This is a genomic window from Marichromatium sp. AB32 (assembly GCF_003718675.1).
Taxonomy (GTDB): domain Bacteria; phylum Pseudomonadota; class Gammaproteobacteria; order Chromatiales; family Chromatiaceae; genus Marichromatium; species Marichromatium gracile.
The window spans coordinates 1-54,502 of record NZ_RHFJ01000024.1 but is presented as its reverse complement, the minus strand read 5'-3'; the positions used below and the strand labels follow the sequence as shown (position 1 = coordinate 54,502).

Here is a 54,502-nt window from a genome sequence, read left to right as displayed (position 1 = left end):
CCGGCGCAGCAGCACCATCGCCCCGGCGCTGAACAGCAACGGCGGGGCCAGTGCCGCAAGCAGCGGGCTCAAGCCGAAGAGCAGCGCCAGATAGGCCAGCGTCCGGCTGATCAGATAGTACAGGATGCCGATCAACACCCCGGCGAAGATCCGCCGCCCCATCCCCGAGCTGCGCGCCGAGCCGAGCAGGATCGGGATCGCCACGAAGATCATCGACAGCGTCAGCACCGGGTGCAGCACCTTGCCCCAGAAGGCGACCTCGTAGGCGCCGGCGTCCTGACCATTGACGCGCATGAAGCGGATGTATTTGTAGAGCCCCCACACCGGCAGCGCCTGGGGCTCGGCCACCACCACCTTGAGCAGTCCCGGGTCGAGCATCGAGTCCCAGCGCGCCTGGGCGATGCGCTCGACCTCCACCCCGTCGGGCCGCACCCGACTGCGCGCGATGCCCTGCAGCACCCAGCCGTCGTCGACATAGCGCGCCCCATCGGCATGGGTCGACACCAGGGTGCCGGCGGCGGCATCGACCTGGAAGATCGAGATATCGCTCAGGCTGGTGCCGGAGCGGATCTCGCGGATATTGACATAGGCGCCGTCGTCGACTGCCCAGAAGCCGTCGGCGGTCTGCTGCGCCACCTCACCGGAGAGCGCCTCGCGCCTGAGCTCGGCGCCGCGCTGTTCGGCCAGCGGTGCGAGCACCTCGCCGAGCACCACCGCCAGCAGCGCCAGCAGCACCCCGCCGAGCATCGCCGCGCGCACGATCTGCGCCACCGACACCCCGGCGGCGCGCAGCGCCACCAGCTCCGAGCGGCTCGCCAACGTGCCCAGGCCGACCAGGGCACCGATCAGGGTGGCGATGGGAAAGAGCTGATAGGCATAGCCCGGCAGGCTCAACAACATGAAGGTCATGGCCCCGCCGAAGCCGAAGCCGTCGACTCCGGCGGCTTCCATCTCGTCGGCAAGGACGAAGAACCCGAGCAGGGGCAGCAACACCCCGAGCGTCACCAGGGTGCCGACGACGACGGCGCCACCGAGGTAGCGATCGATGATCCGCATCGCTCAGCCCCGCCCCCGACGGGCGATGCGAGACGAACAGGGGGCCAGGAGGCCGAGTTTCAGCACGCGCATTTCTTCCGGTAGACTCGATGCCCACATCCTAACATCCGCGCGCGGGCCGACCCTCACCCGATCGCCCCGACGACGCCGGATGATGCACGTCGAGTACACACCTCTCGCGGCCCCGGCTGCGGCACCCGACCGGGCTGCCGATCCGTGCCGCCATTGCAGGAGTCCAGCATGGAATTCAAGATCAAGACCGGCGACCTCGCCAAGCAGAAGACCCCCTGTCTCGTCCTCGGCGTGTTCGAGAAGCACAGGCTCGGCGCCCCCGCCGAGGCCGTCGACAAGGCCTGCGACGGCCAGCTCACCGCGCTGCTGAAAAAGGGCGACATGAGCGGCGAGAACGGTCGCACCCTGCTGCTCTACGGCCTGCCCGGGGTGGCCGCCGAGCGGGTGTTGCTGGTCGGTTGCGGCAAGCGCAAGGAGTTCGACCGCGCCGCCCAGCGCAAGGCCGTCACCGCGGCGGTCGACGCCCTCGCCCAGCTCAACGCCGGCGAGGCGCTGTGCACCCTCGCCGAGCCACTGCCGCGCGAGGCCGATCGCTATCTGGCGCTGCGCGACATCGTGGTCGCCGCCGCCGCGCGCGACTATCGCTACAGCCGCACCAAGGACACCGACAAGCTGCCCAAGGTCACGCTCAAGCGCCTCGCGCTGTGGGTCGAGAAGAAGGCGCAGCAGACCGAGGCCGAGCAGGCGATCGCCCATGGTCGGGCGATCGGCGATGGCGTCGCGCTGGCGCGCGAACTCGGCAACCTGCCGGGCAACATCTGCACCCCGAGCTATCTCGCCGAGCAGGCCGAGACGCTGGCCGCCGATCATCCCAAGCTCACCACCGAGATCCTCGACGAGGCGGCGATGGCCGAGCTCGGCATGGGCGCCCTGCTCTCGGTCTCGCGCGGCAGCCGCCAGCCGGCGAAGCTGATCGTGATGCACTACCGCGGCGGCGCCGAGGACGCCAAGCCGGTGGTGCTGGTCGGCAAGGGGCTGACCTTCGACGCCGGGGGCATCTCGCTCAAGCCCGCAGCGCAGATGGACGAGATGAAGTACGACATGTGCGGCGGGGCGAGCGTGTTCGGCGCGCTGCAGGCGGCCTGCGCGCTGGGCCTGCCGATCAACCTGATCGGCGTGGTGCCGGCCTCGGAGAACCTGCCCGACGGCGCCGCCAACAAGCCCGGCGACATCGTCACCAGCATGTCGGGCCAGACCATCGAGATCCTCAACACCGACGCCGAGGGCCGGCTGATCCTCTGCGATGCGCTCACCTACAGCAAGCGCTTCGACCCCGAGCTGGTGATCGACCTGGCCACCCTCACCGGCGCCTGCGTGATCGCACTCGGCGCCCACGCATCGGGACTGTTCACCGCCGATGACGCGCTGGCCGAGGAGATCCTCGGCGCCGGCGAACGCGCCGGCGACCGCGCCTGGCGGATGCCGCTGTGGGACGACTACCAGCCCCAGCTCGACAGCAACTTCGCCGACATGGCCAACGTCGGGGGTCGCGAGGGCGGTGCCATCACCGCCGCCTGCTTCCTCTCGCGCTTCACCAAGGACTACCGCTGGGCGCACATCGACATCGCCGGCACCGCCTGGCTCGGCGGCAAGGAGAAGGGCGGCACCGGTCGCCCGGTGGCGCTGCTCACCGAGCTGCTGCTGACGCGCGCCGGGGTCACGCCCAAGGCCGGCTGAACGAGACGCGCCCCGCCGGACCGGGTCCGACGGGGCGCGCATCGGGCCGGGGATGATCCCCGGCCAACGGCTCAGGCGGCGCGCTCAGCGCGACCAGTCGCGCATCAGGTACTCACGCAGCATGGCCTCGGCATCGATCCGTTTCAGCCCCTCGTTGAGGGTCTGACGCCAGCGATCGCCCTCGGGCCCGTTACGAAAGGCCGCAAGCAGTGCCTTGGACTCGAGCAGCCGGGCGTTCATCCGCACCGCCCCGGGCTCAACCGGTTCGAGCAACGGATCGCGCGCCAGCAGATAATCGAGCACATGGCTGTCGATCACCGCGGCATCGAGGCGCTCGGCGGCCACCTTGCGTGCGTTCTGCGCATCCGAGACCACCGTCTCGACCTGGATGCGCTCCTCGGCGACGGCGGCATCGAACGCCGCGGTATTGACATAGCCCTGCACCACGCCGATGCGATAACGCTCGAGATCCTCGATCGTTTCCCAAACGACCGGCTCGGCGCTGCGCTCCACCAACCCCAGTGGCCCGTACCCGAGCGGCTCGGAGAAGGTGAACTCCTCGCTCTCGTAGGCATACTCGGGCAGGTAGGCGACGAACCCCGTGCCCGGGGTCGTCACCAGCTTCACCGCCCGCGACCAGGGGTAGAACTCGACGATCAGTTCATCGCCCATGGCAGCAAAGGCCGCCCGCGCCACCGCGATCACCGCCCCCTGTTGCGGCAGCTCGGCACCCGAATAGGGTGGCCATTCGAGCGAGGTCATCCGTACCGTTTCGGCGGCGGCCGGGGCCGCAACCAGCATGCCCAACAGGGCTGCCAACACCTTGCCGTTCATGAGTCCTCCTTAGAGATGGCTACAGGGCGAAGCTCCGTGAGACGCTGAACAGCACACGGGTGTCGCCCGCCGCATAGCTCAAATCGGTGCCACTGACCCCGAGCGAGAAGTCGAAATCCTGCCACGAGCGGTTGGCCATCACCTGCCAGTGGAGATAGCTGTCCTCGCCCTCGTCCCAGGCGAAGCGATCGCTATCGAGGCTGGTCGAACGGTCGACCCAGGCCGAGACCGACCAGTCGTCGTTGATCTGGAGGTCCTTGCGCAGCATCACCACCACGTGGCCGACGTCGAGGCCGAAATAATCGTAGGTGTACCAGACATTGAGGTTGAAGCCGGCGTAGCCGAGCTTGACGTAGGCCTCAGGGTAGTTGCCGTCGCTGCTGTGGGTGGCGCCGTGATAGGTGTAGACGGCCACCCCGGTGTCGAGACTGATCCCGGTGTCGAACTCGGTGGCATAGCCGAGATAGGTATCGAACTCGACATGGGTGTCGTCGTCGAAGTCGACGTTCGAGGCCCAGGCGCCGCCGTAGATGCCGCTCTCCCCGGCCCAGTCGAGACTGGCCTGGAGCGCCGGCTTGTGGCCGGTCTGGGTGACGCCGTTGAACAGATAATCGGAGACGCCGGTGAAGGTCGCCGACCAGTCCGCGTGCGCCGGACCGGCGAGCGTGGCCCCCAGAACGGCGGCGAGGGCGGCATGCTTGATGGTGTCGTTGTCTTGTTTCTGCATGTATTTCTCTGGCTGTTGAGACATGGGCGCAACACCGCACCTGGCCACGCGATTGAGCGGGCCATTTCGGGAGAGCGCACCCCCCGAGTCACGCACGGAATTGCACCCGGTCCGCGAGCGGGCGCCACGATGGCCCGCCCCTGGCTGAGATCAACTCGGATCCCTTGTGAGACGTCACACCGGAAGGCGTGACGGTGGCGCGAAACCTCGCGCGCACCCAAATCCATTGGGAGCGGAGCAGCGTCCGCCCTGCCTGGCCGACACCGATCCGGGCACCGACGGGCGCCTCCTGATGAAATGGACGAGCCTCCCGTGGCCGTCCAGGGTCGCTCAGAGCCGGAACTTACCAAACAGCGCGCGCAATCGCGTCACGCTGGCCGCCAACCCCTCGCCCGAGTCGCTCGTGGTCTGCGAGGCGGCGACGGTGCGCTCGTGGACCTGCTGAATATTGCCAACGTTGCGCTCGATCTCGGCGACCGTGGCGCTCTGCTGCTCGGCGGCGGTAGCCACGCTGCTCATCATCTCGATGATTCGCTTGATCGCGGCATCGATCTCCTCGAACGCCTGACCAGCGGCGGAGGCCTGGTCGACACTATGGCGCGACTTCGCCCGCCCCGTTTCCATCGCGCTCACCGCTTGTTCGGTGCGCCGCTGCAGACCGGCGATGGTCTCCTGGATCTGCGTCGTCGACTCCTGGGTACGCTGCGACAACACCCGCACCTCGTCAGCCACCACCGCGAAGCCGCGCCCCGCCTCACCGGCGCGCGCCGCCTCAATCGCGGCGTTGAGCGCGAGCAGGTTGGTCTGATCGGCGATGCCGCAGATCACATCGAGGATGCCGGTGATCGCCTCGGTGCTCTGGCGCAGTTCACCGATCACATCGGCGGCCTGATCGACGCTCTCTGCCAGCTCACCGTTGGAGAGATTGGCCGCGCGCACCTGATCGAGACCGGAGCCGGCACGCGTACCAGCCTCTTCTCCAGCCTCGGCCACCAGCGCGGCGTTGCGCGCCACCTCGTCGGCGGTCGCGCTGAACTCGTTGAGCGCGGTGGTGAGCATATAAAGGTCTTCCTGCTGCTGGGCGAGCTGACGGCTGAGATCGCCTGCGGTGTCACTGGTGCGCTGCGCAGTGCCGCTCAACCCGCCGATCACCGTCTCGACCTCGATGACGATCTCGCGGATCGAGCCGATGAAACGGTTGAGCGCCTGTGCCAGCTCTCCGAGTTCATCGGCGCGGTCGCTCTCGACCTGCTTGCTGAGGTCGCCCTCGCCCTCGGCGATATCGCGCACCCGCGTCAAGATCCCGGCCAGCGGCTTCAGCACCAATCGGGTCAGGGCGAAGCTCACCGAGACCACCAGCACCAGGTTGAGCACGAGCACGATCAACACGTTGCGCACCAGCGCCTCGTGCACGGCCTGGCGCAGCGGCTCGGGCGAGACGAAGAGCGACACCCTGCCCAACGGATTCTCCAGCCCGTTACCGGTATAGACCAGCTCGCGCGAGACCACATCCACGCCCTCGGGCTGTGGCATGCGCTCAATCGAGGCGACCTCGGGCCGAGCGGAAAAGCCGGCGACGAACTCGCCATCCACCCCCTCGACGGCCACGGCGACGATCGCGGGATGCCCCATCTCGCCACGCAGGATGTCATCGACCGTGGCCATCGCGAAATCCCACAGCGGTTTGGGCAGACCGGTCTCCAGCCGCTCGAAGGCGGCGGTGATGTCATGCTGCTGACGCGCCGTCTCGGTAGCCTCGACCCGCATCACGTCCCAGACGCCATAGCTGACCAGCACCACCGAGACCACGAGGATGAGTGCCAGATTCAGTTTCGTCTTCAGACCGCTTGTCATCTTGCTCAAATCCCTCGGTGGCAGTTGGCGAATCGCTATCATCGGGTCGGGAGCGGCGGGGCGTCATAGAGACCGCAGTCTGGCCATCGCCCCTGACATCGCCGATCAGCAAAGGCACCGCCAAGCGATCCGGCCAATGAGACGAAACGGTGAAAGAGGTCGGGCAGAGACGGCATTCGGTCGCCCGAGCCGCGGGATCCGGTTGCAGATAGCTGCCGTCCATATCCGGACTATTCTGTATAAGCGCATCGTCGCGAAGGGCCGGATCGGCAGAAACAGGCGGGTGCCGCTTGACAATAGCCACGGCGACATGACTTAAGACAGGATCCTTGCATGCCCACGGCGATCCACCACGCAGCGATTGAGCACTTGGAATCCCCATGCGGGACAGCAGCGACAGCTCGAAGCCGGCCAGGGCCAATGGTGACACAGACGTTTGCGCGCATCATCACATGCCCCACGTCGCAAACTCAACCATCGAGGCATGTCATCACAGGTTCACCAGCACTGATGACTGGACGAGGGCGCACGCGCCAGGCGCGGTCATGCGTTGCTCCCTACAGGGACGGGGAGCGCGCGAGGAGTGCATCCAACCCCATTGACATGCGCAGCGGCAATCCATGCCCGAGGCTTCGCAGACTGAGAAGTTGAGCAGCATGATTCATAAGAATTCCATCAAATTCAAATTGATATTCGTGATCTCGGTGATCACGCTGCTGCTGATGTGCGTCCTCTTCTTCCTCCAGCTCTACAACTCGTTCCGGCTCGAATCGGCGATCGAGCGCAGCAGCCTCAGCACCCTGCAGGACTATATCGAGCAGGAACACACGGCCATGGTCGACAAGTTCGAGGAGGACATCGAGCACTACCTGCAGATGATGGCCCTCACCGTCGCCCACGAACTCTACAATCTCAACCTGCTCTCGCTCCAGGACAAGACCGACAAGCTCGTCCAGCACCAGGCGGTGTGCTCGATCGCGGTGATCGACAACCTCACCCACGAGGCGATCGCCAGCGCGCGCCGCCAGGGGGTGAGCGGCTGCATGCCGCGCACCCTGGAGATCGTCTACAACGACGAGTCGATCGGTCGGCTCGAGGTCGAATACACCCTGGCGCCGATCCAGCAACTCATCGGGGAGAAACGACGCCAGCTGCACGAGACCCGCGAGCATCTGCACGAGGACATCGCCAGCGCCACCCGTGAGAGCATCATCGTCCAGACCCTGATCTATCTGTTCGTCACCCTGATCCTGGTTCGCCTGACCGCGCGCCAGATCAATCGCAACATCATCAACCCCATCTACGCCCTGATGGACGACATGCAGCGCATGCACAGCCAGGACCCGGTCGCGCTGCAGCTCAGGAATCGCCCCCACAGCAACGACGAACTCGGCAAGCTCAGCCGCTATTTCTACGACAACATCGCCGAGCTGATCTCCCAACTCAACCAGCGCGCCAACTACGACAGCCTCACCCGCCTGCTCTCGCGCCAGCGCCTGATCTACGACATCGAGCACGCCGCCAGTTTCAACCTCGCGATCCTCGACATCGACCGCTTCAAGGAGGTCAACAACTTCCTCGGCATGAACGCCGGCGACGACTTCCTGCGCTCGACCGCCACCCTGCTGCGCCAATTCTTCGCCCACCAGCCCTACGCCATCTACCGCCTCAACGGCGACGAGTTCGCCATCTTCGACAGCCGAGGCGATGCGCTGGAAGCGTTCGAGATGCACATCCTGGCCTTCGTCGAGCGCTTCGGTAACAAGGAGCAGACCGTCAAGGGCGAGACCATCACCGCCTCGATCAGCGCCGGCATCGCCAGCAGTCGCCACCCCAGCCCGATCGTCGCTGCCACCACCGCACTCAAGTACGCCAAGCTCAAGCACACCAAGATCGCCACCTTCCAGGAGGACCTGCCGATCCTCAAGGAGTACCAGCAGAACCTGAAGACCACCCGGATCATCCGCAAGGCGATCACCCAGGACTGGATCACGCCTCACTTCCAGCCGATCCAGGACGTCCGTACCGGTCGGATCTGCAAGTACGAGGCACTGATGCGCATCAGCGACGCCGAGGGCACCCTCTACACCCCCGCCGAGTTCCTCGCCGTCTCCAAGCGCTCGGGCAACTACAAGGAGCTGTCGGCGAGCATGCTGCGCAAGTCGGTCGCCTGCTTCAGCGCCACCGAACTGGCCCTGAGCATCAACCTCGCGATCGAGGACATCGAGGAGAGCGACATCCTCGACACCCTCGAAACACTGCAGCGCCAGCACGGCGTCATGGACCGGCTGATCTTCGAGATCACCGAGCAGGAGGGCTTCTCCAGCCCGGAGCGGATCAAGGCGTTCATCGATCAGGTCAAGCGCCTCGGCGCACGGGTGGCGATCGACGACTTCGGCAGCGGCTACTCCAACTTCGAGACCCTGATCCATCTCGATATCGACTTCCTCAAGATCGACGGCTCGCTGATCAAGAACATCCTCACCGACCCTCATGCCGAGGTCATCGTCGAGACCATCGTCGACTTCGCCCGACGCCTCGGCATCAAGACCATCGCCGAGTTCGTCAGCGACGAGGCGATCTATCGCAAGATCGCCTCCCTGGGAATCGATTTTGCCCAGGGTTACTACATCGGCAAGCCCGCGCCGCTGATCAGCCACAAGGTGCGCAGCGCCGATCTCTGATCCATCACTGGGGTCAGCCGCGGGCGCTGGGCTATAATCCGGCGCCATGAACCCGCTCTCGCTGCTGCACCTCTCCTCCGGGCCGATCCGCAACCGTCTGCTGCGCGATCTCATCCTGCTGGTCGCCGGCACCGTCGGCCTGCTGGTGCTGATCAACGTGTTGCTGATCGACGACATCAAGCACGACCTCGCCGGCAACCGCATCGAGTCGGCCTCGGCGCTGGTGCGCGACGAGGTGCGCGGCCTGCTCCTCCCGGTGCAGCAACAGCTGCTGATCGTGCGCGACGGCATGGAGAGCGCCGGGCTCGGCCCGCTCGACGAACAAGCGCTCAACGAGCGTCTCACCCCCATCCTCGCCCACATGCCCCAGGTCGCCGGCGCCATCGAGGCCGGCGCCGACGGCGCCGAATACTTCCTCGGGCGCACCCGCGAGGGCTGGCTGACCCGGGTGCGCGACCCCGAGGATCCGCAGCGGCTGCGCATCACCCGCTGGGACGCTCAGCTCAAGGCGCTCGAGACCCGTGAACAGGGCAGCGATTACGATCCCCGCGACCGCCCCTGGTATCGCAACGCCACCGCCCACCCCGACACCCAGGTATGGAGCGCGCCCTACATCTTCGCCTCGCTCGGCGTCCCCGGCACCACGGTCGCGATCGCCCGCGAACAGGCGGGCGAGCTGCGGGTGAGCGCGCTCGACGTCACCCTCGAGCGCATCGTCGGCACCATCGAGGGGCTCGATCTGCCACCGGGGGGCTACGGCTTCCTGTTCAACGGCGACGGCGGCGTCTTCGTCCCCTCGCCCGAGGTCAGCGGCAGTCACGCCAGCGATCGCGCCGCCAGCTTCTTCTCCGCGCACGAGCGCCTCGGCGGCCCGCTGGCCTTCGATGCCGTGGCCGCCTGGAAGGACGCCGACCGTCCCGCCGACGGACTGGTGCGCTTTCGCAGCGGCGGACGCGACTGGTGGGGCGGCTTCCGCCCGCTGACCGACCATCCCGAGGGCGCCTGGGTCGCCGTCGCGCTACCGGTCTCGGCCACCCTCACCATCCTTCAGAGCCGCTGGCACATCGTCGCGCTCACCGCGTTCGCCATCCTCGCCGCCAGCCTCACCATGGCCTCGGTGGTGGTGCGCAAGTACAGCCGCCAGCTACGCGACCTGCCCAGGCTCACCATCGATCGGCGCCATCCGCAGCAGGACCTGCGCGAACTCATCCGCAGCGGCGAGGGCGCGCACCTGGAGTTCAAATCCACCATGCGGATGAATCTCCACACCAAGACCCCGGGCAAGGAGATCGAGCTGGCCTGGCTCAAGGGCGTGACCGCCTTCCTCAACACCGAGGGCGGCATCCTGCTGATGGGCGTGGCCGACGACGGCACCCTGCTCGGCATGGACGCCGACAAGTTCGAGAACGACGACAAGTGCCAGCTGCACTTCAAGAACCTGCTCAACCAGCACCTCGGCCCCGAATACGCCCGCTACGTGCGCTTCTTCCTCCTCGAGCTCGACGGCGTGCGTCTCGGTGCGGTCGAGTGCGAGCGCGCCGATGCGCCGGTGTTCCTCCACGACGACAAGAAGCGCGAGCTGTTCATCATCCGCAGCGGCCCCTCCAACATTGAGCTGTCGATCAGCCGTGCGCTGAAATACATCCGTACCCGCTTCTGAGTCCGGTCTCCACAATCTTTCCGCAATCCCTGCACCGAGCCTGCACCCGCCCCACCTAACCTGAAGGTGTCGGAGCAAACGGGCTCCACCGCCGCCCAGCGGCGCGCCCATTCCAACCAGCAGGAGCGCAGAAGATCATGAACACCCGACTCGACACCCCCCGCATCCGTGGCATCGCACTCGCCGTCGGCCTCGTCGTCGCCGCCCCGATCGCACTCGCCATGCCCTTCGGCCCCGGATACGGCTACGGCCCGGGCGACGAGTTACCCATGCCCATGGCGCGCATGGCCGACCGCCTCGACCTCGACGACGCCCAGCGCGACCAGGTCCGCGTCATCCTCGACGAGGCCCGTCAGGCCCGCGAGCAACAGCAGCTCGAGACCCGCAAGCGCATCAACGAGCTGCTCACCGACGCGCAGCGCGCCGAGCGCGACCGGCTCAGCGAGCGACGCATCGAACGCCGCGTCGACCGACTCGACGAGCGCGTCGGCCTCACCGCCGAGCAGACCCAGACGCTCACCGAGCTGTTCCAGCGCCAGCACCAGCAGCTCGACCTCACCCGCACCGAGCTGCGCGAGGCGGTCGCCGAGATCCTCACCGAGGAGCAGCGCGCCGCCCTCGACACCCCGATGCAGCGCCGCGGCCACCACGCGCCGATGCGCCACCACGGCCCGGGCCCGATGCCCGGCGGCTACCCGATGATGCCCGGTGATTGCGATCGGTTCTGAACACTAATCCATCACCGCAAAAGAAAACCGGCGCACCCTCAATGGGCACGCCGGTTTTCATCAAGCAAGCATCTCGCACGTTCGATTTCGAGCCTTGCGGCGGCCAAGCGTATTGCATGCGTCTTAATGCTCATTGTGATTTATTGAGCATTGCAGCCGTAGCGATCCGCCATCAGCTGCTCGACGCTCGGGCGTTTTAATCCTTGTTGTAGTGAATTGAGCATTGCGGCATACAGGCGGGTGTTGTGCGCGGCCTCGGACTGCTCGTTTCAATCCTTGTTGTAGTGGGTTGAGCATTGCGGCCCGGCGCCGCGCCATGGAAACACGCTCGCAGTGGCTGTTTCAATCCTTGTTGTAGTGGATTGAGCATTGCGGCGAGCACGCGCAACGCGAAGGCCACGCCCTCGGCGGGGTTTCAATCCTTGTTGTAGTGGATTGAGCATTGCGGCTAGCGCTGAGGTGAGCAGCCACGGCTGGTATGTCACGTTTCAATCCTTGTTGTAGTGGATTGAGCATTGCGGCCTTCTCGCGCGCCCAGTTCTTCTACATGCTTAGCCGGTTTCAATCCTTGTTGTAGTGGATTGAGCATTGCGGCGCTAACGGCGCTGGTCCGGCTCACCCCGTCCATGGTGTTTCAATCCTTGTTGTAGTGGATTGAGCATTGCGGCCCTCGTCTACGTGCAGGCTGGCACGGCCTATGCGACGTTTCAATCCTTGTTGTAGTGGATTGAGCATTGCGGCGCCATCTCGTAGACGCAACGGTAGCCGGGAGACAGCTGTTTCAATCCTTTTTGTAGTGGATTGAGCATTGCGGCCAAGTTTGCCCTTTCGTACGCCAGGTAGGTAGTCGCGTTTCAATCCTTGTTGTAGTGGATTGAGCATTGCGGCCGGCCGCAAGCAGCCGCTTTGTCAGGGTCGAGCTGAGTTTCAATCCTTGTTGTAGTGGATTGAGCATTGCGGCTGGTGCGCGGGGCGCATGCTCGCGCCTTCACCGTGGCGTTTCAATCCTTGTTGTAGTGGATTGAGCATTGCGGCCAGCGTATGCGGCTGCTTGGCTCTCCAGCTTACCCCGGTTTCAATCCTTGTTGTAGTGGATTGAGCATTGCGGCGTGCCGCAATAGTCCGCAGCCGGTGCCGACATAGTGGTTTCAATCCTTGTTGTAGTGGATTGAGCATTGCGGCGCTTTACGATGTCGGGGACCGCCTCAAACTCTGCGGGTTTCAATCCTTGTTGTAGTGGATTGAGCATTGCGGCGTACGTCCGTGACACGTCGACATGCGTGGCTGTGGGGTTTCAATCCTTGTTGTAGTGGATTGAGCATTGCGGCGCCAGCACCACCACCAGCAGCGGCGCGCACGCAGGGTTTCAATCCTTGTTGTAGTGGATTGAGCATTGCGGCTGCAGCTCGGCAAGATCGTGCTGCACCTGACTGAGGCGTTTCAATCCTTGTTGTAGTGGATTGAGCATTGCGGCCTGCCGACGGGGCGGCTCATGCGGCGCAGGCGGGAGGTTTCAATCCTTGTTGTAGTGGATTGAGCATTGCGGCGCATGGAACGGGAACCGCACACCATGATGACGGACGGTTTCAATCCTTGTTGTAGTGGATTGAGCATTGCGGCCGCAAACTCTCTAAAAAAGCATAAAATTCAGTTACATAACCCTGAAAAACAAGTGCTCTAAAAGTGCGTTTCAGAGTGGGAATCGGCTTAAAAACACCTGAAAAAAGCGCTCCCCGCATCGAAAAAACTCACAAAAAATCAAAACATTCAAAGACTTGCAACACACGCGCGATCAAGCGCAGATATTTTTGTAACAGCAGTCTTCACAACGCAGGGGCGAGCGGGTACGCGCCGGTAGTCTGCCTGTCTCGATGATATCAAAGATCTCGTCAATCAGATGCCGGGTCTGCGTGATCCTCACCGTGCTCACGGGCACTTCGATCAGATGGCTGCCGTCGCGAATATAGGCGACGAACCCGCGCTCGACCGGCAACCCATACGTCTCGGTGATCAGCATCGCATACAGCAGGATCTGTGTTTCATGGGTCTTGAACACCTGTTCGCGGCGCGGGGTGTATTTGTAGTCCAGTGGCGCCATGGTGCCGTCGGCGAGCCACAGCACCTCGTCGACGATACCGCGCAGCCGCAACCTCGGCGATGCCAGATAGACCTCGGTTTCGCGTCGGGTGGCGCCGATGCGCCGACGCAGATAATCGCGATTCTCGACCGAGCGGCGCCGATGTACCTCGCGCCCACGCAACACCTTGTAGCGCTGGTCTTCGTGCTGGGCGATGTGCTGCACGTTCATGAACCAGGTGAAGCGTGGGCAATAGACGTGTTCGAGCACCTCCGACGGCGTCACCATCGGCGTCGTCTCGGTGTCGTCGGACCACTCGCTCACAGGAACAGCGCCCGCACCTGGTCGGTCACCAGGCGCTTGTCGAAGGCCTGACCGAGCACCACCACCTTTCTGAAGTCGCTCTCGCACAGCGGGAAGATGTAGACCGAATCCACCTCGGAATCGATCTGCTCCTCGACCTGCAGCCGCAGCTCGTCGAGCCGGTTACGCTCGATGGTGCCGAGGAACACCGATTTCTGTACTCGGTAGAGACCGGCCTCCTTGCACAGCTTGGCGATGCGCCCGCGCGGCTTGTCGGCGACGATGTCGTAGATGATCCACACCAGGGTCTCAGTCGTCTTCATCAGGCCCCCTCCCGATCCAGTCGTTGGCGAGTCGATGGCAGTCGAGCTGTACGCTGTCGCGTCGCTTGATGCGACGGTTGCGATAACGGATCTGCTCATCGAGATGGGCTCCGAAGCGCTCCATCAGCACCGCCTTGCCCTGCTTGTTGAGGATCAGCCCGTTGTGCAGCGGGTCGAACAGCTCGGGCTTGACCTTGCGCGCGGCGAACAGCCCGACCACGGTCTCGTCGGCCCAGATGCGATAGCACTCGATCAGGTCGAAGACCAGCGACTTCTTGCGGTAGTGGTCGGTGTGAACGAAACCGACGTAGGGGTCGAGCCCGGCGAGAATGCAGGCGCGCTCGACGGTACCGTAGAGCACCCCGTAGCTGTAGTTGAGCAGGCAGTTGAAGGGATCGCGCGCGGGGTTGCGCGAACGCGCGTCGAAGCGCTGCGACTCGGGCAGCAGCAGATTCACCGCCTCCCAGTAAGTCCGCCCCGCCCGTCCCTCGATCCCCATGATGGTCTCGCGCTGCGCATCGAGCAGCCCGTCGAGCGCATCGAGCGCGTCGCGATGAACGCGCAGCGCCTCGATGCGCCGGGTCAGCTCGGCGCTCAACCGGCTGCGCCGCGAGCGCGCCTCGCCGAGAAAGCGGATCTGGTTGTCGAGCTTGCGCACGACCCAGCCGAGCGCCAGGCGCAGGCCCGCCTCGGTATCGGCCAGCCGTAGCTGGGCACGGCGGATCGCGGTGGTCGAGCCGGGACGCCCATGCCAGACCCGCGCGTAGGGATCACCGACGCGGTCGAGGAAGACGATATCGATGTTCTTCTCGATTGCCAGCTGAATGGCATCGGTCGACAGGCTCGCCCCGGTGGTGATGAGGATCGAGCGTACCTTGCGTGCGGCGACCTCCTGCTGCTGTTCCTTGATGCGCACCACGAACAGCTCGCCCCGGCGGTGCAGATAGGTCCCGAAAGTGGTGAGGATCAACTCCATCGATCGACTCCCGGACACAGGCCCGAACAACGCTCAGCCAAGCAGTGACGGGGCACACCCGCATGATCCGCCCCAAGACGTCACTCGCTGGCGACGAGACAGCCATAGCCGTGGCTGACGGCATGCCCACAGGCCATGCCGTCGGGCAGCACGGCGTTGGTGGCGAACTCACCGACCAACCCGAGCAACCGCTCACCCTTGTAGTGACAGGTGCGCCGGCGGTGGGCGATGAAGGTCACATAGAGCCGCTCCGGGAAGGTGACCCCCAGACCGCGCAACGTCACCAACAGGCTCGCGGTCAGCAACCGCTCGCACTCACGGCGCTGGGCCGGCGCGTCGAGCTGGCGGTAGCGCCGATAGTTCTCCTGGTTGAACAGCAGCACCGGGGTATCGAACCGATAGCGCAGCAGCCGCGTCGCCACGCCGAAGGTCCCGGTCCCGGCGCGCACCGTGGCATCGGTCACCTGTACCGGCTCGTCGCCGAGGCGCAGCCTCAGATCGAGCCAGGGCAGATCAAGCAGCCGTTGCGCCGCTTCGGCCCAACCCACCACCAGCCCCTGCCCCGCGTGCCAGCGGTACTGCACCCGGGGATAGCGAAAGAGCGGCCGACCGGTGGCCGGGTCGTGCTGGTGGAAGAGCGCGTCCTCGCGAAAGGCGTTACCCAGCGCACCGCGTAGCTGGCGGATACGCGGCTCGGCCTCGCCGCTGAGTTCGCGATCCCAGCGCAGACCGATCCGAGCCTGGGGGATCTCGGCTAGAAGATGCATGATGAGTCCTCGATGGGTAGTGCGACGAAACCGGCGGCGCGATCATAGGTCGCGGGACCGGCCTCGATGCGGTTGATCTCGTCGCGGTCGATCCCCTCGCCATCGCGGACATGGACCTGGATCACCCGCTCGTGGAAGGCGCGTTTGAAGGCGCGGAAAGCGCGTTTCTGCTCGGCCGGTCCGAGCGTCGGATCGTCGCGCAGGGCGCGGTAGCGCGCCCACAGCCGGGCATCGGCGGGGCGACGCACCACGAACAACGCCACCAGTGCCGGCGCCGACTCGATCAGCCGAAAACCTTGCTCGACCCCGAGCAGGTCACCGCGCGCGAGCAGCTCGTCGACCCGCGTCTGGTCCTGACGTGCCCAGCAACCGCTGAAATAATCCTGGCTGAGGCTGAGGAACTCGGCCTCGTCCCAGTAGGCGCGCGTGCCCAGACAGCCCTGGGTGACATCGATCAGCGCCGCGTCGTAGACACGCCGCCACAACGGCTCGCCGGGGGTGCCATCGGCACGCGTGGCGCACAGCTGCCACAGATGGACCTCGCCGGTGCCATCGGCCTCGGCGTGACGGTTACAGCGACCGGCGGCCTGGATGATCGAGTCGAGCGGCGCCAGATCGCGATGCACCACCGGGAAGCTGAGGTCCACCCCGGCCTCGACGAGCTGGGTGGCGACCACCACCACGGGCTCGCCACGCGCGCGCAGGCGTTGGATCAGACGAATCCGCACGCGTCGGTCGAACGGGGTGAGATCGGTCGAGAGCGCCACCAGCGGCTGTCCTGGGAGACGCTCGCGCAGCTGCACGAACAGCGCCCGCACCGCCCGGCGACGATTGAGCACCACCAAGGTGGCGCGCCGATCATCGGCCAGCGCCGCTGCCAGCCGCTCACCGAAGGCATCGAGGGTAAGCGGTTCGCGGTGATGGGCATGGAGCCGGGTGCGGGCGAGCGCGCGGAAGTGGGCCTCGTGGTCGGGCAACAGCTCAACCGCGTCACCCGGACGGAAGATCAGCGGCCGGGTCGCGGTGAGCAGCACGATGCGCGCGCCATAGACACGCGCGGCGGTCATGAACAACTGCCGTAGCGCCGCCCAGTAACGCAGCGGCAACGCCTGCACCTCGTCGAGCAGGATCAGCGCACCGGTCAGCTGACCGGCGCGCTTGAGGTTGGCGTTGCGCGGACTGAGCAGGGTGTAGAGCAATTGATGGAAGGTGGTCACCACCAGCTCGCTCTGCCAGGTCTCGACCAGCAGGGCGCCGGCGCCATCGGCCTCGTACTCGTTCTCGGCGTCGCGATAGCGCGACTCGCTGAGGTGATGGTGCTTGAGCAGCAGGTCCTCGCGCACGTCCAGCCCGGACTCGGCGAGCACGCCACGCAGCACCGCATGGTTCTGATCGATCACCGAGGTGAACGGCAGACAATAGATGATGCGGGGCGCCACCGCGTCGCGTCGCTCGATCAACGCCCGCAACCGCAGCGCGGCATCGAGCAGGCTCAGGGTCTTGCCCGCCCCGGTCGGCGCGGTCAGGGTCAGCAGTGGCGCCTCGGGGTGCGCCGCCCAGGTGGCGGTGACGGTCTCGGCGATCTGCGCGCGACGGGCATCGAGCGAGTCGGGCGCGGGCGCGACCTCGAAGTGGCGCGCCTTGTAGCGGCTCACCGCATCGACCGGCAGCACCTGACGCTGACGCCGCGCGCCAGCCAAGGCGGTATCGGTCTTGTCCAGCGCCAGTAGCGCGCCGAACCCGGCGAGCAGTGACAACGCCTCGTCGAGCGTGGTGAGGGCACGGCGTAGTCGCGAACCGGCCACCGCCCGCCCGCGCAGCCCCGACTCGATCGTTTCGGAATCGGGGATCGACAGCGGCGCGGTGAGGTGGAGCCGCTCCAGCAGCCAGCCATGGATGCCCGCCAGATCGAGCGCGCCGAGCTGGGTGCGCAACACGCAATCGGGCTCGGCGAACGCGGCACGGGTCCGCGCCAGGAGCTGCGACCAGTGATCGAAGGTGAGTGCGCCATGATGGCGCCGCACCGCGATGAACAACGCCAGCCGCTGCCACAACGGCCAGTCGAGCGCACCGCTGTAGTGCCAGGCGAGCAGCGCGCCCAACTCGGCATGATGACTGAGCGCCGAGCGGCGCCCCCGGCCGAGCAGATAGTCCTGGAACCAGGGGGTCGCTTTGCCGATGTCATGGAACAGGCCAGCGTGATAGGCGAGCGCACGGATCTCGGGGCGCGCGCCGGGGGCGATGCTCGCCGCCGCGCGCTCGGCGACCCGCTGCAGATGCGCGGGCAGCGGGTCGCCCGGGTGGGCCAGGGTCTCAGAGAAAGGCGATGGTCTCGGTGTCGCGGACATGCAGCATTCCCTCCGTGGCCTGGACCCGGATCGGTCCACCGTCATCGGCCACCACCACCTCGCGATAGCGGTGCACCACCCGCTCAGGGTCCATCAGCGTCGGTATCCGCACCCGACGATAGAGCCGGTCGTCGTCATAGTGCACCTTGAGCCCATCACCGATGGGCACCGCGCTCGCCACCCGGTACGTCCCCGCCGGTAACGCCCGCGCCTCGCCGGCAGCAACCCAGCGGGTCTCGGCCAGACAGGCGGCGAGCCCCAGACAGGGGGTGTAGACGCTGTATCCGTCGCGCAGCGACTCGGCCAACCGCGCCGCCTGGTCTGCATCGAGCCCGCCGACATGGATGCGGAAACAGGGATCGCGGAGGAACTCGCAGTTGACCTGGGTATGGGTATTGGCCCCGGCGCGCGGACGGAAGAAGGCGTCGGTACCGTCCTTGGTCTGCAGCAGGTTGAGCGCCGCGCGCATCACCCGCAGCGGCGCGCGCAACCCCACCGCCACCTGCACCCGTTCCCAGCCGAGCGCGGCGTGGTAGTCCTCCTTGCCGAGGCCGAGCACGGCACCGAGCAACCCGAGCACCGCCGGGGGCGGCAGCAGCGGATAGCTCACCGGGCTCATCGCCGAGTAGGGCTTTTTGAACAGCGCAGACTCGCCGCTGAGGTCGAAGGCCAGGACCTGCATGGCTAGAGCTCCAGCGCCTGGGGCTCCAACCCGGCGGCACGGGCGAGCGCGATGAAGTCATCGACCTGCTCACCGGCGCGGCAACGCAGTCGCGCATCGGCCATCACCCGCAGTCCGGTGAGCCTCGACATCGCCGACCAGCCCTGGAGCAACTCGCCGACATCGAGGGTGAAGTCGCGGGTCGAGCGCAGCGCGGTGTCCTCGCGGTCCTGGTCGGCGAGCGCGATACGCCGAGGCAGCGCGCCCAACCGATATCCGGGCTGATACTCGGCAACGACCAGCAACAGCGGATCGTGACCGAGCTTGGAGTGAGTGTTGAGATCGGCGGTGCCGCGCCACAGCGCCGCAAGCAGGGCATCGAGGTCCGCCGCGCTCATCCGCGTGCTGCGCGCGGCCGCCTCGTTGACCACGCCATAGGCCGCGATCAACGCATAGGGCAGCAGCCAGCGCTCGGCGAACGACTTCTGGTTCGACTTGGCATTACCGGCGTAGGCTGCGGTCTGCTGCACCAGGGTCGGACTGACCCGGTGCAGCGAGCGGTTGAAGGCGGCGAACTGGGTCGCGCCGGTGAGCTGCAACGAGGGCTCGTTCTTGCCCAGCGGCAGGGTGGCGCCGAACAGTCGCGCATCGATACAGCCACTGAGCACCGCCTCCTCCAACGCCTGCCGCTTGGCCTCGCCCTTCTTGTCCCGCGCCACCTCTTTCAGGAACTGCTCGGCGCGATCCTTCCCCTCGCAAAGGTGTCCGTCGGCCTTGAGGGTGTCGCGGATCAGCACCTCGCGCCCGGCGGCGAGGCGACGCTCGACATCGGGCTCCTGGGCGAGGAAGTAGTCGCGCACGGTGCGTTTGATGCGCACGTCGCTGACCGTCGCCTCGCCGGTCTCGGGGTCGGTGCGCGGACGGTTCTCGTCGAGCGGGTCGCCATTGGGGTTGCAGTCCCTGGCCTCGTAGACGAACAGAATCTCGTAACGATTGGTGATCGGTTGCATGGTGTGGTCCTTGCGCGATGCGATGAACGATGGCTCAGGCGACGGACTCGGCCGCCGCACGGTCGAGCTGGCCGATGCGATAGGCGAGGCTGTAGCCGAGGGTGAAGGCGAAGGTGGCCTCCTCGTCGCTGATCGACCAGCTGTCGCCACAGTGGATCCAGGCGTTGGCAAGATCGGGATCGAGTCCGGTGATGACATAGCCGAGCTTGTCGTACTGGGCGAGCTTGGCGTGCCCCTCGCGATAGAGTCGGCGCAACTGCTCGCGGGTGAGCACGCGACCGACGAACTTCTTGGCGAAGGGCGCACCGCCTCGCTCCTGGTGCTGCACCGAGGTGACCTGCGCGACATAGCAACCGGTGAGGAAGGCCACCACCAGCTCGGGGCGGTGGAAGAAGTCTTGGTGCTCGCGCACATAGCGCCCATAGGCACTGTCCGGGATGACCTCTGACATGACGGGGTGCTCCTTCACGGATGGGGGGACGATCAGGCCGGTGCGCCGGGCGAAGCGGTACAGTCCCCAAGCCTGACGGGTGGTGTAGTGCAACAGTTTCGGATCGCGGCGACCGATGGCGACCAACCGCGCCACCAGGGCGTGGAGGAAGTGGCGCCGATCGATCGCGCGGGCGGCGAAGAGCGCGGTCAGCCAGTCGCGCACCGTCTCGTCGCTCGGCTTGAGACCGGCGTCGGAGAAGTCGCGGAAGGTATTGGCGGTGATCCGCAGCGGCTTGTCCTCCTTCTTGTCGACCTGGATCAGATCGGGCGCCGCGGCGATCTCCTTCACCGCGCGGTGCAACGCCCGCAGCCGGCTCGGCAGGAGCTGCTGCACCTCGGCCTGGACCCGCCAGGCGGCGTTCTGCTTCTTGTAGAACACCAGCGCGAAGGCGAGCTGGTCGCCACGCGCGGCGAATTCGTCGACCAGCTCCAGCTCGTCGGCGACCAGATCCGCGGTGCGGTCGAGCCGGTAGCGCTCCGGGTGCTGCTCCAGGCGCCAGCCCAGCTCCTCGCGCACCTCGGGATCGTTGCTGTAGGGGAGGATCAGATAGGTCTGACCGGCCATGGTGGCGCTCAGCCGACCCTCGACGAGATTGATCGTGTCGGTGATACGCAGCGCGCAGTCGCCGCAGACCGGGAAGTTGCGATGCGCCGCGTCGGCGCGGAAACCACCGGCGATGCTGCCGGGATTGTTGAGGTTGTAGCAGGCGAGCACCGAATAGTTACCGTAGACGGTCCGCCCCGCGCCGCCGCAGACGGCGCAGCAGCCCGACTCGCGCACCCCGCCGCCGGCGAAGGCCCGCAGCGCCTGACGCACCAACACCTCGCGCACCGCCGGCCAGCCGTACACCGGCGCCATCGCTGCATCGGCCCAGTAGAGATAGCCGCGATGGTCGGCGTCCTCACCGGCCGCCGCGCGCGCCTCGCGCACGGCGGCGAGGATGGTCTCGGGCTCGCGCTCGAAGGTTGCAAGCGTCGCCGCGAGCCAGTCGCGCCCTTCGGCCGAGACCTCCTCGGCCTCGGCGAGCTGGACGACCGCGCGCTTCAACCGCGCCAGGGTCTTGACCGAATCCGTGCCGGAGAACTTGCAGCATGGGGTGAGGTCGGTGCCGTTCGGCGGTCCCGAGCGATAGACGACCCCCTGGTTGCCGTTGTAGGGCTTGCACCCGACCCAGCCGCCGGCTGCGTCGAAGCACAGCGCCTGCCCGCGGTCGTAGTTCTCCGGCATGCCCTCGTTGAGTCGTTCCCAGGCGGCGCGCTCGGGCAGGCAGCGGCTGAACTCGTAGAATCGTTGAAACATCCCTGGTTCCTCTTCTGCGCAGCGCGGTCTCCGTGACGGCCATGCAACTACGACGACCTCGCCGAGTCCATCGCCACAAGCTTGCCGAAAGACCGTACACATCCCCATGCTATACCATCGCGTGACACCATCGATTGGCCCCGGTCAATCCCGGCAAGGCATCGCTCCGTGCCGATCGCACCACACCCCGACCCCGACGCCCCGGCAAACACCCGGGGCGTCGCCGATTCAGGACACCGCAACCCCGTGAACGACACCATCCGCCTGCGCGGCGTGCGCCAGAACAATCTCAAGGACCTCGACCTCGACCTGCCGCTCGGCGAGCTGACGGTGGTGACCGGGGTCTCGGGCTCGGGCAAATCGTCGCTGGCCTTCGACACCATTTATGCCGAGGGTCAGCGCCGCTATGTCGAGACCTTCTCGCCCTATGCGCGTCAGTTCCTCGACCGCATGGACCGCCCCGCCGCCGAGCGCATCGAGGGCATCCCACCGGCGATCGCCATCGATCAGACCAACCCGGTGCGCACCTCGCGCTCGACCGTCGGCACCATGACCGAGCTCAACGACCACTTGAAGCTGTTGTTCGCGCGCGCCGCGCGGCTGTTCTGTCACGGCTGCGGTCGGGCGGTGCGGCGCGACCGCCCCGAGGACATCTGGGCAAGCCTGCTCACCAGCCATCACGACGCGCGCGCGCTGATCTGCTTCGAGGTCGAGGTGCCCGAATCGCTGGGGTTGGAGCAGGTGCGGGCGATGCTCGCCCAGCAGGGCTATGTGCGGCTGCTGGAGGAGACCGATACCCGCATCACCGTGATCCAGGATCGGCTGCGGATCGACCCCGAGCAGCGCGCGCGCGCCCTGGAGGCGCTGGAGGCGGCGCTGGAGAAGGGCCACGGCCGGGTGCAGGTCCACCCGCTCGATGCAGCGCGCGCGCCCGGCCCGGCGCTGCGCTTCTCCGCCGAGCTGCACTGCCCCGACTGCGACATCCGCTATCGCGAGCCGAGCCCGGGGCTGTTCTCCTTCAACTCGCCGGTGGGGGCCTGCCCGAGCTGTCGGGGCTTCGGGCGCACCATCGGCATCGACTGGGACCAGGTCGTCCCCGATCCCGCCAAGACCCTGCTCGGCGGCGCGATCAAACCGATCCAGAGCGACAGCTATGCCGAGGTCCAGGACGACCTGCTGCGTTTCGCCCACGCCCGCGGCCTCCCCACCGACATCCCCTGGTCGGCGCTCACCGCGGCCGACCGCGACTGGGTGATCGACGGCGAGGGCGAGTGGGAGGACGGCGTGTGGTACGGGCTGCGCCGCTTCTTCGCCTGGCTGGAGGGGCGCAGCTACAAGATGCACGTACGGGTGCTGCTCTCGCGCTATCGCGCCTACGCGCCCTGCAGCCAGTGCAACGGGGCCAGACTCGAAGACGAGGCGCTCGACTGGCGACTCGGCGACACCGCACTCGCCGCGCGCACCCTGCCCGTGGCGGCGCGCTTCCGTCACGACCGCGTCAGCATGGAGGCGCAACGCTGGGCGGCGCTGCCGGGGCTCGCGCTGCACGACCTGATGTGTCTGCCGCTGGCGCGACTGCGCGACTTCTGCGACGCGCTCACCCTCGACGCCGGGCTCGATCAGGCGCTCGACCAACTGCTCGGCGAGATCCGCGCGCGGCTGCGCTATCTGTGCGCGGTCGGGCTCGGCTATCTCACCCTCGATCGGCAATCGCGCACCCTCTCCGGCGGCGAGGTACAGCGCATCAACCTCACCACCGCGCTCGGCACCTCGCTGGTCAACACCCTGTTCGTGCTCGACGAGCCGAGCATCGGGCTGCACCCGCGCGACATGGCACGACTGGTCGCGGTGCTGCAGCGGCTGCGCGCGGGCGGCAACTCGCTGCTGGTGGTCGAGCACGACCCGCAGGTGATGCTCGCCGCCGACCGTATCGTCGACATCGGCCCGGGGCCCGGCGAGCACGGCGGCGAGGTGGTGTTCTCGGGCAGCCCACAGGCACTGCTCGCGGCCCCCGACTCGCTCACCGGCGACTATCTCGCCGGGCGCCGCCGCGTCGCCCCGGAGCGCGCGGCGCGCCCGATCGACGAGGCCACCCGCTGGCTGCGCCTGCGCGGGGCGCGCGCGCACAACCTCAAGGGGGTCGATGTCGACATCCCGCTCGACCGGCTGGTGGTGCTCACCGGGGTCTCGGGCTCGGGCAAGTCGACCCTGCTCCACGAGGTGCTCTATCGCGCGCTGTGCCAGCGCAAGGGCCACCCCGACGGCACACCGGGGGCGTTCGAGAGCCTCGCGGGCGATGACGCGATCGGCGACGTCAGCCTGCTCGATCAGTCGAGCATCGGGCGCAGCTCGCGCTCCAACCCGGCGAGCTATGTCGGCGCCTTCGACGTGCTGCGCAAGCGCTTCGCCCGCGCCCCGCTGGCCGCCGCGCGCGGCTACACCGCCGGCACCTTCAGCTTCAACAGCGGCGACGGGCGCTGCCCGGGCTGCGGCGGCACCGGCTTCGAGCACGTCGAGATGCAGTTTCTCGCCGACGTCTATCTGCGCTGCCCGGACTGCGACGGGCGTCGTTATCGCGACGAGGTGCTGGAGGTGCGCCTGCCCGGCGCCGATCCCGAGGCGCGCCCGCGCTCGATCGCCGAGGTGCTGGAGATGACCGCCACCGAGGCGCTCGCCTTCTTCGCCGGCGATGCCGAGATCGCCCGCGCCCTGGCCCCGCTGCAGGCCGTCGGGCTGGGCTATCTGCGACTTGGCCAGCCGGTGCCGACGCTCTCCGGCGGCGAGGCGCAGCGGCTCAAGCTCGCCGCCCATCTGGGTAAGCGCGCGCGCCGGCGCAAGGACGCGCCGGGGCTGCTGTTCCTGCTCGACGAGCCGACCACCGGGCTGCACTTCGCCGACATCGCGGTGCTGCTCGAGGCCTTCGAGCGGCTGATCGAGCAGGGTCACTCGCTGCTGGTGATCGAGCACAACCTCGACGTGATCGGCGCCGCCGACTGGCTGATCGACCTCGGTCCCGAGGGCGGCGAGGACGGCGGTGAACTGGTCTGCTGCGGCACGCCCCGGCAGGTCGCCGAACACCCCGGGAGCCACACCGGACAGGCGCTGCGCGAGAGCTGGGCCGCGCCCCAGATGATCGCCGAGAGCGGCGTCGACGATCAGGCCGTGACCGCGCCCGCGGCGATCGAGATCCGTCACGCCCGCGAGCACAACCTCAAGGATCTCACCCTGTCGATCCCGCGCGACCGGCTCACGGTCATCACCGGGGTCTCGGGCAGCGGCAAGAGCACCCTGGCCTTCGACATCCTCTTCGCCGAGGGCCAGCGGCGTTATCTGGAGTCGCTCAACGCCTATGCCCGCCAGTTCGTGCAACCGGCCGCGCGCGCCGAGGTCGATGCCATCCACGGCATCCCGCCGACCGTGGCGATCGAGCAGCGCACCAGTCGCGGCGGGGCGAAGAGCACCGTCGGCACCCTCACCGAGATCCATCACTATCTGCGCCTGCTCTATGTCCGTCTCGGGGTGCAGCACTGCCCCGACTGCGGGGTGGCGATCGAGCCGATGTCGGCGGCGGCGATCCTCGCCCGCATTCTCCGCGAGCACCGTGGTGAGCGGGTGGAGTTGCTGGCCCCGTTGGTGAGCGCACGCAAGGGCATCTACAAGGAGCTGGCGGCCTGGGCCGCGGGCAAGGGCTGGCAACGGCTGCGGGTCGACGGCACGGCGCTGCCGACCGATCCCTGGCCGGTGCTCGATCGCTTCCGCGAGCACGACATCGAGCTGCCGCTCGGCGCGCTGCGGGTCGATCCGGCGCACGAGGCCGAGCTGCGCGCCGCGCTCGATCAGGCGCTCGAGCTCGGCAAGGGCGTGGTGCGGGTGGCGCGGCTCGACGCCGCCGGCGACTGGGGCGCCGAGCAGGTCCACTCCACCGCACGGGCCTGTCCCGACTGCGGGCGTGCCTTCGCCGAGCCCGACCCCCGGCTGTTCAGCTACAACTCGCGTCACGGCTGGTGCCCGAGCTGTCTCGGCAGCGGTCGGCTGATCGCCGGGCTCGACGACAGCCACAGCGGCGAGGAGGCGCAGTGGCAGGAGGGCGAGATCGGCGCGGCCGCGGTCTGTCCGGCCTGCGACGGCGCGCGGCTCAACCCGGTGGCGCGCGCGGTGCGTTTCCACGACCAGTCGATCGACGGGCTCTCGGCGCTGAGCGTCGAGCGGGCGGCGGCCTGGCTCGATGCGCTGGTGCTCGATGCCCGTGAGCAGGCGATCGCCGGCGATCTCATCCATGAGGTGCGCGACCGGCTCGCCTTCCTCGCCGAGGTCGGGCTCGGCTATCTCGGACTCGACCGCGCCGCGCCCAGCCTCTCCGGCGGCGAGGCCCAGCGCATCCGTCTGGCCGCGCAGCTCGGCTCCAACCTGCAGGGGGTGTGCTACGTGCTCGACGAGCCGACCATCGGTCTGCACCCGCGCGACAACGCCCTGCTGCTCGCCAGCCTCGAACGGCTGGAGGCCAAGGGCAACACCATCGTGGTGGTCGAGCACGACGAGGAGACCATCCGTCGCGCCGGTCATGTCATCGACCTCGGCCCCGGCGCCGGGGTACGCGGCGGCCAGGTGATCGCCGAGGGCGACGCCGCGGCACTGATCGCCAACCCCGACTCGCTCACCGGGCGCTACCTCGCCCGCGCCCACGGTCGCGACCGCCCGCCGCGCCCCGCCCCCGGCGAGCGCCAGCGGCTGCGCGTCGAGGGCGCGCACCGCAACAATCTCCGCGACCTCGACGTCGAGCTGCCGCTGGGACGGCTGGTGGCGGTCACCGGGGTCTCGGGCTCGGGCAAGTCGACCCTGGTGCGCGAGGTGCTCGGCGCCACCCTCGGCAACCTGCTCGGCGCCGATCGGCCGACGCGCGCGCGCAAACGCGACCTGATCGGCTGTCGCGCGATCCACGGCTGGCAGGCGCTCACCCGGGTGCTGGAGGTTGATCAGACCCCGATCGGGCGCACCCCGCGCTCCTGTCCGGCGACCTATGTCGGCATCTGGGACCGGGTGCGGCGGCTGTTCGCCGCCACCCAGGAAGCACGCATCCGCGGCTGGAGCGCGGCGCGCTTCTCCTTCAACACCGCCGGCGGGCGCTGCGGCGCCTGCGACGGCCAGGGGGTGCAGCGCATCGAGATGAGCTTCCTGCCCGACGTGCGCATCCCCTGCGAGCAGTGCGACGGCAGCCGCTTCGACCGCGAGACGCGCGCGGTGCGTTATCTCGGGCTCGACATCGGCCAGACCCTGGCGCTGAGCGTCGACGAAGCGGTCGAGCACTTCGCCGCCCACCCGGCGATCCATCACCCGCTGACCCTGCTGCAGGACGTCGGGCTCGGCTATCTCACCCTCGGCCAGCCGAGTCCGACCCTCTCCGGCGGCGAGGCGCAGCGGCTCAAGCTGGTCACCGAGCTGGCGCGCGCGCGTCCCGGCGCCGATGGGCTGACCGACCGCCCCACCCTCTATCTGCTCGACGAGCCGACGGTGGGGCTGCACATGGCCGATGTCGAACGTCTGCTCGGGGTACTGCAACGGCTGGTCGACGCCGGGCACAGCGTGGTGGTGATCGAGCACAACCTCGACCTGATCGCCGCCGCCGACTGGGTGCTCGACCTCGGCCCCGAGGGCGGCGCGGCCGGCGGACGGCTGGTCGCGACCGGGACGCCGGAGACCATCGCCGCGCACCCCGAGCTGCCGACCGGGGCGGCGCTGCAGGCACACCTGGACTGAGCCGCGCCGTCAATCACATTGAGTGTGCGCGGGAACTCCCCGACTGCGATCCGTCAAACCCTGCGCGACGCAAAGCTGGCACACTGCCCAGCCCGCAGCTGCCAAGACATCAAGGAGATATCGCCCGATGAAGACATTGATCCAGTGGTCCCTCGCTCCCGCCCTGCTCATCGCCGCCGGCGCACACGCCGAGACCGCGCCAGATCCGCGCGTGGCCGAGGCCAAGACGCTCATCCAGCAGTTCGCCGGCACCCTCCAGGGCGAGCTCAAGGAGGCGCTCGAGGCCGGCGGTCCGGTACGCGCGATCGAGGTCTGCGAGGAGCGCGCACCGGTGATCGCCGACGAGCTGAGCGCGCAGAGCGGCTGGTCGGTCGGGCGCACCAGCCTCGGGGTGCGCAACGCCGCGCGCAACACCCCGGATGCCTGGGAGCGCGAGATCCTCGACCAGTTCGAGGAGCAGCGCGCCGCCGGCGAGTCGGTGGCCGGTCTCGCCCACGCCGAGGTGGTCGAGGATGAGGACGGCCGCCGCTTCCGTTTCATGAAGGCGATCCCCACCGCCGAGGTCTGTCTCGCCTGTCACGGCGATCACCTCACCCCCGAGGTGGCGGCCGCCCTGGACGAGCGTTATCCTGAGGACAACGCGCGCGGCTACCGCGCCGGCGACATCCGGGGTGCCTTCACCCTGGCCAAGCCACTCTGATACCTATCGCGCCCGGCGCCCGTGCGCCGGGCGCACGCAGGTGCGAGCCCATGGCCGACGAACTCTTCGATCTCTGCTATACCGGCGCCATCGCCACCGACGCCGACCCCGCCCAGGTCCGCGAACGGCTCTGCGCCGTGTTCAAGCTCGCCGGTCCCGGCTGCGAGCGGCTGTTCAGCGGCAAGCGGGTGGTGGTCAAGCGCGGCGTCGACGCCGCCACCGTCGCCCAGTACCGCCAGGTCTTCAGCCGGGCCGGCGCGGTGCTGGAGGTGACCCCGAGCGAACGCGCCGCCCCCGCCCCGCAACCGGTGCGCCCGGCGCCCGACGGCCCGGTGGAGGACCCCGCCGGCTCCCCCGAGACCCTCGCCCGGATCGATGGCGAGGCGCTGGCACTGGCCCCACAGGACGGCTTCCTCGAACCCTCGCGCACGGTTAAGATGCCCGCCATCGACACCAGCCACCTGACCCTGGTGCAAGGCGCCGATTGGACCCTGGCCGATTGCGAGCCGCCGCCGACGCCGATCCCGACGCCCGACATCGATCATCTCTCGCTGGTCGACATCGAGCCCGAAGAACAACGACAGGAACGCAGCGACTGACCCCTCCATGACCATCGACTTCGAGCATCTCGTCATCGGCGCCGGCATCAGCGGACTCGGCGCCGCGCACTTCTCCGCACGCCGCGGCCACTCCACCCTGGTGCTGGAGGCGCGCGATCGCGTCGGCGGCTGCATCAACAGCCAGGCCTTCGAGGACCAGGACGGTTTCTGGGTCGAGTCGGGCGGACATACCTGCTTCAACAGCTACGGCAACCTGCTCACCATCCTCGACGATCTGGGGCTGACCGCGCTGGTCCAGCCCAAGCTCAAGGTCGGCTATGCGCTGTGGCAGGACGGCAAGCGTCGCCCGATCCGTTCGGCGCTGCACCTCGGCGAGGCGATCCGCTCGCTGCCGCGGATGTTCCGCGAGCCCAAGGCCGGACGCAGCGTCGCCGACTACTACAGCGCCATCCTCGGCCGGCGCAACTACGACGACCTGTTGCGTCACGCCTTCCAGGCGGTGATCTGCCAGCCCGCCGACGACTACCCGGCCGAGGCGCTGTTTCGCCGCAAGCCGCGGCGCAAGGAGGTGATCAAGGCCTTCACCTTCCCGAGCGGGCTCTCGACCATCCCCCAGGCGATCGCCGATCAGCCGGGGATCGAGGTGCGCACCGGCCAGGAGGTCGAGCGCATCGCGCGTACCGACGCGGGCTTCCGGGTCCACCTCGCCGATGGCGAGAGCATCGGCGCCGCCCGGCTCACCCTGGCGGTGCCGCCGCCGGTGGCCGCCGCGCTGATGCCCGAGGGCTTCGAGCAGGCGCGCGCGGCGATCGACGGCATCGGCATGGCCGAGATCGAGACCCTGGTACTGGTGTTCCGCGCCGCCGAGGTCGACATCAAGCCGATGGCCGGGCTGATCGCGATCGAGGACGCCTTCTACTCCTCGGTCTCGCGCGACTTCCTCCCCGATCCCGAGCTGCGCGGCTTCGCCTTCCACTTCCGTCCCGGCGCACTCGACGCCGAGGCCCAGATCGCGCGCGCCTGCGCCACCCTCGACCTGCGCCCCGATCAGGTGCTCGACCAGGCGCGGGTGCACAACCGTCTGCCGGCGCTGCGCGCCGGTCACGCCGAACGGGTCGCCGCGCTCGACGCCGCACTCGCCGGCACCCCGCTGGCAGTCACCGGCAACTGGTTCCTCGGCGTCTCGATCGAGGATGCGCTCACCCGCAGCCGCAGCGAACACGACCGCCTGTTCGGGGCCTGATGACCAACCACCCGTTCGCACAAGGAGCCGCCCGCATGCGCAAGCTGCTGACCGCCATCGCCCTACTCGCCCTGAGCGCCCCGCTCGCGGCCGAGGTCATCGGCAGCGTCTCGACCAAGTTCAAGATCCTCGGGCCCAACGACAAGATCGTCGTCGAGGCCTTCGAGGACGAGGACATCCCCGGTGTCGTCTGCTATATCAGCCGCGCCAAGACCGGCGGGGTCTCCGGCGCGGTCGGGGTCGCCGAGGACACCTCGGACGCCTCGATCGAGTGCACCCAGGTCGGCCCGATCACGCTGCCCGACGCGGTGCGCGACGGCAAGCAGGACGGCGAGGAGGTGTTCAAGAAGCGCACCTCGCTGCTGTTCAAGAGCCTGCAGGTGGTGCGCTTCTACGACGCGCCGCGTCACGCCCTGGTCTATCTGAGCTACAGCGACAAGATCATCGAGGGTTCGCCGAAGAACAGCATCTCGGCCGTCGCCATCCAACCCTGGCCGAACCAGGCGCGCTGAAGCGATGATGATCAGCCGCCCCCACCGTCTGCTCCCGCTGCTGCTGCCGCTGGCGCTGCTGCGCCCGGCTCCCGCGCTCGCCGACAACGCCTTCGTCACCGACCCCGAGGCGCCCACGCCCTCGAGCGTGCGCGAGGGCGTGCGCTGGCAGGAACGCGCCACCCCGCCGCCGCCCTGGCCCGAGGAGTCCGACCTGATCGAGCTCGAACTCGATCGACCGCATGCCGGTTTCCGCTATTTCATCGATGGCCGTCACCTGCAGATCGGCGACGACGGCGTGGTGCGCTACACCCTGGTCGCCCAAGGGCCGAGCGGCGCCCGCAACCTCTCCTTCGAGGGGCTGCGCTGCACCCCGCGCGGCACTTACAAGACCTACGCCTACGGCGCCGCCGGGCGCTTCGTACTGCTCGACGAGCCGCAGTGGCAGCCGCTCGGCGAGCGCGACCACGAACGCTTCCGCAAGGCGCTGTGGCGTCATCACTTCTGCGTCCCGCGCGGCTTCGCCCCGCGTCCCCGCAAGGACATGATCCGCTCGCTGCAGGGGCGCATCGCCCCCCTGCAGAACAGCGGCTTCCTCACCGACTGAGGGCGCGCGGACCGCGCGCCGGTCGCCGCCGCGCTGGAAGCGGTATGCGGCAGTCGCCATATCCGACCCTATGTTGCACAGGATTCACAGGTCCCCCGATGTCGAACCCCCTGCTTGAAACCCAGACCCTGCCGGCCTTCTCCCGGATCGGCCCGGAGCACGTCGAGCCCGCGCTCGACGCTCAGCTCGCCGAGTGTCGCGCACTGATCGAGCGACTCACCCGCGAGATCGCGGTGCCGACCTGGGAGAACTTCATCGAGCCGCTGGAGGAGAGCGAGGACCGGCTCGGCCGGGTCTGGTCGCCGGTCAGCCATCTCAACAGCGTGCTCAACAGCGAGGCGCTGCGCACCGCCTACAACGCCTGTCTGCCCAAGCTCAGCGACTATGGCACCGAGGTCGGGCAGAACGAGGCGCTGTTCCGCGCCTATCGCGCGGTGGCCACCCAGGAGCATCTCGACGCCGACCAGCGCCGGGTGCTCGACAACGCGCTGCGCGACTTCCATCTCTCCGGCGTCGACCTGCCGGCCGACAAGAAGGCCCGCTACAAGGAGATCAGCCAGTCGCTGAGTGCGCTCACCAGCAAGTTCGCCGAGAACGTGCTCGATGCCACCAACGCCTGGGAGCTGCACCTGGAGGACGAGTCGCGCCTCGCCGGGCTGCCCGAGTCGGCGCGCGCGCTGCTGCGCCAGAACGCCGAGCAGCGCGAGCTGCCGGGCTGGCTGCTGACCCTGCACATGCCGAGCTATCTGCCGGTGATGACCTATGCCGACGACCGCGAGCTGCGCGCCGAGTGCTATCGCGCCTTCGCCACCCGCGCCTCGGACCAGGGCCCGCACGCCGGTGAGTGGGACAACAGCGAGATCATGGAGCAGATCCTCGCGCTGCGTCACGAACAGGCCCAGCTGCTCGGCTTCGCCAACTATGCCGAACGCTCGCTGGCGACCAAGATGGCGCGCACCCCGGAGGAGGTGATCGGCTTCCTCGGCGATCTGGCCGAGCGCTCGCTGCCGCAGGCGCACCGCGAGCTCGACGAGCTGACCGCCTTCGCCCGCGAGCACCACGGTGTCGACCAGCTCGAACCCTGGGACGTCGGCTACTACGCCGAGAAGCTGCGCCAGCACCGCTACCAGATCAGCGACGAGGAGCTGCGTCCCTACTTCCCGCTCTCGCGCGTGCTCGACGGACTGTTCGGCGTCGCCGAGCGGCTCTTCGGGGTGCGCTTCCAGGAGGTCGAGGCGTTCGACACCTATCACCCCGACGTGCGCTTCTTCGAGATTCGCGACGCCGAGCACGGCGCGCTGCGCGGTCAGTTCTATCTCGACCCCTTCGCCCGGGCGCACAAGCGCGGCGGGGCCTGGATGGACACCTGCAGCGATCGCATGCACAGCGCCACCCGCGACCAGATCCCAGTGGCCTATCTGGTGTGCAACTTCGCCCCGCCGGTCGGCGCGCGCCCGGCGCTGCTCACCCACGACGAGGTCGAGACCCTGTTCCACGAGTTCGGCCACGGTCTGCACCACCTGCTGACCAAGGTCGACTATCCGGCGGTGGCCGGGATCAACGGGGTGCCCTGGGACGCCGTCGAGCTGCCCAGTCAGTTCCTCGAGAACTGGTGCTGGGAGCGCGAGTCGCTGGACCTGTTCGCGCGCCACTGGGAGACCGACGAGCCGCTGCCCGAGACCCTCTACCAGCGCATGCGCGCGGCCAAGCACTTCCAGTCGGCGATGCAGATGGTGCGTCAGCTCGAGTTCGCGCTGTTCGACTTCCGCATCCATCTCGAATACGACCCGGCACGCGGCGGGCGCATCCAGGAGATCCTGCAGTCGGTGCGTGAGCAGGTCGCGGTGATCCACCCGCCGGCCTTCCACCGCTTCGCCCACGGCTTCTCGCACATCTTCGCCGGGGGCTATGCCGCTGGTTACTACAGCTACAAGTGGGCCGAGGTGCTCTCGGCCGACGCCTTCTCGCTGTTCGAGGAGCGCGGGGTGTTCGACCCCGCCACCGGGCGCGCCTTCCGCGAGCACATCCTCGAGCGCGGCGGCGCCGAGGACGCGATGACGCTGTTCGTGCGCTTCCGCGGGCGCGAGCCCGACACCGAGGCGCTGCTGCGTCAGTCCGGGATCGCGGCATGAAGTACCGCGACCTGCGCGACTTCATCGCCCAGCTCGAGGAGCGCGGCGAGCTGGTGCGGGTGCGCGAGCCGGTCGACCCGCACCTGGAGGTGACCGAGATCTGCGACCGCACCCTGCGCGGCGGCGGTCCGGCGCTGCTGTTCGAGCGCCCCAAAGGCTCGGAGATCCCACTGCTCGGCAACCTCTTCGGCACCCCGCACCGGGTGGCGCTGGGGATGGGCGAGGACTCGGTCGAGGCGCTGCGCGAGGTCGGTCGGCTGCTCGCCTTTCTCAAGGAGCCGGACCCGCCGAAGGGGATGAAGCAGGCCTGGGAGAGCCTGCCGATCTTCAAGAAGGTGCTCGACATGGCCCCCAAGGTGCGGCGCAACCCGCCCTGCCAGGCGCACCAGCTCAGCGGTGAGGCGGTCGATCTGGGGCGCCTGCCGATCCAGCACTGCTGGCCGGGCGATGTCGGTCGTCTGATCACCTGGGGGCTGGTGATCACCCGCGGTCCGGAGAAGCCGCGCCAGAACCTCGGCATCTATCGCATGCAGGTGCTCGATCGCAACCGGGTGATCATGCGCTGGCTGGCACACCGCGGCGGCGCGCTCGACTATCGCGACTGGCAGCGCGCCCACCCCGGCAAGCCCTTCCCGGTGGCCGTCGCGCTCGGCGCCGATCCGGCGACCATCCTCGGCGCCGTCACCCCGGTGCCCGACACCCTCTCGGAGTATGCCTTCGCCGGGCTGTTGCGCGGCAGCCGCACCGAGCTGGCACGCTGCCAGGACTCCGACCTGCAGGTCCCGGCGAGCGCCGAGTTCGTGCTCGAGGGCCATATCCATCCCGACGACATGGCCCCGGAGGGCCCCTTCGGCGACCACACCGGCTACTACAACGAGGTCGACCGCTTCCCGGTGTTCACCATCGAGCGCATCACCCATCGCGAGCGCCCGATCTATCACAGCACCTATACCGGCCGGCCGCCCGACGAGCCGGCGATCCTCGGGGTGGCGCTCAACGAGGTCTTCGTGCCCATCCTGCAGAAGCAGTTCCCGGAGATCGTCGACTTCTACCTGCCGCCCGAGGGCTGCTCCTACCGCCTCGCGGTGGTGAGCATCCGCAAGCAGTACCCGGGACACGCCAAGCGGGTGATGATGGGGGTGTGGTCCTTCCTGCGCCAGTTCATGTACACCAAGTTCGTCATCGTCGTCGACGAGGACGTCTGCACCCGCGACTGGAAGGACGTGATCTGGGCGATGACCACCCGGATGGACCCGGCGCGCGACACGGTGACGATCGAGAACACCCCGATCGACTATCTCGACTTCGCCTCGCCGGTCTCCGGACTGGGCTCGAAGATCGGCTTCGACGCGACCAACAAGTGGCAGGGCGAGACCGACCGCGAGTGGGGCGAGCCGATCCGCATGGACGAGGCGGTGCGCGAGCGGGTCGACCGCATGTGGGATCGGCTGGGCATCGAGCTGCCCGAGGCGTGAACGGCAGGATGGCGCTCGTCCTGAGCGCCCTCCCCGACGCCCACCGACCGGCTGGCCGGTGGGCGTGGGCATGGTTGCGGCGGGATCAGTAGCGCCCCCCTCCACGCGGGCGCTCCGCCCGCGGCCTGGCCTCGTTGACGGTGAGCTTGCGACCCTTCATGTCGCTCTCGTTGAGGGCCTTGATCGCGGTGTCAGCCTCCGAGTTGTTGGGCATGTCGACGAAGCCGAAGCCCTTCGACTGACCGGAGAACTTGTCCTTGATCACCTCGGCGCTGGCCAGTTCACCGAATCCGCTGAAGATGTCCCTCAGCTCGTCATCGGTCACGCTATAGGGGAGATTTCCTACGTAGATCCTCATCGCTATCTCTCGGGCTCGTGTGTGTTGATCGAACGAAAACTGCCGGTCGGCCAACACACAAGCCATCCCGACAGTGGACGATGTCCAAGCCCGCGGCCCGGCGAGGAAGGCGCTTCCTCGGGGATCACGACCGGCCAATGCGTACACCAAAAGTGAAAAGACGCGCGTTCGGGAGAGAGGGAGCGATGCGGGGATAAGGATGGGAGCGCATCCGGCGCTCGACACCGACCGAGCTGGAGACGGTCAGGCTAAGCGATCAGGAGAGTTCGGATCCCAAAGGAAAAACCCGTAGACACTCCGACGTGTCTTTAACACTTGAATGCTCGCTTGGGGTAGTTCGAGATCCTGGCAGGCGCCGCGATTGACTCTGGTGGAAAGCTAGTGGATCGGGAACGGGGCGTCAACCGAGAGACCATAGAAATTATCTGGTCAAGGATAAGTCGATTCGAGGCCACCGCAGCCGTTCGGGACGGCCACGGTGGCAGGGTGCACAGCTAGCGCGACTGCCCGGGATCGCTGTCGAAACCGGCCTGGCGGATCGCCGCGACCAGCTCGCTGACGTCGAGGTGCGCACCGCGCACCCGCACCAGCCCGGCGCCGAGATCGGGTTCGGCGGCCTCGACCGCGTCGATGCGCTCGAGCGCCTGACGAACGCTGGCGACACAATGATTGCAGCTCATCCCCGAGACCGGCAGGGTCAGATCCGCGGCCACGGCGGGCGCCGGCGCGAAGCGGGCACGCAGGCGCCGCACGGCGAGCAACAGCAGCAGCGCGGTGAGCAGCAGCGCCGCGCTCACCCCCAGCCAGTCGCCCTCGGCGCCGTGGAGATGCCCGGCATGTTCTGCCGGACTCTGCAGCAGGGCGTCGAACAACAGCCCGAAGGCCATGCTCATCACCACCACCACGGCGAGATAGATCGCCAGGATGCGGCCGCCGAGGGTGCGATAGACGGCCCCGAAGGTGGCGATATTGGTCGCCGGACCGGCCATCAGGAACACCAGCGCCGAGCCCGCCGGCAGCCCCGAGGCGATCAGCGAGGCGGCGATCGGCACCGATCCGGTGGTACAGACATAGAGCGGTAGCGAGATCGCCAACACCACCAGCATGCCGAGCAGCCCCTGGGCCCAGGACTGCGAGGCGAAGTAGTCGGCGGGCAGCACGACGGTGAGCAGCGCCGCCAGCGCCACGCCGGCGAGCACCCACAGATCGATCGCCCCGAGCAGATCGAACACCGCATAGCGCAGCACCGGGCGCCAGCCGCGCGGCCGCGCCCCGTCATCATCCGTCGCCGTCTGTTGCGCGGGTGCCGGATCGGGACGGGTGAAGCGGTTGACCAGCCCGCCGCCGACCAGCCCGGTGACGAAGGCCGCGACCAGCTTGAACAGCGCGAAGGGCCAGCCGAGGAAGGCCGCGCTCACCAGGATCGAGTCGACCCCGGTCTGCGGGGTACTGATCATGAAGGCGGTGGTGGCGCCCTTGGAAGCGCCTTCGTTACGTAGCCCCAACGCCGTCGGGATCACCCCGCAGGAGCACAGCGGCAGCGGTACCCCGACCAGGGTGGCGCGGGTCACGCTCGCCATGTCGGGGCGGTTGAGCCCGCGATGGATGAAGCCACGCGGCAGATAGACGTGCATCAGCCCGGCGATCAGCAGGCCGAGCAACAACGAGGGGGAGAGTTCGACCATCACCTGCCAGAAGGCGGCGAGGAACTGCGCGATCATACGGCGGGACTCCAGGGTGGACCCCGCCGGCCATCACGACCGACGGGGCGAGGTGGATCGATCGATGACGACTCAGTCGAAGTGGCCCTTGGCGTGCTCGTCGACGAGGCGACCGCCGAGCGCGCCGACGCCGGCGCCGATCAACGCACCGGCGCCGGCATCGGCGCCGAACGAGCCGATGATCGCACCGGTGGCCGCGCCGATGGCGGTGCCGCTCGACACCCGGGCACCGGTGGTATTGCCGCAACCGGCGAGCGCCAGAGTGAGGACCAGCGCCAGGGCGGGAAAGAGGATCTGCTTCACGGCTCGACTCCTGCAAGGCATTGGAAAGGTCGGGACGCCAACTGCCGGTCGCGCCCGACAACCGGGACCATCCCTGATCACCGCTGACCGGCTCAACGACAGGGATAACGCTCGGCCAGCGCCCGCACCACGCCCTTGACCGGCACCTCGTCCATCAGCGCTCCCTCATCGGCATGCTTGCCGGCCCAGTCGAGAAAGGCCGTCTGGGCATCGGCCAGGGTGGCCTTGGGCGGATGACAGACCAGCGGCTCGAGCGCCTCGTGGGCGGAGACCGCGTCGTGATACTGCATGGTCGCCTCGATGAAGGCGCGACAGGCCAGTGCGGCGGTCATCGCGTGGGCGTCCCCGGATGGGACCGAGCAGATGTTGTAGAGGTTCCTGGTGGTCTCGTAGTCGAAGTCCTGGCGCTCGAGCGCCAGCGCCGGGGCGGCCAGCAGCGGTAGCAGACAGGCGGTAAACAGCCGCTGACGAAGCGATGGGGTCGATCTCATCACGGGTCCTCCGGATGGTTACGCATACGGGCGCCACTGCCGGGGCGCGGCATCGCGCCCCGGCTCCCTGGTGTCAGACACCTCGGCCTGCGCCCGGTCGGCCACCGCCAAGCATAGCAGCCCGCCCTCAGGACGCCTCGGCCAGCGCCGCGCGCAGCCCGGCCTCGAGGTCCGGATAGCGCAACTCGACCCCCAGCGATTCGCGCAGCTTGCGATTGGAGAGTCGGCGCGACTCGGCCATGTAAGAGCGCATCCCCGCCGAGAGCTGACCCATCGCCTCGGCCAGCGGCAGCTCGGGCGCGCGCGCCAGCCCGGCGGCGTCGGCCACCGCGCGGAAGTACTCGGTCATGGTGCTCGGGCGGCCGTCGCTGACGTTGTAGACCTCGCCGTCGCCACCGCGCGCCATCGCCGCCCGGCAGGTGGCGACCAGATCGTCGACATGGATACGGTTGGAGTACGGCGCCTCCTCGGCCCGCACCAGCGGCTGGCCACTGCGCAGTCGCGCCAGCGGCAACCGGTCGGGGCCGTAGATCCCGGCCACGCGCAGGATCACCAGCTCGCCGCCGCTGCGCGCGCGCCACTCGCGCAGCACGCACTCGGCGTCGAGACGCCGCCAGGCGCGATCGGCCACCGGGCGCAACGGCTGCGACTCGTCGACCCAGGCCCCGTCACAGTCGCCATAGACCCCGGTGGTACTGACATAGACCAGTCGACGCGGATCGCCGACGCGCGCGAAATGCTCGACCAGGGCGCGGGTGACGCCGTCCTCTCGCCCCTCGCCCGGCGGCGGCGCGAGATGGAAGACCTCGGCCCCGGCCCAGTCGAGCGTGTCGACCACATCGGGCTCGCCGAGCGGCAGCCGCGCCACATCGATCCCCGCCGCGCGCAGCCGCGCCAGACCCTGTTCGCTGCGCACCACACCGCTGACCGGTTCGCCCGCGGCCTGGTATTGGCGCGCCAGCCGGGTGCCCACATATCCACATCCAAGGATCAACTTCACCCTGTCGTACTCCGCATGGGTTATCGATGGTGACACTATCGGCGGCGAGCAGGACGGATTGCAAGACGGTCGGGACCATGGGATTTCAGATCAGTATCGACGCCGACGGAGCACGTTTCACCACCGAGCCCGGCGAGACCGTGCTCGACGCCGCGCTGCGCCAGGGCATCACCCTGCCCCACGGCTGTCGCGACGGGCGTTGCGGCAGCTGCGCCGCGACCCTCGGCGCCGGCGAGATCGACTACCCCGGCGGCACGCCGCCGGCGCTCGCCGGGCTCGGCGCCGGGCAGTGTCTGACCTGCCGCGCCGTCCCCCGCAGCGACCTGCATCTCGACCTGCCGGCGCACACCCGGCCCGACGAACCGCAACAGGTGCGCACCCTGCCCTGCCGGGTCGAGCGCATCGAGCGGCTCGCCCCCGAGGTGATGGGGCTCAGCCTCAAGCTCCCCGATCACGACCCGCTGCGCTTTCGCGCCGGACAATATCTCGACGTGCTGCTGCGCGACGGCAGCCGCCGCGCCTTCTCCTTCGCCAGCGCCCCGGCGCTCAGCCCCTATCTCGAACTGCACATCCGTCGGGTACCGGGCGGACGCTTCACCACCGAGGTCTTCGAGCGCCTCGGCGAGCGCGCGCTGCTGCGCGTCCAGGCCCCGCTCGGCGACTTCGGGCTCGATCCCACGAGCACGGCGCCGGCGATCCTGATCGGCGGCGGCACCGGCTTCGCCCCGCTCAAGTCGATGATCGAGGACGCCATCGCCCGCGGCCTGCAGCGCCCGCTGCTGCTCTATCGCGGCGCGCGCACCCGCGCCGATCTCTACCTCCCCGACCTCGCCCCGCGCTGGGCCGCCGAGCACCCCTGGTTCGGCCACCAGGCGGTGCTCTCCGAGCCCGAGCCGGACTGGGACGGGCGCCGCGGACTGGTCCATCAGGCGGTGATCGAGGACTTCCCCGACCTCGCCGGCCACCAGGTCTACATCAGCGGCCCGCCGGCGATGATCGAGCACGCCCGCCCCGCGCTGCTCGCCCGGGGCCTCGACCCGGCGGCACTGTTCACCGATGCCTTCGTCGACACCAGTCACGGCAACTGAGCGCAGACACGCTTGTCGACAACGCCTCTGAGCGGCGACACTCCGGATCCTTTCCGTCCGTCGCTCACGAGGAGCCCGCCCGATGCGTGTCGTCTTGTCATTTGTCCCGCTGTTGCTCGCCACCCTGTTGACGACCGCCTGTACCCCGGCTCGCATCGTCTCGACCTGGCAGGACCTCGCCACCCCCACGCCCCACTACCCCAGCCTGGTGGTCTTCGGCGTCGCCGACAGCCCGCTGGTGCGCCGCGCCTACGAGGAGCACTTCGCGCGCGAGCTGCGCCAGCGTGGCCTCGAGGTCACGCCCGGGCACCGCCTGCTCGCCGAGGCCGACGTCACCCGCGGCAAGGCGCTGCGCGCGGCGATCGGGCGCTCGAGCGCGGCCGGTGTGGTGGTGATCCATCTGCGTTGCGACGAGCCCGGCGACGGTGGCATCAACCCCTTCAGCCATGTCCGACTCGCCGAGGACGGCAGGCTCTACCCCTATTACACCCGGGTCCATCAGGCGGTGAGCGGCGCCGACTACTATGCCCGCGAGCACACGCTGAGACTGGAGACCAGCCTCTATGACGCCGAGGACGCCCATCTGGTGTGGTCGGGCCGCTCGGCGCCACTCGCGCCCGACTCGGAGCAGACCACCATCGGCGACCTGATTGCGGCGACGGTGTCACGGATGCAGCGCGATGGGGTGATCGCGGCGAAGGGAACGCCCGAACGATCGGGCAGGGATTGATGGGAAAAGGCGGGGCCGGACGGCCCCGCCGGATGGGTCGATCGCCTCTCAGCGTTCGGCGCAGAGCCGGCACAGTGCGGCGAGCATGCCCGGATCGTCGGCACGATCGGCGACCTCGACCCGCGCGAAACCGATCTCGCCGGCATGGCGCGCGGTGCGCTCGGCGATCACCGCCAGCGGGGTGGCGAGGAGCGGTGCGCGACCGGCCGGGCCGATCAGCTCGACGAGGTTATCGAGCACGCGGTTACTGGTGGCGAGCGCCAGCCCCACCTCAGCGTCCCAGTCACGCAACAGCGCGGCGACGTCGTGCGCCGGGCACACCCGCCGATAGACCTCGGCGAAGGCCACCTCGGCGCCACGCTCGGTGAGGGCGTTGGCGAACACCGCACGGCCACCGTCGCCGCGCACGATCAGCACCCGTTGCCCGGCCATCTCGGCCAGCGCCGGATGACGCAGCAGGGTCTCGCTGTCGTAGCTGTCGCTGGGCACCAGGTCGGGCGCGCGACCGGCAGCGGCCAACGCCTCGGCCGTGGCCCGCCCCACCGCGGCGATCCGCGCCGCGCGCGGCCAGTCCGCCGCCGGGACCAGCGCCAGCGCCTGTTCGACGGCATTGACGCTGACGAAGTAGAGCAGATCCCAGTCGGCGCGGAGCAAGGCCCGCGCGGGCGCCGGATCGACGGGAGGCACGATCTCGATGGTGGGCAGCCGGATCGGCCGACCGCCGGCCTCGGCGATCAGCGTACAGAGCCCGTCGGCCTGCGCCGCCGGACGCGTCACCAGGACGCCGCGGCCACCGAGATCGCAACCGACCATCTCAGTGCGACTCATAGAGCGCGGCCAGGATCTCGCCGGCGCCCTGGCCGAGCAGGTCCTCGGCCACGCGCAGGCCGATCGCCTCGGCCTCGGCACGCGGGCCGCTGGCCTCGGCGCGCAGGATGCGCTTGCCGTCGGTGGTGCCGACCAGGCCCTTGAGGGTGAGCTGATCGCCGTCGAGCACCGCGTGACCGCCGATCGGCACCTGGCAGCCGCCGTTGAGACGCGCGTTCATCGCCCGCTCGGCGAGCACCCGGTCGGTGGTGTCGCGATGCGCCAGCGGGGCGATCAGGTCGTGGACACGCTGATCGTCGCTGCGGCACTCGATGCCGATGGCACCCTGACCGATCGCCGGCAGGCTGTCGACCGGATCGATGCAGCTGCGGATGCGCGACTCGAAGCCGAGGCGGATCAGCCCGGCGGCGGCGAGCACGATGGCGTCGAACTGACCGCTGTCGAGCTTGGCCAGACGGGTGTTGACGTTACCGCGCAGCGGCTTGATCTGGAGGTCGGGACGACGGTCGGCGAGCTGGCACTCGCGACGCAGGCTGGAGGTGCCGACCACCGCACCCTCGGGCAGATCGGCGAGGCCCTCGTAGTTGTTGGAGACGAAGGCGTCGTAGGGGTTCTCACGCTCCATGATCACCGCCAGGTGCAGCCCCTCGGGGAACTCGACCGGCACGTCCTTCATCGAGTGCACCGCGATATCGGCCGTGCCCTCGAGCATCCCCTGCTCCAGCTCCTTGACGAACAGCCCCTTGCCGCCGACCTTCGACAGCGGCGAGTCGAGCAGCTGGTCGCCCTTGGTGGTCATGCCTACGATCTCGACCTCGAGACCGGGGTGGAGCGACTTGAGCAGCGCCGCGGTGTGCTCGGCCTGCCACATGGCCAGGGGGGATTTGCGGGTGGCGATACGGATGCAATTCGACATGTTCGGTCCTGAGGACTAGAGCTTTGATGGATAGCGCCGTCGCCCGCCGGGCGATGCGCGGACGGCGCATGATTGTGTCACAGCGAGGCGGCTCGGCACAGTGACGCTCTCACCCTCGCGGCGCGACTGCGATGATCCCAGTCAATTGGGACGTGAACGAGTGGACTCGGGCAACAGCTGGCGAAAGGTCTCGGGCACCGGGTCGGCCTCGGCATGCAACCAGTGCGGCCAGGCCCCGAACCCGGGGTGGGCGGGGATGGCGATCAGCGCACTCGAACGGGTCGTGAAACCGTCGTCGCGACACTGCACCATCGCCGCCTCGGGCGCCAGACCCGCCAGCGGCTCGCGCCCGGCGAGCAGCCGCTGCCAGTCCTCCCAGTCGCCGCGCAACGGGTCCGGCGGCTCGGCATTCCGAAACCGCGGCAGCTGCGCGGCGATGCGCGGATCGCCGGGATCGTCGAGCTCGCCGGCGCAGAGCATGTGCAGCCCCGCCGGGATCGGCGTGACCCGGATCCTGCCGGCGCCATCATGGCGCAGCCAATGGGCCGCGCGCGGATCGGCGACGACCAGGTTGAAGGGGCGATAGGCGGCGGGGTGGAGATCGGCGAGCGCCTCGGCGGCGGCATCGGCCTCGGCGTGATCGAGCGCCTCGAGCACCAGCTCGCCACGACTGCGCTTGCCCGGGGCCGGACCGAGACTGGCACGGCGATCGAGCACCGCCGCCATCAGGCCATGGTCGTTGACCCCCAGCCAACTGCCCTCGCCGACCAGATCGAGTCCGGCGAACACCTCGGGACGATCCGGCCAGTGCCGCCCGGGCGCACGCGCCGGGCGGGCGCGCTGCTCGTCACGGTTGGCACCGAGCAGCAGCGGCCAGTCCTCGCCGGGACGGCGCAACATCACCAGGGTACACACTCAACGGCCCTCCTTCACTTTCTGCCGGGCTCGCCGGATGCGCTGCGCGAGCACCTCGGCAAGCATTTTGAACGCCTTGCGCTGGGCCAACTGGTTGGCGCTGCGAGGCGCGCGCAACAGCTCCAGACGCGCCTGGAAGTAGGCCAGATCGGCCTCGAGGCGCGCAATCTGGAGGCGGCGCCGATGCCGCGTCTGTGTCTGAGCATCGGATTTTCGATACGCCATCTCGCACCAGGCTTCGGGCAGGGACGCGGGGTCCCGCCGTCAAAGAGTCGTGTTCACCGGCTCCGATGATATGGTATTAGGGGGATGTGGGAAGCATCTTCCGTGAGACATGTCCGAACCGGGGACTGGCGAGGACCTCGGGGCGGGTCCCGAGACGCGCAGCGTCCACGGCATCCATGTATCACGGACCTCGGAGCGGCCTCGGCCGCGATTGTCTGGCACCCTGCGACCCAGAAGTCACCGACCCGACGACACGCCGTGGCGGACGCGACGGCGTGCCCGAGGGGTCGTCATTGCGGAGCCACTCAGGAACCGGCTTCGACTCAGGCCCATTCTATCAAAGGCAGATCAAGACACAGCATGAGCGCAATCCTAGAACTGTTCCGGAGTTCCGGCGCGCTTTATGGAGGCAACGCGGCCTTCATCGAGGATCTCTACGAACGCTATCTGCAAGACCCCGAGAGCGTCGATCTGGCCTGGCGGGAACGCTTCGACGCCATGCGCAAGGAGGCCGCCAACGAGGTCCCGCACGGACCGGTGCGCGAGAACTTCCTGCGTCTGGCGCAGGAGAGTCGCTCGCGCGCGCGCGCCCGATCGACCGAGCACCTGGAGCCGGCCGCCGCCGAGAAACAGTATGCGGTGCTCAGCCTGATCAACGGCTACCGCTATCGCGGCCATCAGGTCGCCGACCTCGACCCGATCACCCTGCGCGAGCAGCGACGCATCGCCGATCTCGATCCTGCCTATCACAACCTCGACCAGGGCGACATGGATCAGGTGTTCCACACCGGGTCGCTCTATGCCCCCGACCGCATGCCGCTGCGCGACATCCTCGAGATGCTCGAGCAGATCTACTGCGGCACCGTCGGCTCGGAATACATGCACATCACCAACACCCTCGAGAAGCGCTGGATCCAGAAGCGTCTCGAGGGCTATCGCGCCACCCCCGAGCTCAACACCCAGGAGCGGCGCTGGCTGCTCACCCTGCTCACCGCCGCCGAGGGCATCGAGCAGTATCTGCATCAGCGCTATGTCGGCCAGAAGCGCTTCTCGCTCGAGGGCGGCGACGCGCTCATCCCGCTGCTCGACGAGCTGATCCAGCGCGCCGGGCGCAAGGGCCAGAAGGAGGTGGTCATCGGCATGGCCCACCGCGGCCGGCTCAACGTGCTCACCAACATCTTCGGCAAGCCGCCGCAGGACATCTTCGCCGAGTTCGAGGGCCGGGTGGCGATGGACTCGCGCAAGATGGCCGGCGACGTCAAGTACCACATGGGCTTCGCCACCGACATCGACACCCCCGGTGGCATCGTCCACCTGGTGCTCGGCTTCAACCCCTCACACCTCGAGATCATCGATCCGGTGATCGAGGGCTCGGTGCGCGCGCGCCAGCGCCGCCGCCGCGATCGCACCGGCGATCAGGTGCTGCCGGTACTGATCCACGGTGATGCCGCCTTCGCCGGTCAGGGCGTGGTGATGGAGACGCTGCAGCTGTCGCAGACGCGCAGCTACGCCACCGGCGGCACCGTGCACATCGTCATCAACAACCAGATCGGCTTCACCACCAGCCACCCGCTCGACACCCGCTCGACGCTCTACTGCACCGACGTCGCCAAGATGGTTCAGGCGCCGGTGTTCCACGTCAACGGCGACGACCCCGAGGCGGTGATCTTCGTCACCCGCATGGCGCTCGACTTCCGCAACCAGTTCCACAAGGACGTCATCATCGATCTGGTCTGCTACCGTCGTCTCGGTCACAACGAGGCCGACGAGCCGGCGGTCACCCAGCCGATGATGTATCAGAAGATCCGCCAGCACCCCACCCCGCGCGCGGTCTATGCCGAGCGTCTGATCAGCGACAGCGTGATCGAGCGCGAGGAGGCCGAGGCGATGGTCGCCGACTATCGCGACTCCATGGAACAGGGCGTGGTGGTCGCCCGTCCGGTGCTCTGCGGGCTCGACCATGCCTACCGGGTCGACTGGAGGTTCTGTCGCGACCAGCACTGGGAGCAGGACGTCGACACCGGGGTGCCGCTCGAGCAGTTGCGCGCGCTCGCCGAGCGTCTGCTCGCCGTCCCCGAGGGCTTCAAGCTCCACCCGCGGGTGGCCAAGCTGTGGGACGAACGGCGCAAGATGGCCCAGGGCGATCAGCTCGCCAACTGGGGCTTTGCCGAGAACCTCGCCTACGCCAGCCTGCTCGACGCCGGCACCCCGGTGCGTCTCTCCGGTCAGGACGCCGGGCGCGGCACCTTCTTCCACCGTCACGCCAAGATCCACGACCAGCTCACCGGCGAGTCCTACACCCCGCTGCAGCACCTCGGCCCCAACCAGGGCGCCTTCATCGCCATCGACTCGATCCTCTCCGAGGAGGCGGTGCTCGGCTACGAGTACGGCTTCGCCACCGCCGAGCCGCACGCGCTGACGCTGTGGGAGGCGCAGTTCGGCGACTTCGCCAACGGCGCCCAGGTGGTCATCGACCAGTTCATCACCTCGGCCGAGACCAAGTGGGGCCTGCTCTGCGGACTGGTGATGCTGCTCCCGCACGGACTCGAGGGTCAGGGCGCCGAGCACTCCTCGGGCCGGCTCGAGCGCTTCCTCCAGCTCTGCGCCGAGCACAACATCCAGGTCTGCACCCCGACCACCCCGGCACAGATCTTCCACCTGCTGCGCCGTCAGATCGTCCGCGACTATCGCAAGCCGCTGGTGGTGATGACCCCCAAGAGCCTGCTGCGCCACCGCCTCGCCGGCTCCTCGCTCGAGGAGCTGGCCAGCGGCCAGTTCCAGCCGCTGCTGCCCGAGGTCGACCCGATCGACCCGACCGAGGTCGAGCGCGTGGTGTTCTGCAGTGGCAAGGTCTACTACGACCTGCTCGAGGCGCGGCGCGCGCGCGGCCTGAGCAATGTCGCCATCGTCCGCATCGAACAGCTCTACCCCTTCCCCAAGCGTCAGTTCGCCGAGGTGATCGAGACCTACGCGCACACCGAGGAGATCGTCTGGTGTCAGGAGGAGCCGCAGAACCAGGGCGCCTGGGACCAGATCAAGCACCGCTTCCACTGCCTGATCCAGGACGGCAAGCGCCCCTACTACGTGGGACGCCCGGCCTCCGCCGCCCCCGCGGTCGGCCATCGCGCGGCCCATGTCGAGCAGCACGAGCGCCTGATCGATGAGGCGCTGAGCGGTCGTTTCAACCCGAGCATGAACAGAAGGATCCCGCCACAATGAGTGAAGTCCGCGTACCCGCCCTCCCCGAGTCCGTCGCCGACGCCACTGTGCTGACCTGGCACAAGCAGCCCGGCGAGCGCGTCTCACGGGCAGAGACCCTGGTCGACCTGGAGACCGACAAGGTGGTGCTCGAGGTCCCGGCGCCGGCGGACGGCGTCCTGGGCGAGATCAAGGCCAAGGAGGGTGAGCTGGTCACCTTCGACACCGTCCTCGCAGTGATCACCGAAGGCGCCGCACCGAGCGCGCCGGCAGCCCCCAAGACGGCGCCGGCCAAGTCGGCCCCAGCGGCGCCAGCGGCCGCCAAGCCCGCGCCGGCGCCGACTCGCCAGACGCCTCCGGCCGCCGCGCCGGAGCCGGCGCCCGCGCACGAGCCGATCATCACCCCGGCGGCACGGCGGCTGGTCAAGGAGATGGCGATCGACCCCAGCCAGATCCACGGCAGCGGCAAGGACGGCCGGGTGCAGAAGGCCGATGTCATCGCCTTCCTCGACGAACGCGAACGCCAGGCCCCCGAGGCCACCGACGAGCACCTGCTCGAGCAGCAGGCACCGGCCTCGCCGAGCCTCACCGGCGAGGCCGGGCGTCCCGAGCAACGCGTACCGATGACCCGGCTGCGCGCGCGCATCGCCGAGCGGCTGCTTGAGGCGCAGCGCAACGCCGCCATGCTGACCACCTTCAACGAGGTCAACCTGTCGGCGCTGATGACGCTGCGCGGACGCTACAAGGACCGCTTCGAGCAGCAGCACGGGGTGCGTCTCGGGCTGATGTCGTTCTTCGTCAAGGCCACGGTCGAGGCGCTCAAGCGCTACCCGGTGCTCAACGCCACCGTCGACGGCGAGGACATCCTCTACCACGGCTATTACGACATCGGCATCGCGGTCAGCTCGCCGCGCGGTCTGGTGGTGCCGATCCTGCGCAACTGCGACCAGCTCACCATGGCCGACATCGAGGGCGGCATCGCCGAGTTCGCCACCAAGGCCCAGGACGGCTCACTGAGCTACGAGGAGCTGACCGGCGGTACCTTCTCGATCACCAACGGCGGGGTGTTCGGCTCGATGCTCTCGACGCCGATCCTCAACCCGCCGCAGAGCGGCATCCTCGGCATGCACAAGATCCAGGAGCGCCCGGTGGTGGAGAACGGCGAGATCGTCATCGCACCGATGATGTATCTGGCCCTCACCTACGACCATCGCATCATCGACGGTCGCGAGGCGGTGCAGTTCCTGGTCGCGATCAAGGAGCTGCTCGAGGACCCGGCCTTGCTGTTGCTCGGGGTCTGACCCCAAAGCGCGCCCAGCACCGGGCGCGCAATCACGTCACTGCACGCCCCCCGCCCCGAGGGGGGGCGCGCTACTCCTCCAGCTCCCGTCCCCAGCGTTCGAGCAGGTCGTGCTCGACACCGAGATGATCGAGCACCCGCGCCACCATGAAATCGACCAACGCCTCGACGCGCTGCGGACGGTGATAGAAACCGGGGCTGGCGGGCATGATCACCACCCCGTTGCGCGACAGGCTGAGCATGTTCTCGAGATGGATGCTGGTATAGGGGGTCTCGCGCACCACCAGGATCAGCTTGCGCCGCTCCTTCATCGCGACATCGGCGGCGCGGTCGATCAGACAGTTGGAGATGCCCGCGGCGAGATTGGCGAGGGTCCCCGTGGTGCAGGGACAGACCACCATCGCATCGGGCGGGTTGGAACCGCTGGCCACCGGCGCCGTCCACTGCTGACGACCGAACACCCGCAACTGACCGACCTCGGCATCGAAGCGATCGCTGAAGAAGCGCTCGGCCTCGGCCGGTCGCGAGGGCACCTCCAGCCCCAACTCCATCTGCAACACCACCTGCGCCGCCTGCGAGACCATCACATAGACGCGCATCCCGGCGCCGACCAGGGTCTCGATCAGACGCAGCCCGTACTGCGCCCCCGAGGCACCGGTCAGCGCCACCGCGACGGTCTGCGGCCATTGGCTCGGAACATGGGTCATCGAAGCATCTTCCCGTGATTGACTGAGTGGTTGCCGTGCGCTGGACGTGGTCACGACGCGCGGGCACGCCCGAGGGCATCGAGCAGACGCTGGTGGATCCCACCGAAACCGCCGTTGCTCATCACCAGCACCTGATCGCCGGGGCGCGCCTCGGCACCCACCCGCGCGACGATCGCCTCAACCGAGTCGAGTACCGCGCCGCGCTCGCCGAACCCGGCGAAGACCGCGCCGGCGTCCCAGCCGAGATCATCCGGGGCGTACACATAGACCCGGTCGGCGGCGGCCAGCGAGTCGACCAGGGCGGCGTTGTGCACCCCCAGGCGCATGGTGTTGGAGCGCGGTTCGAGCACCGCGAGGATGCGCGCCGCGCCGACCTGCTGGCGCAACCCGTCGAGGGTGGTGGCGATCGCCGTCGGGTGATGGGCGAAGTCGTCGAACACCCGCACCCCGCCGACCTCGCCGCGCAGCTCCATGCGCCGCTTCACCCCGCCGAAGCGGCTCAGCGCCGCCAGCGCCTGCGCCGGCACCACCCCGGCGTGACGCGCCGCGGCGATCACCGCCAGGGCGTTGTCGACGTTGTGCCGACCGGTCAGCGCCCAGTCGACCTCGCCGACCGGCTGCCCGTGATGGAACACGCCGAAGCGCGAACCGTCGGCCGCGAGCAGCTCGGCGCGCCACTCGCCGTCGCCACCGAAGCGCGCGGTCGGCGTCCAGCAGCCCATCTCCAGCACCGTCTCGAGCGCGGCGTCGCCGTCCGGGTGGAGGATCAGGCCGGAGCCGGGCACGGTGCGCACCAGATGGTGGAACTGACGCTGGATCTGGCCGAGGTCGTCGAAGATATCGGCATGATCGAATTCGAGATTGTTGAGGATCAGGGTGCGCGGTCCGTAGTGGACGAACTTCGAGCGCTTGTCGAAGAAGGCGGTGTCGTACTCATCGGCCTCGACGACGAAGAAGGGCGTCTCACCGAGCCGCGCCGAGACGTCGAAGTCGCGCGGCACCCCGCCGATCAGAAACCCCGGGGCGAGCCCGGCCTCCTCCAACACCCAGGCGAGCATGCTCGCGGTGGTGGTCTTGCCGTGGGTGCCGGCCACCGCCAGCACCCAGCGCTCGCGCAGCAGGTGCTCGCGCAGCCACTCGGGGCCGGAGCAGTAAGGCAGCCCGCGATCGAGCATCGCCTCCACCGCGGGGATGCCGCGCCGCATCGCGTTGCCGACGACGACCACATCGGGGGCGGGATCGAGATGGGCGGCGTCATAGCCCTCCATCAGCTCGATCCCGGCCGCCTCGAGCTGGGTGCTCATCGGCGGATAGACGTTGGCGTCGGAGCCGGTCACCCGATGGCCGAGGGCGCGCGCGAGCTGCGCCACCCCACCCATGAAGGTGCCGCAGATACCGAGGATATGCAGATGCATGCGAGACGGTTCTCCCGAACGACGAGGACGCGGGCCGCGCGGGCCCGCACGAGGATTCAGCGGCGACGGCGCTCAGCCGCCCCCGAACAGCGCGCCGATCAGCGCCACCGCGAACAGCTCGAAGGCCAGCGCGATGGCCACCCCCTGACCGAGGCCGATGACGAAGGCATGGCGCAGGATGTGCCCGGTCACCACCAGGCTCCACACCACCAGGGCGAGAAACAGCAGGGCACCGAGCGCGGCCAGCTCGGTCTCGCGACTGCCGGTCGGCTGCAGCCCCAGCGGCACCAGCGCGAGCAACCCGAGCAGCGCGCCGGCGCCGAGCAGCGCGGTCGCCGTCTGCAGGAAGCGCCGGGCGTGACGCACCGCGCTCAGACCGACATAGAGCGCGGCCAGGGTCAGCGCGATCTCGGCAAGCGCCTGCAACAGGCTCGGCCACCAGCCGATCCCCGCCGAGACCCCCACCAGCATCCCGACCAGCAGATCGGCCAGCAACACGACAACGAACAGGGTTTCCGAGGCCGGGAGCTGCTGCGGCGTACGACGCAGCCAGCACAGCTCGGCGAAGAACATGATTAGGGCCTGCACGACGATCACCTGCAGCGGGACATGGCGCCAATGATAACCGCCGGGACCACGACGACCGCAAGTTCAGCGGTCAGCTATCAGCCGCCAGCAGCCAGCCGCCAGTGGGTGTGGTACTCAACGACAGCGCCACTTGCCACCAACGGTCGGCGACCGGCAAGCGCACATTCTCGGCACCAGTGTTCGAGGGCAGGCCGCCACTGGAGGCTGGCGACTGATCGCTGGCGACTGGCGACTGGCGACTGGCGGCTGGCAGCCGTCCGCTCAACGCCGCGCCAGCGCGATGCCGAGCGCGAGCATCAGCGCGGCGAGGACGACGACCGGTGCGTTGCCGAGACGCGCGAAGGGGGTGGCGCCGACGCGGGGCTGGATCTCGGCGCTGGCGCCGCCGCGCACGAAGGCCGGGACGCGCTCGATCACCCGGCCGCGGTAATCGATGATCGCCGAGATCCCGGTGTTGGTCGCGCGCAGCAGATCGCGCCCGCTCTCGAGGGCGCGGGCGCGGGCGATCTGCAGGTGCTGGTGAGGCGCAAGCGAGTCGCCGAACCAGGCGTCGTTGCTGACGTTGATCAGATACCGCGCCTCGGGCAGCGCCTCGATCAGCTCGGCGCCGAAGGCGTCCTCATAGCAGATCGAGGCACCGACCGGATGCGTCCCGACCTGGAGCAGCGGGCGCGCCGCCTCGCCGCGACTGAAGTCCGACATCGGCACCTCGAACCAGGCGATCAGCGGCCCCAGCCAGGCCTTGAACGGCAGGAACTCGCCGAAGGGCACCAGATGTCGCTTGAAGTAGCGGTCCTCGACGCTGCCGATGGCGAGCAGCGCATTGTAATAACGACCACCGTCGGTTTCGCGCACCGGGATGCCGAGCACGATCTCGGTGCCGGTCTCTCTCGCGCGCGCGGCGAGCGGATCGATCAAGGGCGCGCGCAACACATCGAGGAAGTCGGGCAGCGCGGTCTCCGGCCATACCACCACATCGGCGTCGAGATGATCGAAAGTGAGTTCGAGATAGGCGCGCACCGTCGCCGGCCCCGTCTCCGGGTTCCACTTGATCGCCTGCGGGATATTGGCCTGGACCACGCTCGCGCGCAGCGGCGCGCCCTCGGGCTGGGTCCAGTCGAGCTGCGCCAGCGCCCAGCCGCCGCCCCAGAGCACGACCAGCACTGCCAGCGCCAGCGGACGCCCCCGGCCCCGCGCCCGCCGCACCGACCACCACAGCATCCCGGCCGAGAGCGCCGCCACCAACGAGGCGCCATAGACGCCGAGGAGCGGCAGCCAACCGGCCAGTGGTCCGTCGATCTGCCCGTAGCCGAGCGCGAGCCAGGGGAAGCCGGTGAACAGCCAACCGCGCAGCCATTCGAGCAACACATAGAGCGCCGGGAAGCAGAGCAGCGCGCCCACCCGGTCCGGCCCGGCGGCCAGCCGCTGCAGCGCCCAGCCGAGCACGCCGTAGTAGAGCGCCATCGCGGCGACGAAGACCAGGGTGAGCAACTGGGCCACCGGCGCCGGCATGTTGCCGAACTCGTTGAGGCTGATGCGGATCCAGAACACCCCGAACCCCATCAACCCGACCCCGAACAGCCAACCGCGCCAGAAACCGGCGCGCGGCGTCGCCCCCTCCAGCGCCAGCAGCAGCAGCGCCAGGGCGAGCACCGCGAGCGGGAAGCCCCCGAAGGGCGCGAAGCTCGACACCGCCAGGGCGCCGGCGAGGAAGGCGATCAGGGCTGATCTGCGCGAGGGCGGGAGAACTGACGACAGAGACATGGCGGTCGATCCGATGACAGCAGACCGGGCGGGTTCTATCAGCCGCCCCCGACCCGGTCAACCGTCAGTCACGCCCGCCGCCGTTGCGACAGCGCGCGATATCGACCTGCATGGGACCGAGCGCGGCGGGTTCTCGACCCGATCGAACGCAGCGGCGAACAGCGCCAGACCCCGTATCACGGCCAGCGGCAGAATCACGCCGTTGACGAAGCGACCCGGGTGAGAACCGGAGACGGCGAAGGACAGCCAGATCGCATACAAAAACGCTGACCGATGGCTTCCAACAAACCCATCTCCTGCCCGCACAACGCAAGACGCCGGGGTGTCGGCGGACACCCCGGCGCCGTCAGCCGTTCAGCCCGAGCACGACCTCAGGCCGCGTCGTGACGCCGCCGCACCCGCGCCAGACCGATCAGGCCGGCGCCGAGCAACGCCAGCGCGCCAGGCTCGGGGATGCTGATGGTGTCACCCAACAGCTCGGCGGTCGAGACGCGGGCGAAGAAGACATCTGCTCCTCCCGCCAGATCGACCATGAACTGCGAGCTTGCGGTGTAGGAGAAGTCGAACGGCGTGCCACCCAGGGTCACGAGAGGGTCGGTATCGAAATAGTCACGGGCCATACCGCCGGTGACGTGCATCGCGGAGCCGGCGTTACTGAACAGCATGCCCGCGGCGAAGAGCTGACCGGTGAAGGAGATCGACTCGAAGGTACCTTCAAGGAACAGGGCGCCATCGGTGGCCTCGTACATCTCGTTCGGGTCGGCCTCGAAGTCGTTGTTGGCGTTGAAGTTCCGACTGTGATCGACCCAGATCTTGAAATACGACTGGCTCCAGTCGACCGTATAGGTGGCGGGATCGAGGAAGTCGCCGCCACCGGGCGTGTTCTCGACGAACTCGATGCCGCCGAACTCATAGGTCAGCTCACAGCCCGGGCAGAAGTCCGCCGGATTCGTCTCGGGGTTCGGCTGACCGGTCTGGTCGTTGGCGTCGTTGAAGTTGTTGATCTTGCCGCCGCCATAGAGATAGTTGCCGAACATCATCGTGGTGGCGTTGGTGGCGTTGATGCCCACCAGGCTGCCCATGTCGTAGCCCGAGTTGGTGCTCTGGAACCACTGGGTGAAGTTACTATCCATCTTCATGTCGAGCGGCGAATCCGGGTTCCACAACACCCCGCCGACATTGATGACATCAGCGCCGGCAAGCGGCGACACCATGATCGCCGCACCGAGCAGCGCGCTTTTCCGAGTCAACATGATCCATCTCCCTGTATCGCTTCAAGAAGGGGCTGCTCCACCCCGCTGACAGAAAAGCGAAAAGCAGGCCAGACCCGACAAGCCATTGAAGACAAAAGGAAAGGGAAGAGATTGCTGGACCCAATAACGAGAAAGACACTTTTTGTGTAAAAAAGGTCGACGTTTTTACCGGCAACGTCCAGCCACCGGACCAAAAACCTCACCGCGACAGGACCCGCCGGCGCGACAGACCCGAAACCCGCGACCAACACCGTCAAGAATTCCGTCACCTCGTCTCGGCCTTATCGCCACGTCACGCGGTCTGCTCTCGCACGAAGTCGAGAAAAGCGCGATCGGCACGCGAGAGATAGCCCCCACTCTGCCATGCCAGCGAGAAGTCGAGATGAACCGGGGTCGCGAATGGAATCGCCACCAGCCCGGGGTCGCGAGTCTGCTCGCTGACCATGCGCAGCACGCAGGTGATGCCGAAGCCCTGGCGGACGATGGTCTCGGCGAGCGGGATGAGATTGGTCTCGAAGGCGATGCGCGGCTCGACCTCGAGCGCGGCGGCATGACGGTCGATGAACTCGCGCAGGAAGTAGCCGCTACGCGCAACCACCAGATCGTGTTCGAACAGGATCGCGAAGTCGATGCATTCGGCCTCCGCCAGGGGATGCGAGCGACCGACGTGTACCACCACCTCCTCGCGCAGGAAGGGATGGGTCTCGAGACCGTCGAGCTCGGCGTCGCTGGTCACCACGCCGAGATCCAGCACCCCGGCGCGGATCATGCTCAGCAGACTCCGGGTGCCCGCCTCCTGCACCGACAGCCGCAACCCGGGATGACGGTGTTTGAAGGCCATCAACAGCGGCGGGAAGAAGTAGGAGCCGAGGATGCTCGGCAACCCGATCCGCACCTCGCCCTTGAGCAGTCCGCGCAACTCGCGCATCTGCAGCTCGGCGGCCTCGGCGCGCTCGAGCAGGGCCCGGGCGTGCCCGGCCAGCACCTCGCCCTCGCTGGTCGGCGTGACCCGACGCGTCCCGCGATGCAACAGCTCCAGGTCGAGCGCGCGCTCGAGCTTGCGGATGGCGATGCTCAGCGCCGGCTGGGCGATGCCGAGACGGGCGGCGGCGGCGGTGAAACCACCGGCATCGACCACGGCGAGGAAGTAACGCAGCTGCTTCAAATCCATATCGATTTCGAATCGAAAAA

43 protein-coding genes and 1 CRISPR repeat array are annotated in these 54,502 nt (G+C 68.3%); of the genes, 16 read left to right on the top strand and 27 right to left on the bottom strand.

From position 1 onward, the window contains the following. The coding region (gene lptG, locus EBL85_RS09265; protein WP_123142760.1) for an LPS export ABC transporter permease LptG at positions 1-1,056 on the bottom strand (1,056 nt) is incomplete at its 3' end. A 240-nt stretch (positions 1,057-1,296) separates the two neighbouring features. Here lptG and EBL85_RS09260 point away from each other — a divergent pair. Continuing rightward, positions 1,297-2,805, top strand: coding sequence for a leucyl aminopeptidase (locus EBL85_RS09260; RefSeq protein ID WP_123142759.1), 1,509 nt, complete (start codon positions 1,297-1,299; stop codon positions 2,803-2,805). 84 nt (positions 2,806-2,889) lie between these two features. On the opposite strand, the gene EBL85_RS09255 is transcribed toward EBL85_RS09260, so the two are convergent. The 3 genes from EBL85_RS09255 to EBL85_RS09245 form a co-directional block, all read right to left on the bottom strand. After that, positions 2,890-3,639: an ABC transporter substrate-binding protein gene (locus tag EBL85_RS09255; RefSeq protein WP_123139626.1), complete on the bottom strand. Its 750-nt coding sequence runs from the start codon at positions 3,637-3,639 to the stop codon at positions 2,890-2,892. 19 nt (positions 3,640-3,658) lie between these two features. Further along, a complete protein-coding gene (locus EBL85_RS09250) occupies positions 3,659-4,366 on the bottom strand; it encodes a TorF family putative porin (protein ID WP_123139625.1) in 708 nt (235 codons plus the stop codon). 330 nt (positions 4,367-4,696) lie between these two features. Next, the gene (locus tag EBL85_RS09245) at positions 4,697-6,220 is read right to left on the bottom strand and encodes a methyl-accepting chemotaxis protein (protein WP_190288061.1); all 1,524 of its coding nucleotides are present in this window, start codon (positions 6,218-6,220) and stop codon (positions 4,697-4,699) included. 695 nt (positions 6,221-6,915) lie between these two features. Between EBL85_RS09245 and EBL85_RS09240 the strand changes: the two genes are divergently transcribed. From EBL85_RS09240 to EBL85_RS09230, 3 genes are all read left to right on the top strand, one after another. After that, on the top strand, positions 6,916-8,904 hold the full coding sequence (locus EBL85_RS09240) for an EAL domain-containing protein (RefSeq protein WP_165913436.1): 1,989 nt from the start codon (positions 6,916-6,918) through the stop codon (positions 8,902-8,904). A 46-nt stretch (positions 8,905-8,950) separates the two neighbouring features. Further along, entirely contained in the window at positions 8,951-10,564 is a 1,614-nt protein-coding gene (locus EBL85_RS09235; RefSeq protein WP_123142756.1) for an RNA-binding domain-containing protein, read from the top strand. Positions 10,565-10,701: 137 nt separating this feature from the next. Next, complete coding sequence (locus tag EBL85_RS09230; protein WP_123139621.1) at positions 10,702-11,292, top strand: Spy/CpxP family protein refolding chaperone; 591 nt, start codon at positions 10,702-10,704, stop codon at positions 11,290-11,292. A gap of 120 nt (positions 11,293-11,412) precedes the next feature. Next, positions 11,413-12,912: a CRISPR direct-repeat array (repeat unit 37 nt; unit sequence GTTTCAATCCTTGTTGTAGTGGATTGAGCATTGCGGC). Between the two features lie 172 nt (positions 12,913-13,084). On the opposite strand, the gene cas4 is transcribed toward EBL85_RS09230, so the two are convergent. From cas4 to EBL85_RS09190, 8 genes are all read right to left on the bottom strand, one after another. Continuing rightward, positions 13,085-13,693 (bottom strand): CRISPR-associated protein Cas4, encoded by a 609-nt coding sequence (gene cas4 / locus EBL85_RS09225; RefSeq protein WP_132228860.1) that lies wholly within the window; start codon positions 13,691-13,693, stop codon positions 13,085-13,087. Further along, on the bottom strand, positions 13,690-13,995 hold the full coding sequence (gene cas2 / locus EBL85_RS09220; protein ID WP_123142755.1) for a CRISPR-associated endonuclease Cas2: 306 nt from the start codon (positions 13,993-13,995) through the stop codon (positions 13,690-13,692). The genes cas4 and cas2 overlap by 4 nt, the downstream gene beginning before the upstream one ends. Then, positions 13,982-14,971, bottom strand: coding sequence for a CRISPR-associated endonuclease Cas1 (gene cas1 / locus EBL85_RS09215; protein WP_123142754.1), 990 nt, complete (start codon positions 14,969-14,971; stop codon positions 13,982-13,984). Before cas1 ends, cas2 begins: the two co-directional genes overlap by 14 nt. 80 nt (positions 14,972-15,051) lie before the next feature. Next, entirely contained in the window at positions 15,052-15,738 is a 687-nt protein-coding gene (locus EBL85_RS09210) for a CRISPR-associated endonuclease Cas6 (protein WP_123142753.1), read from the bottom strand. Next, the gene (gene cas3, locus EBL85_RS09205) at positions 15,726-18,086 is read right to left on the bottom strand and encodes a CRISPR-associated helicase Cas3' (RefSeq protein ID WP_123142752.1); all 2,361 of its coding nucleotides are present in this window, start codon (positions 18,084-18,086) and stop codon (positions 15,726-15,728) included. The genes EBL85_RS09210 and cas3 overlap by 13 nt, the downstream gene beginning before the upstream one ends. After that, a complete protein-coding gene (gene cas5b / locus EBL85_RS09200; RefSeq protein WP_123142751.1) occupies positions 18,052-18,768 on the bottom strand; it encodes a type I-B CRISPR-associated protein Cas5b in 717 nt (238 codons plus the stop codon). The genes cas3 and cas5b overlap by 35 nt, the downstream gene beginning before the upstream one ends. 2 nt (positions 18,769-18,770) lie before the next feature. Beyond that, complete coding sequence (gene cas7b, locus EBL85_RS09195) at positions 18,771-19,757, bottom strand: type I-B CRISPR-associated protein Cas7/Csh2 (RefSeq protein WP_123142750.1); 987 nt, start codon at positions 19,755-19,757, stop codon at positions 18,771-18,773. Positions 19,758-19,791: 34 nt separating this feature from the next. Continuing rightward, a complete protein-coding gene (locus EBL85_RS09190; protein ID WP_123142749.1) occupies positions 19,792-21,549 on the bottom strand; it encodes a TM1802 family CRISPR-associated protein in 1,758 nt (585 codons plus the stop codon). 246 nt (positions 21,550-21,795) lie between these two features. On the opposite strand from EBL85_RS09190, the gene uvrA reads away from it, so the two are divergent. From uvrA to ubiD, 8 genes are all read left to right on the top strand, one after another. Further along, a complete protein-coding gene (gene uvrA, locus EBL85_RS09185) occupies positions 21,796-27,303 on the top strand; it encodes an excinuclease ABC subunit UvrA (protein WP_123142748.1) in 5,508 nt (1,835 codons plus the stop codon). A gap of 127 nt (positions 27,304-27,430) precedes the next feature. Continuing rightward, a complete protein-coding gene (locus tag EBL85_RS09180; RefSeq protein ID WP_123142747.1) occupies positions 27,431-28,003 on the top strand; it encodes a DUF3365 domain-containing protein in 573 nt (190 codons plus the stop codon). Positions 28,004-28,053: 50 nt separating this feature from the next. After that, complete coding sequence (locus EBL85_RS09175; RefSeq protein WP_123139610.1) at positions 28,054-28,602, top strand: hypothetical protein; 549 nt, start codon at positions 28,054-28,056, stop codon at positions 28,600-28,602. Positions 28,603-28,609: 7 nt separating this feature from the next. After that, positions 28,610-29,806, top strand: a complete 1,197-nt coding sequence (locus EBL85_RS09170) for an NAD(P)/FAD-dependent oxidoreductase (protein ID WP_123139609.1) — start codon at positions 28,610-28,612, stop codon at positions 29,804-29,806. Between the two features lie 35 nt (positions 29,807-29,841). After that, the gene (locus EBL85_RS09165) at positions 29,842-30,318 is read left to right on the top strand and encodes a CreA family protein (RefSeq protein WP_123139608.1); all 477 of its coding nucleotides are present in this window, start codon (positions 29,842-29,844) and stop codon (positions 30,316-30,318) included. 4 nt (positions 30,319-30,322) lie between these two features. Then, a complete protein-coding gene (locus EBL85_RS09160) occupies positions 30,323-30,904 on the top strand; it encodes a CNP1-like family protein (protein WP_223806107.1) in 582 nt (193 codons plus the stop codon). A gap of 98 nt (positions 30,905-31,002) precedes the next feature. Continuing rightward, a complete protein-coding gene (prlC, locus tag EBL85_RS09155) occupies positions 31,003-33,036 on the top strand; it encodes an oligopeptidase A (RefSeq protein ID WP_123142746.1) in 2,034 nt (677 codons plus the stop codon). Further along, positions 33,033-34,511 carry a 4-hydroxy-3-polyprenylbenzoate decarboxylase gene (gene ubiD, locus EBL85_RS09150; protein WP_123142745.1) on the top strand — a complete coding sequence of 493 codons (1,479 nt, stop codon included), beginning with the start codon at positions 33,033-33,035 and terminating at the stop codon, positions 34,509-34,511. Before prlC ends, ubiD begins: the two co-directional genes overlap by 4 nt. 85 nt (positions 34,512-34,596) lie before the next feature. Here the strand turns inward: ubiD and EBL85_RS09145 are convergent, their stop codons facing one another. The 5 genes from EBL85_RS09145 to EBL85_RS09125 form a co-directional block, all read right to left on the bottom strand. Next, positions 34,597-34,869 (bottom strand): RNA-binding protein, encoded by a 273-nt coding sequence (locus EBL85_RS09145; protein ID WP_005224745.1) that lies wholly within the window; start codon positions 34,867-34,869, stop codon positions 34,597-34,599. Between the two features lie 494 nt (positions 34,870-35,363). After that, positions 35,364-36,590: a permease gene (locus EBL85_RS09140; RefSeq protein ID WP_123139605.1), complete on the bottom strand. Its 1,227-nt coding sequence runs from the start codon at positions 36,588-36,590 to the stop codon at positions 35,364-35,366. A 72-nt stretch (positions 36,591-36,662) separates the two neighbouring features. After that, entirely contained in the window at positions 36,663-36,893 is a 231-nt protein-coding gene (locus tag EBL85_RS09135) for a glycine zipper domain-containing protein (RefSeq protein WP_123142744.1), read from the bottom strand. A 92-nt stretch (positions 36,894-36,985) separates the two neighbouring features. After that, positions 36,986-37,384, bottom strand: coding sequence for a Rap1a/Tai family immunity protein (locus EBL85_RS09130; RefSeq protein WP_123140906.1), 399 nt, complete (start codon positions 37,382-37,384; stop codon positions 36,986-36,988). 127 nt (positions 37,385-37,511) lie between these two features. Further along, a complete protein-coding gene (locus EBL85_RS09125; protein WP_123142743.1) occupies positions 37,512-38,384 on the bottom strand; it encodes an SDR family oxidoreductase in 873 nt (290 codons plus the stop codon). A gap of 77 nt (positions 38,385-38,461) precedes the next feature. Here EBL85_RS09125 and EBL85_RS09120 point away from each other — a divergent pair, with 77 nt between their 5' ends. Beyond that, positions 38,462-39,472: a 2Fe-2S iron-sulfur cluster-binding protein gene (locus tag EBL85_RS09120; protein ID WP_123142742.1), complete on the top strand. Its 1,011-nt coding sequence runs from the start codon at positions 38,462-38,464 to the stop codon at positions 39,470-39,472. Positions 39,473-39,554: 82 nt separating this feature from the next. After that, on the top strand, positions 39,555-40,202 hold the full coding sequence (locus EBL85_RS09115; protein ID WP_123140903.1) for a hypothetical protein: 648 nt from the start codon (positions 39,555-39,557) through the stop codon (positions 40,200-40,202). Positions 40,203-40,250: 48 nt separating this feature from the next. Here EBL85_RS09115 and EBL85_RS09110 read toward each other — a convergent pair whose 3' ends face one another. The 4 genes from EBL85_RS09110 to EBL85_RS09095 form a co-directional block, all read right to left on the bottom strand. Further along, positions 40,251-41,030 carry a uroporphyrinogen-III synthase gene (locus tag EBL85_RS09110; RefSeq protein WP_369957918.1) on the bottom strand — a complete coding sequence of 260 codons (780 nt, stop codon included), beginning with the start codon at positions 41,028-41,030 and terminating at the stop codon, positions 40,251-40,253. After that, entirely contained in the window at positions 41,017-41,946 is a 930-nt protein-coding gene (gene hemC / locus EBL85_RS09105) for a hydroxymethylbilane synthase (RefSeq protein ID WP_123140901.1), read from the bottom strand. Before hemC ends, EBL85_RS09110 begins: the two co-directional genes overlap by 14 nt. A gap of 141 nt (positions 41,947-42,087) precedes the next feature. After that, on the bottom strand, positions 42,088-42,861 hold the full coding sequence (locus EBL85_RS09100; protein ID WP_123142741.1) for an NRDE family protein: 774 nt from the start codon (positions 42,859-42,861) through the stop codon (positions 42,088-42,090). Further along, positions 42,862-43,086, bottom strand: a complete 225-nt coding sequence (locus EBL85_RS09095) for a hypothetical protein (protein ID WP_123140899.1) — start codon at positions 43,084-43,086, stop codon at positions 42,862-42,864. A gap of 360 nt (positions 43,087-43,446) precedes the next feature. Between EBL85_RS09095 and EBL85_RS09090 the strand changes: the two genes are divergently transcribed. Beyond that, the gene (locus EBL85_RS09090) at positions 43,447-46,305 is read left to right on the top strand and encodes a 2-oxoglutarate dehydrogenase E1 component (protein ID WP_123142740.1); all 2,859 of its coding nucleotides are present in this window, start codon (positions 43,447-43,449) and stop codon (positions 46,303-46,305) included. Beyond that, entirely contained in the window at positions 46,302-47,585 is a 1,284-nt protein-coding gene (odhB, locus tag EBL85_RS09085) for a 2-oxoglutarate dehydrogenase complex dihydrolipoyllysine-residue succinyltransferase (RefSeq protein WP_123142739.1), read from the top strand. The genes EBL85_RS09090 and odhB overlap by 4 nt, the downstream gene beginning before the upstream one ends. A 70-nt stretch (positions 47,586-47,655) precedes the next feature. Here odhB and EBL85_RS09080 read toward each other — a convergent pair whose 3' ends face one another. The 6 genes from EBL85_RS09080 to EBL85_RS09055 form a co-directional block, all read right to left on the bottom strand. Beyond that, complete coding sequence (locus EBL85_RS09080) at positions 47,656-48,291, bottom strand: flavin prenyltransferase UbiX (RefSeq protein WP_005224732.1); 636 nt, start codon at positions 48,289-48,291, stop codon at positions 47,656-47,658. 50 nt (positions 48,292-48,341) lie between these two features. Further along, positions 48,342-49,706, bottom strand: coding sequence for a UDP-N-acetylmuramate:L-alanyl-gamma-D-glutamyl-meso-diaminopimelate ligase (mpl, locus tag EBL85_RS09075; RefSeq protein ID WP_123142738.1), 1,365 nt, complete (start codon positions 49,704-49,706; stop codon positions 48,342-48,344). 72 nt (positions 49,707-49,778) lie between these two features. Further along, positions 49,779-50,294 (bottom strand): hypothetical protein, encoded by a 516-nt coding sequence (locus tag EBL85_RS09070; protein WP_223806106.1) that lies wholly within the window; start codon positions 50,292-50,294, stop codon positions 49,779-49,781. 261 nt (positions 50,295-50,555) lie between these two features. Continuing rightward, positions 50,556-52,058, bottom strand: a complete 1,503-nt coding sequence (lnt, locus tag EBL85_RS09065; RefSeq protein ID WP_123142736.1) for an apolipoprotein N-acyltransferase — start codon at positions 52,056-52,058, stop codon at positions 50,556-50,558. 371 nt (positions 52,059-52,429) lie between these two features. Further along, a complete protein-coding gene (locus EBL85_RS09060) occupies positions 52,430-53,311 on the bottom strand; it encodes a PEP-CTERM sorting domain-containing protein (protein WP_123140893.1) in 882 nt (293 codons plus the stop codon). A gap of 292 nt (positions 53,312-53,603) precedes the next feature. Further along, positions 53,604-54,482: a LysR family transcriptional regulator gene (locus tag EBL85_RS09055; protein ID WP_123142761.1), complete on the bottom strand. Its 879-nt coding sequence runs from the start codon at positions 54,480-54,482 to the stop codon at positions 53,604-53,606. Positions 54,483-54,502: the final 20 nt, after the last annotated feature.

Coding starts and splice junctions, on each gene's coding strand:
- EBL85_RS09260 (WP_123142759.1), top strand. CDS start 1,297: ATGGAATTCAAGATCAAGACCGGCGACCTCGCCAAGCAGAAGACCCCC.
- EBL85_RS09255 (WP_123139626.1), bottom strand. CDS start 3,639: ATGAACGGCAAGGTGTTGGCAGCCCTGTTGGGCATGCTGGTTGCGGCC.
- EBL85_RS09250 (WP_123139625.1), bottom strand. CDS start 4,366: ATGCAGAAACAAGACAACGACACCATCAAGCATGCCGCCCTCGCCGCC.
- EBL85_RS09245 (WP_190288061.1), bottom strand. CDS start 6,220: ATGACAAGCGGTCTGAAGACGAAACTGAATCTGGCACTCATCCTCGTG.
- EBL85_RS09235 (WP_123142756.1), top strand. CDS start 8,951: ATGAACCCGCTCTCGCTGCTGCACCTCTCCTCCGGGCCGATCCGCAAC.
- EBL85_RS09230 (WP_123139621.1), top strand. CDS start 10,702: ATGAACACCCGACTCGACACCCCCCGCATCCGTGGCATCGCACTCGCC.
- cas2 (WP_123142755.1), bottom strand. CDS start 13,995: ATGAAGACGACTGAGACCCTGGTGTGGATCATCTACGACATCGTCGCC.
- cas1 (WP_123142754.1), bottom strand. CDS start 14,971: ATGGAGTTGATCCTCACCACTTTCGGGACCTATCTGCACCGCCGGGGC.
- EBL85_RS09210 (WP_123142753.1), bottom strand. CDS start 15,738: ATGCATCTTCTAGCCGAGATCCCCCAGGCTCGGATCGGTCTGCGCTGG.
- cas3 (WP_123142752.1), bottom strand. CDS start 18,086: ATGTCCGCGACACCGAGACCATCGCCTTTCTCTGAGACCCTGGCCCAC.
- cas5b (WP_123142751.1), bottom strand. CDS start 18,768: ATGCAGGTCCTGGCCTTCGACCTCAGCGGCGAGTCTGCGCTGTTCAAA.
- cas7b (WP_123142750.1), bottom strand. CDS start 19,757: ATGCAACCGATCACCAATCGTTACGAGATTCTGTTCGTCTACGAGGCC.
- EBL85_RS09190 (WP_123142749.1), bottom strand. CDS start 21,549: ATGTTTCAACGATTCTACGAGTTCAGCCGCTGCCTGCCCGAGCGCGCC.
- EBL85_RS09180 (WP_123142747.1), top strand. CDS start 27,431: ATGAAGACATTGATCCAGTGGTCCCTCGCTCCCGCCCTGCTCATCGCC.
- EBL85_RS09175 (WP_123139610.1), top strand. CDS start 28,054: ATGGCCGACGAACTCTTCGATCTCTGCTATACCGGCGCCATCGCCACC.
- EBL85_RS09170 (WP_123139609.1), top strand. CDS start 28,610: ATGACCATCGACTTCGAGCATCTCGTCATCGGCGCCGGCATCAGCGGA.
- EBL85_RS09165 (WP_123139608.1), top strand. CDS start 29,842: ATGCGCAAGCTGCTGACCGCCATCGCCCTACTCGCCCTGAGCGCCCCG.
- EBL85_RS09160 (WP_223806107.1), top strand. CDS start 30,323: ATGATGATCAGCCGCCCCCACCGTCTGCTCCCGCTGCTGCTGCCGCTG.
- prlC (WP_123142746.1), top strand. CDS start 31,003: ATGTCGAACCCCCTGCTTGAAACCCAGACCCTGCCGGCCTTCTCCCGG.
- ubiD (WP_123142745.1), top strand. CDS start 33,033: ATGAAGTACCGCGACCTGCGCGACTTCATCGCCCAGCTCGAGGAGCGC.
- EBL85_RS09145 (WP_005224745.1), bottom strand. CDS start 34,869: ATGAGGATCTACGTAGGAAATCTCCCCTATAGCGTGACCGATGACGAG.
- EBL85_RS09140 (WP_123139605.1), bottom strand. CDS start 36,590: ATGATCGCGCAGTTCCTCGCCGCCTTCTGGCAGGTGATGGTCGAACTC.
- EBL85_RS09130 (WP_123140906.1), bottom strand. CDS start 37,384: ATGAGATCGACCCCATCGCTTCGTCAGCGGCTGTTTACCGCCTGTCTG.
- EBL85_RS09120 (WP_123142742.1), top strand. CDS start 38,462: ATGGGATTTCAGATCAGTATCGACGCCGACGGAGCACGTTTCACCACC.
- EBL85_RS09115 (WP_123140903.1), top strand. CDS start 39,555: ATGCGTGTCGTCTTGTCATTTGTCCCGCTGTTGCTCGCCACCCTGTTG.
- EBL85_RS09110 (WP_369957918.1), bottom strand. CDS start 41,030: ATGAGTCGCACTGAGATGGTCGGTTGCGATCTCGGTGGCCGCGGCGTC.
- hemC (WP_123140901.1), bottom strand. CDS start 41,946: ATGTCGAATTGCATCCGTATCGCCACCCGCAAATCCCCCCTGGCCATG.
- EBL85_RS09095 (WP_123140899.1), bottom strand. CDS start 43,086: ATGGCGTATCGAAAATCCGATGCTCAGACACAGACGCGGCATCGGCGC.
- EBL85_RS09090 (WP_123142740.1), top strand. CDS start 43,447: ATGAGCGCAATCCTAGAACTGTTCCGGAGTTCCGGCGCGCTTTATGGA.
- odhB (WP_123142739.1), top strand. CDS start 46,302: ATGAGTGAAGTCCGCGTACCCGCCCTCCCCGAGTCCGTCGCCGACGCC.
- EBL85_RS09080 (WP_005224732.1), bottom strand. CDS start 48,291: ATGACCCATGTTCCGAGCCAATGGCCGCAGACCGTCGCGGTGGCGCTG.
- mpl (WP_123142738.1), bottom strand. CDS start 49,706: ATGCATCTGCATATCCTCGGTATCTGCGGCACCTTCATGGGTGGGGTG.
- lnt (WP_123142736.1), bottom strand. CDS start 52,058: ATGTCTCTGTCGTCAGTTCTCCCGCCCTCGCGCAGATCAGCCCTGATC.
- EBL85_RS09060 (WP_123140893.1), bottom strand. CDS start 53,311: ATGTTGACTCGGAAAAGCGCGCTGCTCGGTGCGGCGATCATGGTGTCG.
- EBL85_RS09055 (WP_123142761.1), bottom strand. CDS start 54,482: ATGGATTTGAAGCAGCTGCGTTACTTCCTCGCCGTGGTCGATGCCGGT.